Origin of the sequence: Acidovorax sp. Root568 (assembly GCF_001427445.1) — a bacterium.
Lineage (GTDB): Bacteria > Pseudomonadota > Gammaproteobacteria > Burkholderiales > Burkholderiaceae_C > Acidovorax > Acidovorax delafieldii.
Window position 1 is genome coordinate 57,672 of sequence record NZ_LMGP01000016.1, and the last position, 55,933, is coordinate 113,604.

Consider the following 55,933-nt stretch of genomic DNA (forward strand, 5'->3'; position numbering starts at 1 on the left):
CCGTCCCGAACTGGACCAGCAGCAACAAGCCGGCCGTGCCCTGCTGTGGGACAAGCAGGTGGACCGCAAGATCTGGGGCGAGTACCGCGACGCCCAGGTGGCCCAGAAGCCCTACGTGTACCAGACCAACGCCGATTGAGCATCTTTTGAGCCGCAAGCGCAGGTATTTATTGCGCTGATAGCTCCTGATTCAATAGCAAACCATGACCACTGCGAACGCAGCCGAAGCGGCAGACTCGCCCGGCGCGCCCTCGCTGGACGCGGCGGGCATGCCCGTGGTGGTGGACCAGGTGGCCTTGGCCCGCCTGTACGGCGAACCGCTGTTTGCGCTGCCGCAGGACCTGTACATCCCGCCCGACGCGCTCGAAGTCTTCCTCGAAGCCTTTGAAGGCCCGCTGGATTTGCTGCTGTACCTGATCCGCAAGCAGAATTTCAACATCCTCGACATCCCCATGGTGGGGGTGACCAAGCAGTACTTGGCGTATGTGGACGAGATCCGCAGCCGCAACCTGGAACTGGCGGCCGAGTATTTGCTGATGGCTGCCATGCTGATCGAGATCAAGTCACGCATGCTGCTGCCGCCCAAGAAGCAGGCAGAAGGCGAAGAACCCGAAGACCCACGCGCCGAGCTGGTGCGCCGCCTGCTCGAATACGAACAGATGAAGATGGCTGCCGCCCGCCTGGGGCAGATGCCGCAATATGGCCGCGACTTCCTGAAAGCCCAGGTCTACATCGAGCAAAGCCTGCAGCCGCGTTTTCCCGACGTGCATGTGGTGGAGCTGCAGGAGGCCTGGCGCGACATCCTGAAGCGCGCCAAGCTGGTACAGCACCACCGGATCACGCGCGAGGAACTGAGCGTGCGCGAATACATGAGCATGGTGCTCAAGACCCTGCAGGGCCGGCGTTTTGTGGAGTTTGAAGAACTCTTCGAGCCCGAAAAAGGCAGCACCGTGCTGGTGGTGACCTTCATTGCGCTGCTGGAGCTGGCCAAAGAGACGCTGATCGAGATCACGCAGGCCGAAGCGTTTGCGCCCATCTACGTGCGCCTGGCCTACACGCCGGCCTAGGGCCGCCTTCCACTGTTCACCGCCCTGGCCGGTGGCCGTGGCATTACCCCCTTCACACGCAAGCCATGGCATCCCACGACTTCGACGTTCTCATCGTAGGCAGCGGCCTCGCCGGCCTCTCGGCCGCCCTGCACCTGGCGCCCACCCACCGCGTGGCCGTCATCACCAAGCGCACGCTGCAAGATGGATCGAGCGGCTGGGCCCAGGGCGGTATTGCCGCCGTGCTGGCCGACGACGACAGCTTTGCTGCCCACATCGAAGACACGCTGGTGGCCGGCGCAGGCCTGTGCGACCTGGCCACCACGCGCTTTGTGGTGGAAAACGCACCCGCATCGATCGCCTGGCTGCGCCAGCTGGGCGTGCCCTTCACGCTCGAAGGCGACCAGTTGCACCTCACGCGCGAAGGCGGCCACAGCGCGCGCCGCATTGCCCACGTAACCGACGCCACCGGCGCGGCCGTGCAGCGCACGCTGATCGACGTGGTGCGCGCCACGCCCGGCATCACGCTGTTCGAGCACCACACGCTGGTGGACCTGATCACCACGCGCAAGCTGGGCTTGCCGGGTAACCGCTGCCTGGGGCTGTATGCGCTGGACAGCGACACCGACGAGGTCGTCACCTTCCGCGCGCAACAAACCATCCTGGCCACGGGCGGCGCAGGCAAGGTGTACCTGTACACCACCAACCCCGACACCGCCACGGGCGACGGCATTGCAGCCGCCTGGCGCGCGGGCTGCCGCGTAGCGAACATGGAATTCATCCAGTTCCACCCCACGGGCCTGTACCACCCGCACGAAAAATCCTTCCTCATCAGCGAGGCGGTGCGCGGCGAGGGTGGCAAGCTGCTGCTGCCCCCCTCGGCGGGTGGCACGCGCTTCATGCTCGACCACGACCCGCGCGCCGAACTGGCCCCGCGCGACGTGGTGGCCCGCGCCATCGACTTCGAGATGAAAAAACACGGCCTCGATTGCGTGCACCTCGACATCTCGCACCAGAGCCCCGCGTTTTTGCAAGAGCACTTCCCCAACATCCTGGCCCACTGCGCGTCGCTGGGCATCGACATCACGAAGGAGCCCATCCCGGTGGTGCCCACCGCCCACTTCACCTGTGGCGGCGTGCTGACCGACCTGGCGGGCCGCACCGACCTGCCCGGCCTATACGCCGTGGGCGAGGTGGCCTGCACCGGCCTGCACGGCGCCAACCGCCTGGCCAGCAACTCGCTGCTCGAATGCATGGTGTTTGCACGCGCCGCCGCGCAGGCCATCGCCGCAGCGCCGACCACAGAACTGCCCACCGTGCCCGCCTGGGACGACAGCCGCGTGACCGATGCGGATGAATCCGTCGTCATCTCCCACAACTGGGACGAGCTGCGCCGCTTCATGTGGGACTACGTGGGCATCGTGCGCACCAACAAGCGCCTGGAGCGCGCCGCGCACCGCATTGCGATGCTGCAGGGCGAGATCCAGGAGTTCTACGCACACTTCCACGTCACGCGCGACCTGCTGGAGCTGCGCAACCTGGTGCAGGTGGCCGACCTCATCGTGAAAAGCGCCCAGCTGCGCCGCGAAAGCCGGGGCCTGCATTTCAGCCGCGACTACCCCGAGGTGGCAGCGCCTGCCGCCCCCACCATCCTTGTTCCACCGGTGAAATGAAACACCCCCTGAGTCGCTTCGCGCCTTCCCCCTCAAGGGGGACGACACCCTCACTGCGGGACGGCCCTTGCTCGGTGTCCCTCGCCCTGGCCGCGCCAGTTGTATGGGCTGATGCCTCAGCACACCACGCGCAAGGACACTCATGACATATAGCGTCAAAGAAATTTTCTACACCCTGCAAGGCGAAGGCGGCCAGGCGGGCACGCCCGCCGTGTTCTGCCGTTTTGCAGGCTGCAACCTCTGGACGGGCCGCGAGCAGGACCGCGCGCAGGCCATCTGCCAGTTCTGCGACACCGACTTTGTGGGCACCGACGGCACGCTGGGCGGCAAGTTCGAAACGGCCACGGCACTCGCTGAGCTGATCGCCGCCCAATGGCCTGCAGGCGCGGGCCACCGCCTGGTGGTGCTGACCGGTGGCGAGCCCCTGCTGCAGGTCGATGCGGCGCTGATCGACGCGCTGCACGCCCAGCAGTTCCGCATCGCCGTCGAAAGCAACGGTACGGTTGCCGCCCCCGAGGGCATCGACTGGTTGTGCATCAGCCCCAAGGCCGGTGCCCCGTGGGTGCAGCGCAGCGGGCAGGAGTTGAAACTGGTCTGGCCCCAGCCCGGCTTTGACCTGCAGGCGCTGGAGCAGGACACGCAGTTCACCCACCGCTTTCTGCAGCCCATGGACGGTCTGCTGCAGCGCCAGAACACTGCTGCCTGCATTGACGCCTGCCTGGCCCACCCTGCATGGCGATTGAGCCTGCAAACCCACAAGCTCACCGGCATCCGGTGACGCGGTTTTCTTTTCTGGTTCCCGTATGTTGTTCACCATCTCCCAGCGCTTTTTCTTCGACGCCGCCCACACCCTGCGCCGCGAGATCGAGGCCGAAGGCAGCCGTCGCGTACACGGCCACACCTACCACGCCGAAGTGTTCCTGACCGGCCCGCGCGACCCCGCCACAGGCATGGTGCTGGACCTGGGCCTGCTGCGCCAGGGCCTGGCCGTGGTGCGCGAGCAGCTGGACCACCACATGCTCGACGAGGTGCCCGGCCTGGGCACACCCACGCTGGAGAACCTGTGCCTGTTCATCGCCCAGGCACTGCCCGCCGACCTGCGCGCCAGCCTGAGCCGCGTGCGCGTGTGGCGCGAGGCGCTGGGCGACAGCTGCGCGCTGGACTTTCCACAGCCCTGACCGGCCATGGCCCTGCCACCGGCAGGCCACCCTCCACAAGTTCACAGACTTCACCCAAGGAAGCCCGATGTTCCGCACCCTGCTCAAATCCAAGATCCACCGCGTGGCCGTGACCCAGTGCGAGCTGCACTACGAAGGCTCCTGCGCCATCGACGAAGACCTGCTGGACGCCGCCAACATCGCAGAGAACGAGCAGATCCACATCTGGAACATCAACAACGGCGAGCGCTTTGTCACCTATGCCATCAAGGGCCAGCGCGGCAGCGGCATGATCTCGGTGAACGGCTCGGCCGCACGCCGTGCTGCAGTGGGCGATCTCATCATCATTGCGGCCTTCGCCCAGGTGCACGAAGACCAGGTGGTCACGCACCAGCCGCAACTGGTGTTTGTGGACGACCACAACCGCCAGACGGAACTGCGCCACGCAGTGCCCACGCAGGCCCTGTAACGATGGCGCCGACCCATGACGCTCTGGTGGCCCGCAGCCTGGCTGCCGTTTGGCACCCGTGCACCCAGATGAAGCGGCACGAGGCCCAGCCTCCCGTGGCGATTGCCCGCGCGCGGGGCCCGTGGCTCTACGGCACCGATGGGAAGCGCTACCTGGACGGCATCAGCTCCTGGTGGGTCAACCTGTTCGGCCACAGCCACCCACACATCCAGGCCGCGCTGGTGGACCAGTTGGGCCAGCTGGACCATGTGATGCTGGCGGGCTTCACCCATGCGCCCGTGGTGGAGCTGTCCGAGCGCCTGGCCGCCCTCACCGGCCTGGGCCATGCGTTCTACGGCAGCGACGGCGCAGCCGCCACCGAGATCGCCCTGAAGATGAGCGCGCACTACTGGCGCAACACCGGTCGCCCTGCCAAGAGCCGCTTTGTGGGTCTGGCCGGTGGCTACCACGGCGAAACCGTGGGCGCGCTGGCCGTGACCGACATTGCGATCTTTCGCGAAGCCTATGCGCCGCTGGTGCGCCTGGCCGACACCGTGCCCAGCCCTGATGCACGCGGTGCGGCACCGGGGGAGACCGCCCAGGACGTGGCCCGACGCGCCGCTGCCGCGCTGGAAGCATGGCTGCAGAAGCACCATGCCACCACAGCTGCACTCATCGTCGAGCCCCTGGTGCAATGCGCGGCCGGCATGGCGATGCACGACCCCGAATACCTGCGCCTGGCACGTGCGCTGTGCAGCCGCTACGAGGTGCACCTGGTGGTAGACGAAATCGCCGTGGGCTTTGGCCGCACGGGCACCATGTTCGCCCACCAGCAGGCCGGAATCCGGCCGGATTTCATTTGCCTGTCCAAAGGCCTCACGGGCGGCACACTGCCGCTGTCGGCCGTGCTCACCACCGATGCGGTGTACGCCGCGTTCTACGACGACGATGTGGCGCGGGGCTTTCTGCATTCGCACTCCTACACCGGCAACCCGCTGGCCTGCCGCGCGGCGCTGGCCACGCTGGAACTGTTTGAGCAACTGGATGCACTGAAAACCAACAAGGCACTGGCGCAGCGCATCGATGTGGCCTGTGCACCCCTCACGCAGCACCCGCGTGTGCGGTATACACGGCGGCTGGGAATGATCTGGGCCTGGGATGTAGACACTACCCTGCCCGACTTTGCGCGCCGTTACCACCAGCACGCCATGGCACGCGGATTGGTACTGCGACCCATTGGCAAAACGCTGTACGCCATGCCGCCCTATGCGCTCGACGACGAGGCCGTCCAGTGCCTTGCCAGCGGCGCGCTTGATGCGCTGAACGCCACCCTGCAGGAGGAAAGTTGATGATGGGATGTTTTGTGACCGGCACCGACACCGGTGTCGGCAAGACGCTGGTGTCCGCCGGGCTGCTACACGCTCTGGCGCGCCACCACCGCCGCGTGGTGGGCATGAAGCCCGTGGCGGCTGGCCTGGTGCCCTGGGGGGACGACTGGGCCAGTGAAGACGCGATTGCGCTGCGCTCGGCCTCTACCCTGGCCGTGCCGCCATCGCTGGACAACCCCGTGCTACTGCCCGACCCGCTCTCGCCCCACATCGCCGCGGCGCGGGCGGGTGTGCAGATCGACATCGCTGCCATCGTCGCCAGCTACCAAACGCTGGCCGCTCAGGCCGACGCCGTGGTGGTGGAAGGAGCAGGCGGCTTTCATGTGCCGCTCACCGATACGCTGACTGGCGCAGACCTTGCCCAGGCCCTGGCCTTGCCGGTGGTGCTGGTGGTGGGTTTGCGGCTGGGCTGCCTGAACCATGCGTTGCTGACCGCCGAGGCCATCCGTGCGCGGGGCCTCACGCTGGCGGGCTGGGTGGCCAACCGCGTGGACCCCGACATGGAGGCGGTGGAGGACAACATTGCCTACCTGCGCACCCGGCTGGGTGCACCGCTGCTGGCCGATGTGCCGCACCAGGAGCTACCCGAACCCGGCAGCCTGGTGTTTGATTTGCCCAAGGACTGGCGATGACAAGCGCCACGGCACCACAAACGTCGTGGCTCGACGAGATCCCCGCGCGCCTGGCCGACATCGAACGCGCCCACCTGCTGCGCCGCCGCCGTGTGGTGCAGCCCGCCGGCGGTGCCCGCCTGCTGGTGGACGGCCGGCCCATGCTGGCCTTTTGCAGCAACGACTACCTGGGCCTGGCCGGCCACCCTGCGCTGGCCGAAGCCGCGCGCGAGGCCACACACCACTATGGCGTGGGCTCGGGCGGCTCGCCGCTGGTCAGCGGCCACAGCGCTGCCAACGATGCGCTGGAGCACGATCTGGCGGCCTATGTACAACTGCCCCGGGCCCTGTACTTCTACGCGGGCTATGCCACCAACACCGGCATCATCCCCGCGCTGGTGGGTGACGGCGATGCGCTGTTCTCCGATGCACTCAACCACGCCTGCCTGATCGACGGTGCCCGACTGTCGCGCGCCACCATCCACCGCTATCCCCACGCCGACCTGGCAGCGCTGGAAGCGCAGCTTGCCGCCAGCCCCGCTCGGCGCAAGCTGGTGATCAGCGATGCGGTGTTCAGCATGGACGGCGATCTCATCGACATCCCAGCCCTGCTCGCGCTGTGTGAGCGCTACGACGCGCTGTTGTTGCTGGACGATGCCCACGGCTTTGGCGTGCTGGGCCCCCAGGGGCGCGGCAGCCTGGCACAGGCGGGGCTGACGAGCCCCCACGCCTCGCACCGCGTGCTGTACATGGCCACGCTGGGCAAGGCAGCGGGCGTGGCGGGCGCTTTTGTGGCCGGCGATGCAGCCCTCATCGAATGGCTGCTGCAAAAAACGCGCACCTACATCTTTGCCACCGCCGCGCCACCGCTGCTGGCGAGCGCACTGCGCCAAAGCCTGCGGATCATGGAGGCGGCCGACGACCGGCGTGCACATCTGGACGGACTCATCGCGCAACTGCGCCAAGGCCTGTCCACATTGCCTGCATCGCTGGGCTGGCACCTGCTGCCGTCGCACACCCCCGTGCAGGCCCTGATCATCGGCAGCAACGAAGCGGCGCTGGCGGTGATGGAAGGCCTGCGCGCCAAAGGACTGTGGGTGCCTGCCATCCGCCCGCCCACCGTGCCAGCGGGCACGGCGCGGCTGCGCATTGCGCTGTCCGCCGCGCACACCACCGACGATGTGGCGCAACTGCTGGCCGCGCTGCATGCGCTGGCGACACCGTTGATGAGTCGCTGACAAGCCGCAGTACCATGCACAGCCCAGGCGCCCTGCCAATGCAGGCCCTCCCCTATCCTTCCAGCGAGACGATTCCATGCCCCACCTGACCATCGAATACTCGGCCAACCTGCCCCACTACCCCGAAGCCGAAACCTTGACGGCCCTGAACTCCGCCCTGTGCGCACATCCCCAGGTGCAGGACGAGGCCGACCTGAAGACGCGCTTCATCGTGGCCGACAGCTTCGAGATCGGCATCGCGCCCGCCAACCGCGCCTTTGTGCACGCACAACTGCGCCTGCTGTCAGGCCGCACGCCCGAGGCCAAGAAGGAGCTGTCCGACCTCATTGCCGCGGTACTGCGCGAGCGCACCCCCAAGCCCCAGGGCGTGATGGTGCAATTGAGCGTGGAGATCGTCGATATGGACCGGGGCTCGTACGCCAAAGAGCGGCTCTGACGCTGCGCTCCTGCCCCCCGCCTCAGGCCCCGTCGCCTGCGTTGCCGGTGATCGGCTGCAGGATGCCCGTGATGTAGCTGGAGCAACACGGGGCCGCCAGGAACACGCCGGCGGGCGAAATCTCCTCGGGTTGCATCGGGCAGTCCAGACGTGTTGTGACGCCAACCTTTTCCACCTCTTTGGCCGGGCGCTCCGCCGGGATCCGCGGTGCCCACACCGGCCCAGGCGCCACCGCTTTCACGCGGATTCCCCGGTCGGCAAGTTATGCGCCAGCCCCTGGGTAAAGGCATGGATCGCACCCTTGGTGGCCGGGAGCGAAGGGGTCGGAGGCGGTCACAGCGGAATGTCTTTCTGCCGAGAGGCGCTTCAGGTAAACCGGAGCCAAAAAAGGGGCGCCTGGGCTTCCAGGCCAGTGCGCCCACGGCGGTACGGACGGCGAGTTCAACGACCGGGCCGGGACAGTACACACTGCCCCGGCCCGGCCGCGTCAGTCGCAGCAACGGTCAGCTGGCATCCTTGGACTTGCCGGTGTTGCCCTGGTTGCCGCCAGACGCAGTGCTGGATGCGCTCTGGGAGCCCGCACCTTTCTGGTTCTGCTGGCCGGGCTGCTGCTGACCCGAACTGCCGCTGGTGCGGCTGGAGCGCCACTGGCTGAAGTCATCCGAGAACTTCTGGTAGCGCTCCTTGCGCCAGCTGTCGTAGTCGTCATCCAGCGTGCGCAGTTGCTCGTCGCGCCACTGCTGGTAGTCGGGATCGCGGTGGCCCCGGCTCTGCTGGGCGGGCGGTGCATTGCGGGTGAAGCCATAGGCGTTGCCATAGCCACCCTGGCCGCGTTCATCATCGCGATAGGGCGAGGCAAAGCGCCCTTCGTCATCGCGAAAACCCTGGCTCTCGTACGGGGCTCCCCAGGCCTGGTGCTGACGGCCGGGGCCGTTGTCGTAGCCCGAGCGGCCCTGAGGCCCATGCGCGCCGAAACCTTCGCGCCCCGAGCGCGGATAGCCCTGCGATTCGCCACGGCTGCGGTTCAGGCCGTACTGGCCATAACGTTCGTGGCCATAGCGTTCTTGCTCATAGCGGTCGCTGCGGTCATTGCGGTTCTCGAACTCCTGGCGGTAACCGCCAGGGCTGCTGCCGCGATGGTCTTCGCTGCCGTAGCCCTGGTGGTCACCGCGCTCGGTAAAGCGCATGTCGTCGGCATCGCGGCCCATGCCATGGCGGGAAAAGTTGCTGTCGTCGCTGTCTCTGTAGCCCATGGTGTTCTCCTTGCGGTCAATGGGAATATCAAAAGTTGAAAGTGAATAGGAATGGAAGGGTGCGGCTGGCCACATGCTGTTGTGGCCAGCCCGGTCTCAGGGCTGGCTCTTGTGCGAATCGCGGCTGCCTTGCTGCTTCTGGTCGCGGCCCTGCGCGTGTGTGTCAGCGTCGTTGCGAGCACCTTGCTGGCGGTGGGTGTTGCCGCCCGTGCTCTGCTCGGCCTGCTGCTGCCCGGCGGGCGACTGGCGCTGAGACGAAGGGATGTTGGGCTGGTTCTGCGGGTTGTTTTGAGACATGGTGGCTCCTGTCGAAGTGGTTGAACAAAGGTGGCACACAAAGCCTGCAAAGGCGTCTTGTGTGGGTTCATGTTCGAGGGGCACCGCAGCGCTTTTTGTAGGCCGTGTCCTATAGGCCTGTGGGCCAGGTGCGATGCGGTGTAAGCAAGCGCACAGCAGGTAGCGGGATGCAAAAGGGGGCATTTGCCAGACCGCAGCAACCGGCCTTGCCAGGCCGGTGCGGTCAGGCTGTGCGGGCGCCATGGCAAGCACCCACAGTCCGGGCAAGCAGCGTCACATCCTGATGCACAGGATGCGCGTTGGCACGCTCGGCCCCCTGACTGAACGACCACCGAAGGCAACACACCCGCGGCCTGATCCACTGCGCTGAACGGCCCCTGCGGCGACCGCCAAACACCTGGGGGCGGGACGCCAACAGGGAGGTTGCGAGAAAAAGGACTGGCTACGCGTCCAGCGTGGCGTCCAGCCAGCCGCGCAGGCTGTTGATGAACGCCCAGCCTTGCACGCGGGGAATGTCGGCCACGCGCAGCACGGCCTCCACCACGTGGCCGTCCTGCAGTGCCACGGCGCGGCCCACGCCGGGCAGCAGGCCGCAGGACAGGGGCGGCGTCACCCAGCGCCCATCGACGAGCGCGGCGATGTTGCCGAAGGTGCCTTCGGTGATCTCGCCCGCCTCGTTCCACAGCACCGTGTCGAACACGCCGAGGGTGGTGGGTGCAAACGCCGCGTAGTGCGCGCGCCGCGTGGTCTTGTAGCGCACAAACTCGCTGTGTGCGGCCGCAAAGGGGCGCGGCGCCAGTTGCAGGCGCACAGGCACTGCCGTGGTCTGCAGCGCAAAGGCCTCGGCGCGTGCGCTGCCGTCCGCCGCCAGCAGCAGGCGCACCCGCCAGTCGCCATCGCGGTGTTGCAGGGCGGCAATCTGCAGCTCCTGGCGCACCGCATGTGCGTTGAAGACAAAGCCGAAATGCGCGGCCGCCTCGCCCATGCGGCGCACATGCTGGTCGGCGTGCACGAATTTGCCGTGGTGCAGGCCCAGGGTTTCGAGCACCTCGAACGGAGCGCTGGCCCGCTCGACAAAGGCGCGCTTGTGGTGCCACTCGGCCCATTCGGCACCCGCCCCGGCACCCGAGGTGATGCCGCTGCCAATGCCGCAGGTGGCTTTGGCAACGCCGGGGGAGGCCTCCGCACCGGCACCCGTACCCACGCCACGCAGCACCACGGTGCGGATGGGCACATTGAACGTGGCCGCCACCGGGTGCAAGCCGTCCGGCCCCGCCGCCCCGCCAGGCCGCACCACACCTACCGCGCCGCAATACACACCGCGCGGCGCGGGCTCCAGCGCGCGGATCATCTGCATGGCGCGCACCTTGGGCGCCCCCGTGACGGAGCCACAAGGGAACAGCGCCGCAAACACATCCGTCAGCGTGGTGCCGGGCCGCGTGCGCGCCGTCACGTCCGAGGTCATCTGCCACACCGTGGGCAAGGCCTGCGTGGCAAACAGCGCAGGCACCTGCACGCTGTGCGGCAGCGCAATGCGCGACATGTCGTTGCGCAGCAGGTCCACGATCATCACGTTCTCGGCACGCTCCTTGGGCGCCGTGCGCAGGTGCTCGGCCTGCTGCGCGTCCTGCTCGGGGGTGGCGCCGCGCGGGGCCGTACCCTTCATCGGGCGGGCCAGCAGGGTGCCGCCTTCCGGCGCGTCCAGCCAGTCAAAAAACAGCTCGGGCGACACCGACAGCACCTGCTCGTCACCCGCCTGCAGGTAGGCGGCATAGCCCCCGGGCTGCGCGCGCAACAGTGCAGCAAACAGGGCCTGCGGCGAGCCCTGCAGCGTGCCGCGAAAGGGCGCGGTGTAGTTGACCTGGTACAGCTCGCCCGCCGCGATGGCCTGCTGGATCTGCGCCAGTGCGGCGTCAAACGCCTCGCGCTCGGGGCTGTCGTCCCACACCACCTGCGCTGGGGTTGCCGCTGCCGCCGCATCCGCCGCGTCGTCGGTCCCGGGCTGGGGCGCGTCGTACACGGCGAACCAGGCCAGCGGGCCGTCGGCCGCATGGGTCTGCAATGCGGCATCGAAGGCCGGGGCGGCCTCGTAGCGCACATGGCCCACGCACCAGCGTCCTTGCTGTGCGGCGGCAAACACGGCGTCGAGCACACCGCGCACCTCGTGCAGTGCCTGGGCCACCAGCACCTCGCGCGGGGCCTCGAAACGGTGGCGCAGGCGCGCGGCGCCTGCGCTCAGCGGCTGGGTGAAGTCAATGTGGCAACTAGAAGTCAAAGCAGGCGGAGGCGCTAGTGGATCATGCGCCTGTAGCTATCAAAACATGAGCAAACATCAACGCGTCGTGCGCACTCAGGCAGCGCCCAGGTGGGGCAACAGTGCGCCGGTGGGCTGACCGTTCCTGAGCGCCGCCGTGAAGGCCAGCATGCGGTCAATCGGCTGGCGCGCACGCGGGATGAGTGCAGGGTCCACGTGCACAGCGTTCGCACCGGTCTCCAGCACCCGGGCCACATCGGCCAGGCCGTTCATCGCCATCCAGGGGCAGTGCGCGCAGCTCTTGCAGGTGGCGCTGTTGCCCGCCGTGGGCGCTTCGTAAAAGGTCTTGCCGGCGTTGAGCGTGCGCAGCTTGTGCATCATGCCGTTGTCGGTGGCCACGATGAACTCGGTGGCGTCCATCTCGCGCGCGGCTTTGAGGATGGCGCTGGTGGAGCCCACGGCGTCGGCCAGGGCCACCACGTCGGCGGGGCTCTCGGGGTGGACCAGCACCTTGGCATGCGGGTGCTGCTGCTTGAGCAGCTCCAGCTCCAGCGCCTTGAACTCGTCGTGCACGATGCAGGCACCGTTCCAGAACACCATGTCGGCGCCCGTCTCACGCTGGATGTAGGCGCCCAGGTGGCGGTCGGGCGCCCACAGGATCTTCTGGCCTGCGGCCTTGAGGGCGCTCACGATGTCGAGCGCGCAGCTCGACGTGACGAGCCAGTCCGCGCGCGCCTTCACGGCCGCGCTGGTGTTGGCGTAGACCACCACAGTGCGGTCGGGGTGCTGGTCGCAGAACGCGCTGAATTCGTCGATGGGGCAGCCCAGGTCCAGCGAGCAGGTAGCGTCCAGGTCGGGCATGAGCACGGTCTTTTCCGGGCTCAGGATCTTGGCCGTTTCGCCCATGAACCGCACGCCGCTCACCACCAGGGTCTGCGCCGCGTGGTCGCGGCCAAAGCGGGCCATCTCCAGCGAGTCGCTCACCAGGCCGCCGGTTTCCTCGGCCAGGTCCTGCAGGTCCGGGTGCACGTAGTAGTGCGACACCATGACCGCGTTCTTTTCCTTGAGCAGGCGACGGATCTTGTCCTTGAGCGCGGCACGCTCAGCCTGCGAAGGTTCGGGCGGCACACGCGCCCAGGCGTGTTTGGTGGAGCAGACGGCGCCTTCCTCGGTATCGAGCGGCTGCTCGTACTCCACATCGATGCGGTTCAGTACAGCGGTGGTCATGACAGCTCCTGCAGGCGCATGGAAAAGTCCGTGGCCTTCACGTCCTTGGTCAGCGTGCCGATGGAGATGCGGTCCACGCCGGTCTCGGCCAGTTCGCGCAGGCCGTCGAGCGTGACGCCGCCCGAGATCTCCAGAATCGCCCGACCTGCGTTGATGCGCACGGCCTCGCGCAGCATGGTCAGGGGCATGTTGTCCAGCAGCACCATCTTGGCGCCCACATTCAGCGCCTCGGCCAGTTGCTCCAGGGTTTCCACTTCGATCTCGATGAACTTTGCCTGAGACGCCACCTTGTCGGCAGCGCGCAGCACGGCGGTCACACCTCCCGCAGCGGCAATGTGGTTCTCTTTGATCAGCACCGCATCGTGCAGGCCAATGCGGTGGTTGGTGCCGCCGCCCACGCGCACGGCGTACTTTTGCGCCAGGCGCAGGCCGGGCAGGGTCTTACGCGTGTCCACGATGTGCGCGCGGGTCCCAGCCACCACATCCACATAGGTGCGGGTTTTGGTGGCCACGGCCGACAGCAGTTGCAGGAAGTTGAGTGCCGTGCGCTCGGCGCTCAGCAGCGCGCGGGCATTGCCTTCAAGCTCCAGCACCACCTGGTCGGGGGCGCAGCGCTGGCCCTCGGCCACATGCCAGGTGATCTGCACCGTGGGGTCGAGGGCGCGCAGCGCGGCTTCGGCCCAGGGGGCGCCGCAGATCACGGCAGCTTCGCGCGCCAGGATTCGCGCACGGGCGCGGCGGGCGGGGTCGATCAGGCCGGCGGTGAGGTCGCCGGTGCCCACGTCTTCGGCCAGGGCGCGGGCCACATCGGCCTGGGCCAGGGCCTTCACTTCGGTATCGCTCATGGGGGTCTTTGCGGGGGAATGTGCGGAATATGTCGCAGCTGTCATGGGCCGCGAGCATACCGGGAACGCAAAGGCCACTGTGCCAGCGCAGGCCCCTGGGGCCCGCGCTGAAAACCAATAAGTACACCCAGTATTGGTCGCATAGACTCGCGGCAATTTTTTGGCTCCACCGCTCTACATGACCGCCACCAGCCCTGTTTCCGCCACGCCCTACGGCACGCTGCCGCCTGCATCGCCCCTGCCCCAGCGCCGCCCCGTGAGCCTGCCGCGCCTGGCGCAGATGCGCGCGGCGGGCGAGAAGATCACCATGCTCACCGCCTACGACGCCACCTTTGCGGCCGTGGCCGATGCGGCGGGGGTGGAATGCATTCTGGTGGGCGACTCGCTGGGCATGGTGTGCCAGGGCCTGCCCAGCACGGTGGGAGTGACGCTGGACACCATGGCCTACCACACGGCCAGCGTGGCGCGCGGCCTGCACCGCGTGCAGGGCACGGCCTGGCTGGTGGCCGACCTGCCCTATGGCACCTATGCCGAAAGCCGCGAACAAGCGCTGCGCAGCGCCTGCGTGCTGATGCAGGCGGGTGCACACATGGTCAAGCTCGAAGGTGGTGGCTGGACGGCGGCCACGGTCGAATTCCTGGTGCAGCGCGGCGTGCCGGTGTGCGCCCACCTGGGCCTGACGCCACAAACGGTGCACGCGCTGGGTGGCTACCGCGTGCAGGGCAAAACCGACGACGCGGCCCGCACGCTGCGCAAAGAGGCCCATGAGCTGCAGGACGCAGGCGCCGCCATGCTGGTGCTGGAGATGGTGCCCGCAGCGCTGGCCGCCGACATCACGGCCGAGCTGCCGCACTGCCACACCATCGGCATCGGCGCGGGCAACGGCACGGCCGGCCAGGTGCTGGTGTTGCACGACATGCTGGGCATGAACCTCGGGAAGATGCCGAAGTTCGTCCACAACTTCATGCAGGACGCGGGCAGCGTGCGCGGCGCCATGGAGGCGTATGTGCAGTCCGTGAAGCAAGGGCGTTTCCCGGACAACGCTGTGCACGCCTGGTGAGCCCTTTTCCTCTCTCCTTCTGACCCCTCCGACCCCATGCTGATTGCCCGCTCCGTTGCCGACCTGCGCCAGGCCCTGGCCCCCTACCGCCGCCCTGCGTTTGTGCCCACCATGGGCAACCTGCATGAGGGGCACATTGCCCTGGTGCGCCAGGCCAAGCCCCTGGGCGATGTGACCGTGGCCAGCATCTTTGTGAACCGCCTGCAGTTTCTGCCGCACGAGGACTTTGACAGCTACCCGCGCACCTGGGAGGCCGACTGCGCGCAGCTGCAGGCCGCCGGTTGCGATGTGCTGTTTGCCCCGCGCGAGACGGACCTGTACCCCGAGCCCCAGACCTTCAAGGTGCACCCCGACCCGCAGCTCGCCGACATGCTGGAGGGCCATTTCCGCCCCGGCTTTTTTGTGGGCGTGAGCACGGTGGTGATGAAGCTGTTTGCCTGCGTGCTGGGCCAGACCGGCGGCACGGCCGTGTTTGGCAAGAAGGACTACCAGCAGCTCATGGTGATCCGCCACATGGTGCAGCAGTTTGCGCTGCCCATTGACGTCGTAGCGGGCGAGACCTGCCGCGCGGCCGACGGGCTGGCGCTGAGCTCGCGCAATGGCTACCTGAGCCTCGAAGAACGGCAGGAGGCCGTGGCCCTGTCGCAGGCCCTGAAGCGACTGGCGCAGCAGTGGCTGGACGCCAGCGACCGCAGCACGCTGGAGACCCAGGCGCAAGACGCGCTGCGCGCCCGGGGCTGGGCGCCCGACTACCTCACGGTGCGCCGCCGGGCCGACCTGTTGCCCGCCACGGCCGACGATGCCGCAGGCACGCTGGTGGCGCTGGGTGCAGCGCGGCTGGGCAGCACGCGGCTGATCGACAACCTGGAGTTCTGATTAGCTATCATTTCCATAGCTACCCAGGCATGTACTACTGGCGCTTCCTGTCAAAAAGACTTCTAACCAATTCAAATCCACCCGTTGCAGGCCAGCCACTGCACCAGCAAGCCAGTCACCACCTCGGGCTGCTCCATGGTCAGCATGTGGCCGCTGCAGGGCAGCAGGTGGTGTTCGGCGCCGGGCACCAGCGCCGCAATCTCTGCCGAGCATTCGGGCGGCGTGAGCTGGTCGGCCGCGCCACACACCACCAGCACGGGGCAAGCCAGCTGGGGCAGGTGCAACCGCGCATCGGGGCGGTGGATCACGGCGCGGTTCTGGCGCACCAGGTGGTCGGCGCCCGCGTCCAGCACAAAGTCCAGGTAGGCCTGCACCAGGTCCGCGTTGGCGGCGTTCACGGGGTGGAAGGCCAGGGCCACGTTGGGCTCGATGACCTCGCGCATGCGGCCCTGTTCAAACAGTTCGATGGCGCCTTCGCGCAGGGCGCGCATGTCGGGCGTCTCGGGCCGCGCGGTGGTACCCAGCAGCGCCAGCCCTGCCACACGCTGCGGCGCCTGGCGCGCGGCCTCCATGGCGACCATGCCGCCCATCGACGCACCGGCCAGCACCAGCGGCCCCGCGTGTTGTGCCAGCAGGCGTGCGGCAAAGTCTTCGATGCGGTGCAGGTTCACATCCTGGTGGGCGGTGGCGACCTCGGGGCGCAGCGCGGCGGGCAGTAGCGGCAGCACGCCGCGCCACATGCGTTCATCGGCGGCCAGGCCCGGCAGGAGCAGTAGTTGGGGGGAATGGGACATGGGTGAATCAGGGCATCACCAAGTTGGTGCGCAATCAGCAAAAGGGAGACAGCCCCGGCAGCGGGGCGCGGACCGCACATTGTGAACAGCCGATGACCGCTTGTCACCGCCCCCGGAATAGTTGCCCGCGATGGCTCGGGACTTGCTAGCATGGCCTGCATATGCCCATCCACGCCGCGCTCCACCACGTCACGCATTACCAATACGACCGGCTGGTAGGCCTCGGGCCACAGACCATCCGATTGCGGCCTGCGCCCCACTGCCGCAGCAACGTCATTTCGTATTCGCTCAAGGTCGAGCCTGCACAGCACTTCATCAACTGGCAGCAGGACCCGTTTGCCAACTACCAGGCGCGGCTGGTCTTCCCCGAGAAGACGCGCGAGTTCAAGGTCACGGTGGACCTGGTGGTGGAGATGGCGGTGTACAACCCCTTCGACTTCTTCCTGGAGCCCGAGGCCGAGAACATCCCGTTCAAGTACAGCAGCGATGTGCAGCAGGAGCTGGCACCGTACCTGGCCACCGACCCGATGACACCGCTGGTGCAGGCCTATCTGGACAAGGTGGACCGCAGCAAGCAGCGCACCATCGATTTCCTGGTCAAGCTCAACCAGCAGGTATCGCAAGACATCCGCTACCTCATCCGCCTGGAGCCCGGCGTGCAGACACCCGAGGAAACGCTGCAAAAGGCCAGCGGCTCGTGCCGCGACTCGGGCTGGCTGCTGGTGCAGCTGCTGCGCCACCTGGGGCTGGCGGCGCGGTTTGTGTCGGGCTACCTGATCCAGCTCACCCCCGATGTGAAGGCGCTCGATGGCCCCAGCGGCACCGACCACGACTTCACCGACCTGCACGCCTGGTGCGAGGTCTACCTGCCCGGCGCAGGCTGGATCGGCCTGGATGCCACCAGCGGCCTGATGGCGGGCGAGGGCCATATCCCGCTGGCCTGCACACCCCAGCCCTCGGGCGCCGCGCCGATTGAAGGCGGCGTGGACAAGGCCGAGGTGGAGTTCAGCCATGAGATGCGCGTCACGCGCATCTACGAATCGCCCCGCGTGACCAAGCCCTACACCGAAGACCAGTGGCAGGCCGTGCTGGCCCTGGGCGAGCAGGTGGACGCCGACCTGGTGGCGGGCGACGTGCGGCTGACGATGGGCGGCGAGCCCACCTTTGTGGCCGTGGGCGACCGCGACGCGCCCGAGTGGAACACCGACGCGCTGGGCCCCACCAAACGCGGCTTTGCCACCGAACTCACGCACAAGCTGCGTGCCGAATATGGACAGGGCGGCTTTCTGCACTTTGGCCAGGGCAAGTGGTACCCGGGCGAACAGCTGCCGCGCTGGGCGCTGTCGATCTGCTGGCGCGCCGACGGCCAGCCCGCATGGCAGAACCCCGCGCTGTTTGCCGACGAACGCAACCCCTCGCACTACACCAGCGCCGACGCCGAGCGTTTTGTGCGCCACCTCACGCGCAAGCTGGGCGTGACGGACCGCTACATCCAGCCCGGTTATGAAGACACCTTCTACTACCTGTGGCGCGAGCGGCGCCTGCCGGTCAACGTGGACCCGTTTGACGCACGTCTGGACGACGAGCTGGAGCGCGCACGCCTGCGCCGCGTGTTCGAGCAAAAACTCGACAGCGTGGTGGGCTATGTGCTGCCGCTGCAGGCAGGCGAAGGCGCGGGCACGCTGGCGGGCAGCGTGTGGAGTACCGGGCCGTGGTTCTTCCGCGATGACCGCATGCTGCTCATCCCCGGCGATTCGCCCATGGGCTACCGCCTGCCGCTGGACGCCCTGCCCTGGGTGAAGGCATCAGACACCGAGCACCTGATCCCGCAAGATCCGACCGCGCCCCAGAGCCCGCTGGCCGCTGCCACCACGCTGCGGGCGCGATATTCCGTGCCATCCGGCCCGGTCACTGGCGACCGCGACCTGCCCTACCTGGCAGGCGCCACCGCGCCGGGCGAGGCACGGCGCGTAACGCAGAGCACTGCGGGTGGTGATAACGCGCGCCTGTCCGGTCAGCCCGACCCGCATGCGGGCGTGCAGCCCCCGGGCAAGTTCCAGTCGGCCGCAGGCCTGTCGCGCACGGCGCTGTGCGTGGAGGTGCGCGACCCGCGCCGCGCCAGCGGCCCCAAGGCCGAGAAGGTGGGCGAGAAATACGGCGTGCTCTATGTCTTCATGCCGCCGCTGTCGCGCCTCCATGATTACCTGGACCTGCTGGCCGCCATCGAAGCCACGGCCGAAGAGCTGGGCATGAAGATCGTGCTGGAAGGCTACCCGCCGCCGCGCGATGCGCGCCTCAAAGTGCTGGCAGTCACGCCCGACCCGGGCGTGATCGAAGTGAACATCCACCCCGCCAGCCATTGGAAGGAGCTGGTGCAGCACACCGAGTTTCTGTACCAGGCCGCGTGGGAGACGCGCCTGTCGGCCGAGAAGTTCATGACCGATGGCCGCCACACCGGCACCGGTGGCGGCAACCACTTTGTGATGGGCGGCGCCACACCGGCCGACTCGCCGTTCTTGCGCAAGCCTGAGCTGCTGGCCAGCCTGCTGCTCTACTGGCACAACCACCCCAGCCTGAGCTATCTGTTCAGCGGCCTGTTCATCGGCCCCACCAGCCAGTCGCCGCGCGTGGACGAGGCGCGCAACGACCAGCTGTATGAGCTGGAGATCGCACTGCGCGAGATCGAAACCAACCGCGCAACCTATGGCCAGGACATGCCGCCCTGGCTGGTGGACCGCACACTGCGCAACATCCTGGTGGACGTGACGGGCAACACCCACCGCAGCGAGTTTTCCATCGACAAGATGTTCTCGCCCGACAGCAGCACCGGCCGCCTGGGCCTGCTGGAGCTGCGCGCCTTTGAGATGCCGCCCCACGCCCACATGAGCGTGGTGCAGCAGCTGCTGCTGCGCGCCCTGATCGCCCGCTTCTGGAAGACGCCCTACCGCGCGCCCGCCGCCCGCTGGGGCACCGAGCTGCACGACCGCTGGATGCTGCCCACCTTCATCCAGCAGGACATGCACGACGTCGTGGCCGAGATGAACGCCGCAGGCTACGCGTTTGACGCAGCCTGGTTTGCACCGCAGTTCGAGTTCCGCTTCCCCATGGTCGGCACCGTCCAATCGATGGGTGTGGAGCTGACCCTGCGCAACGCGCTGGAGCCCTGGCATGTGATGGGCGAGGAAGGCTCAGCCGGGGGCACCGTGCGCTATGTGGACTCGTCGCTGGAGCGCATCGAGGTGCGCGTGACGGGCATGAACGAAAGCCGCCATGTGGTCACCGTCAACGGCCAGCCGCTGCCGCTGCAAAGCACGGGCACCACCGGTGAATTTGTGGCGGGTGTGCGCTACAAGGCCTGGAACCCGCCCTCGGCCCTGCACCCGACCATTGGCGCCCATGCGCCGCTCACGTTCGACATCGTGGACACCTGGATGAACCGCTCGCTCGGCGGCTGCCAGTACCACGTGGCCCACCCGGGTGGGCGCAACTACGACACCTTCCCGGTCAACGCGTATGAGGCCGAAAGCCGCCGCCTGGCGCGCTTCTCGCGCATGGGCCACACGCCGGGCAGGCTGGCGGTGCCGCCTGCGACGATTGAGCTGCCGGGCAGCCGGGAGTTTCCGTTCACGCTGGATCTGCGGCGCAAGATGCGGAGGTAGAGAAGCCCCCTGAGTCGCTGCGCGCCTTCCCCCCAGGGGGACGACGCCCTTGCTGCGGGGCGGCCCTTGCTTGGCGTCTCTGGCATCGGCCCCACCAGTTTCGACGGTGCGGGTTACCCGCAGAGTGTTGTCGACCAAATGCCCGAAAATCGAGCGCAGTGAACCACCTCAACGACAGCCTCCCCACCCCCGACCCTTCTGACAGCGCAGCCCAGTTGGCGGCTGCACTGGCGCCTGCTGCGGCGGCCGGGCATTTTGACGAGTTGCGGGGTGCCAGCGTGGCGGACGCCCCCGGCGCTGCCACTGCATCATCCACTCCCAAATCAATAGCAAACAAGCCAGATATCACTAGCGCCTGGGCCCAATTCTTTGATCAATTGGGTCCTGAAGGCTTCCAGGACCTGGACCGGCGCATGCAGAGCCTGCAGCGCCAGGTGCGCGACAACGGCATCACCTACAACGTCTATGCCGACGCCGACGGCCCGCAGCGGCCCTGGTCGGTGGACCTGTTCCCGCTGATCCTTTCGCAGGGCGACTGGGCACACATCGAGCGCGGCGTGCTGCAACGCGCGCGCCTGCTCAACCGCGTGATGGCCGACGTGTATGGCCCGCAGGAGCTGCTGCGCAAAGGCCTGCTGCCCAGCGCGCTGGTGCAGGGGCACCCGGGCTACCTGCGCGCCATGCATGGCGTGCAGCCCGTGGGCGGCACCCATTTGCACATCGCGGCGTTCGACATGGCGCGCGATGCGCAGGGCGACTGGTGGGTGGTGACGCAGCGCACGCAGGCGCCCTCAGGCCTGGGATATTTGCTGGAGAATCGGCTGCTCATCTCGCGCCTGTTCCCCGAGGCGTTCCGCCAGATGCATGTGCAGCGCCTGGCAGCCACCTACCGCGCACTGCTCGACGGGCTGCGGCAGATGAGCCCGGCGGGGGCGGATGCGCGCATCGTGCTGCTCACGCCCGGCCCGTACAACGAGACCTATTTTGAGCACGCGTACCTGGCGCGCTACCTGGGTCTGACGCTGGTGGAGGGCAACGACCTCACGGTGCGCGACGCGCGCCTGTACCTCAAGACGCTGCATGGCCTGCAGCCGGTGCACGGCATCTTGAAGCGCCTGGACGACGAGTTTCTGGACCCGCTGGAGCTGCGCAGCGACTCGCGCCTGGGCGTGCCCGGCCTGCTGCAGGCCATCCGCGCGGGCAACGTGCTGGTGGCCAATGCGCCGGGCTCGGCGTTTCTCGAATCGTCGGCGCTGCTGGGCTTCATGCCCGCGCTGTCGCGCCACCTGCTGGGCGAAGAGCTGGCCCTGCCGTCACTGCCCACCTGGTGGTGTGGCGAGCGCTCGGCCATGCAGGCGGTGCTGCCGCAGCTCGCGCACAGCGTGATCCGCCCCACCTGGCCCATGGCGCAGCGCGTGCCCGTGCTGGGCGGTGCGCTGTCGGCACAAGACCTGGCGCAGTGGTCCGCTCGTATCGAGGCCCAGGGCGACGAATACACCGTGCAGGCCCACCTGCCGCTGTCGCAAATGCCCACCTGGCGCAGTGACGCCGCTGAGGGTGCGGGCCAGGACAGTGGCCCCATCGCCCCCCGCTCGGTGATGCTGCGCGTGTTTGCGGTGTGCGACGGCCCCGGCTCGTGGCGCGTGCTGCCGGGCGGGCTGGCCCGCCTGGCCCAGGGCGACAGCGGCATCACGTCGATGCAGCGCGGCGGCAGCAGCGCCGATGTATGGGTGCAGACCGATGGCCCCGTGGACACCACCACGCTGCTGGCCCACAACCAGGCCGCGCCCGCCGTGGTGCACCGCAGCCGCCAGGTGACCAGCCGCGCGGCAGAAAACCTGTTCTGGCTGGGCCGCTACACCGAACGCACTGAGAACGTCACGCGCCTGGCGCGCATCACGCTGCAATGCCTCAATGGCGAGGACCAGACCTCGCAGCCGCTGCTGACCTGGCTGAGCGCCATGGGCGTGAGCCAGGGGCTGGTGCTGCCGACCGTGCCTGCGGCCGGGCAGGCACGGCGCGTGTTCGAGCGCTCGCTGATCGCCGGGCTGACGCAGCCCGCGCAGGTGACCAGCGTGGGCTACAACCTGCGCGGCATTCTGGGTGCAGCCTCGGCCGTGCGCGACCGTTTGTCGCAGGAACACTGGAACCTCATCGTGCGCGCCGAGGCGGAGTTTTTTGCGCCCCGCACAGGAGCCGAAGACGACGGCGACTATTCGCCGCTGGACGCGCTGCGCCAGCTGGAAGGGCTGAGCGGCCACACCGCCGCCATGACGGGCCAGCAGACCGACCGCATGACCCGCGACGACGGCTGGCGCCTGCTGTCCATCGGGCGCCATCTGGAGCGCCTGGGCTTTCTGGCATCGGCGCTGGAAAGCGGCCTGCAGACCGGCGCCGTGCACGATGAAGGCGGCTTTGAGGCCATGGTGGCGCTGTTTGACAGCACGATCACCTTCCACGCGCAGTACCAGCAGCGGCGCGACATGCCCGCCCTGCTGGACCTGCTGGTGATCGACCGCGACAACCCCCGCTCGCTGGCCTGGGTGGCGCAGACGCTGCGCGGGCGCATTGCCAAGATCGAAGCGGCCGCGGGCACGCCCGGCGAATCCGCCGCCACGGGCATCCCTGAGGCGTCCGACCTGTCGCTGGTGGCCCTGTGCGCACAGGATGCCGAGGGGCGCCATGCAGCGCTGGAGGATTATCTGGGCCGGTGTGTGCGGGGCGTGATGGGCTTGTCGGATGTGCTGGCCACGCGCTACTTCACGCATTCGGCGGATGCACTTCGGCACAGCGTAGGAGCTTGACCATGAAGCTGCGCGTCATCCACGAAACGGTGTACCACTACAGCCCGGCGGTGCAAAACGCCCAGCACATGGCCCATCTGCGCCCGCGCACCGGTGTGGTGCAGCGCGTGCTGACCCACAGCCTGCAGGTGGACCCCGCCCCAACACAGTGCAACATGGTGCAGGACGTATTTGGCAACACACGCGCGTTCTTCAGCCTGCCGTTCACCCACGAGCAACTGCGGGTGCGCGCCGAAAGCCTGCTGGAGACCCTGCCCGTGACCGCCGCACCGCCCGGCGAGCCCTGGGAGGCCGTGCGCGAGCGACTGGGTTATCGGCGCGGCCAGCCCTACCACGCGGCCACCGAGTTCAGCTTTGCCTCGCCCTACATTCCCCGGCATGCCGACTTCGTGGCCTATGCCGCCGAGAGCTTTGCACCCGGCCGCCCGCTGATGCAGGCCGCCCGCCACCTGATGTCGCGCATCCATGCCGACTTTGTCTACACATCCAACGCCACCGACGCGGGCACGCCCGCGCTCGAATCGCTGCGGCTGCGCCGGGGCGTGTGCCAGGACTTTGCCCACGTGATGATCGGCTGCCTGCGCAGCCTGGGCCTGGCGGCGCGGTATGTGAGCGGCTACCTGCTGACCGAGCCCCCGCCCGGGCAACCCCGGCTGGTGGGGGCCGATGCCTCGCACGCCTGGTTGTCGGTGTGGTCACCGGCAGCCGACGAAAGTGAGGGCGCATCAGACAACAACACCTGGTTTGACCTGGACCCCACCAACGACCGCGCGGCGGGCGAGGACTATGTGACCCTGGCCATTGGCCGCGATTTTTCGGATGTGTCGCCGCTGCGCGGCGTGATCCACGGCGGCGACCACCATGTGCTGCAGGTGGGGGTGACGGTGGAGCCGGTGCCCGCCGCTACGGCCGCTACGGCCGCTACGGCCGCTATGGCCGCTATGGCCGCTGCGCCAGACGCGCCAGATACACCCCTCACACCGCCGCAGGCACCAGGAAGTCCCGGCTGATCCGCGCACCCAGGTCGTTCACCCGCTCCAGGAACTGGGTGAGGTAGGCATGCAATCCATGGGTCAGGATTTCATCGATGCGTGCGAACTTGAGGTGTGCCAGCAGCCGCCCCGCGTGCCGCTGGGTCTCGGCCGACTGGCCGCTGCCCAGCATGTCGAGGTTGCCCAGCACCTCTTTCATGCAAGCGTGCAGTGAGCGGGGCATGTCAGCCCGCAGGATCAGCAGCTCGGCCACACGTTCGGGTGTGATCACGTCGCGGTACACCTTGCGGTAGGTCTCGAAGCCCGACACGCTGAGCAAGATGGCGCTCCAGTGGTAGAAGTCGTAGTCTTGGTCCTGCGCCGTGGCCGCGCCCATGAAGTCGCTCTGCACCGCGTGAAACTTCACATCCAGCAGCCGCGCCGTGTTGTCGGCCCGCTCCAGAAAGGTGCCCAGGCGCATGAAATGCAGCGCCTCGTCCTGCAGCATAGTGCCCACCGTCACACCCCGCGAGAGGTGCGAGCGGAACTTCACCCATTCGAAGAATCGCGCCGGGTCCTGCTCCAGTGCACCGCTGGCGATCAGGCGGTTCACTTCGAGCCAGGTCTGGTTCTGGATCTCCCAGGCCTCGGTGTTGAGCGCACCGCGCACGGCCCGCGCGTTCTCGCGCGCAGCCTGCAGGCAGGCCACGATGGACGACGGGTTGGACGGGTCCTTGACCATGAAGTCGAGCACCTTGGCGGGCGTCACCTCGCCATGCTGGGCGATATAGGCAGGCAGCAGCTCACTGATGGACAGCAAGCCCTGCCAGCCCAGGGTGGCCGCCTCGGTCGATTGGGGTAGCAACGCACTCTGGTAGTTGACGTCGAGCATGCGTGCGGTGTTCTCTGCCCTTTCGGTGTACCGGGCCATCCAGAACAAATGATCGGCGGTGCGGCTCAGCATGTGATCTCCTTCTTGGACGAGGGCAGAGAACCCCGAGCATGTTGCACACGCTCGCGGTATTTTTTCGAAAGCCCCGCTGCGCAGGGCTTTTCTGCCCGTTCGGTGTAACGGGCCATCCAGAACAAATGATCGGCGGTACGGCTCAGCATGGTCATTCCCTCCCTTGGCGTTGTGTTTGCATTGGTGATGACGGTATGTGTGCTGCAGCGGGCTGATCGCCCAGCACCCAGGTGTCCTTGGTGCCCCCGCCCTGCGACGAATTGACCACCAGCGATCCCTCCTTGAGCGCCACGCGCGTGAGGCCGCCCGCCACCATCTGCACCTTCTGGCCGCTGAGCACAAAGGGCCGCAGGTCGATGTGGCGGGGCGCAATGCCGCTGTCCACATAAGTGGGGCAGCTGGAGAGGCTCAGCGTGGGCTGGGCGATGTAGCCGTCGGGCTTGGCGATGACTGCGGCGCGGAAGGCCTCGATCTCGGCCCGGGTGGCCGCAGGGCCAATCAGCATGCCGTAGCCACCCGCGCCATGCACCTCCTTCACCACCAGTTCATGCAGGTGGTCCAGCACGTACCGCAGGTCGTCCGGCTTGCGGCACATCCAGGTGGGCACGTTCTGCAGGATGGGCTCCTCACCGAGGTAGAAGCGGATCATGTCCGGCACATAGGGGTAGATCGACTTGTCGTCCGCCACGCCTGTGCCCACGGCGTTGCAGATGGCGACATTGCCGGCCCGGTAGGCGGACATGAGCCCCGCACAACCCAGGGTGGAGGTGGGGCGGAAGACATCGGGATCGAGGAAGTCGTCATCCACCCGGCGGTAAATCACGTCCACCCGCTGCAGCCCGCGCGTGGTGCGCATGTACACAAACTGGTCCTTGACCACGAGGTCCTGCCCCTCGACCAGCTCCACGCCCATCTGCTGCGCGAGGAAGGCGTGCTCGAAATAGGCGCTGTTGTACATGCCGGGGGTCAGCACCACCACGGTCGGGTCGGCCGCGCCGGCCGGGGCGCTGGCGCGCAGGGTGTCCAGCAGCAAGTCCGGGTAATGCGCCACCGGTGCCACCTGGTGCTGAGCGAACAGTTCGGGGAACAGCCGCATCATCATCTTGCGGTCTTCGAGCATGTAGCTCACGCCGCTTGGCACGCGCAAGTTGTCTTCCAGCACGTAGTACACGCCCTCGCCTGCCACATCCGGTGCCCGCACGATGTCGATGCCGCTGATGTGGGAGTAGATATCGAGCGGCACATGAACGCCGACCATCTCCGGCCGGAACTGGGCGTTACGCAGGATCTGCTCGGCAGGCACGATGCCTGCGCGCAGGATGTCCTGGCCGTGGTACACGTCGTGGATGAAGCGATTGAGCGCCGTGACCCGCTGCACCAGGCCCCGCTGCATGTGCGCCCATTCCTGCTGCGGAATGATGCGGGGGATCAGGTCGAAGGGGATGAGCCGCTCGGTGCCCGCGCCGTCCTCGTCCTTGGCGCCGTAGACGGCGAAGGTGATGCCCACGCGCCGGAAGATGACCTCGGCCTCGGCGCGCCGCGCCTGCATGGATTCGGCACTCTGGCGCGCCAGCCACTGGGCAAACCGCGCATAGTGGGGCCGTACATCACTGCCCGCCCAGCCTGCCGCACCGCCCAGGCCGGCCAGGGGCAGCCGGGTAACCATCTCGTCGAACTTCTGCATGAGAGCCAATCTCCTGCAAGCCCTCAAGCAAGTTCCAGGCCGTTTTCATGCCCGGCCGACAGCCACCGGCAATATTTCGGCCGAATCGCTCTCTAGCGCCGGTCTTTATTGGCTATTTTGCTATTCTTTTTGATACCTTAATTCGCAGCCGGCGAGGGTGGCGGCATGGGTGCCATGGTGGCCACCGGGGCAGGACGCGCGGCCGCTGCACGCACCATGTCGTGCACAAAGCGCAGCTTGGCCAGCACCTCACCCGCCAGCGCGAACGGGTAGGCATCAGGTTGACCCAGGCTGCGCGTAAGGCTGTTGAGCAGCAGCGTCAGCGGCACCAGGTGTTGCACCATGGACTGAAAGTCGGGCGCCGGGCTGGCAAAGGGATCGATGGCGCTGCTGCGCTGCGCGCCATAGATACCGGGAATGGTGACCTCGGTGGCATAGCTGGCCGAGGTTTCCAGCAGGTCGATCATGTGCAGGTAATGGGCCCAGGTTTCAGCCCAGTCTTCCCAGGGGTGGGCGGCGGCATAGGCACTCACATGGTGGTTGGCCCAGTCACTGCCTTCGTTGCCCTTGGCGTAGTGCGCCTCCAGCGCCGCTGCGTAGTCCTGGCGCTCGTCACCAAACATCTGTCTGAAGTCGTCCAGCCGCCCGCCGTCGCGCACCAGCTGGTCCCAATAGAAGTGGCCGGACTCATGGCGCAGGTGACCGATCAGAGTGCGGTAGGGCTCACCCAGCGCGATGCGGCGGCGCGCGCGTTCGTCGTCGTCCGCCTCGGCCACGTTGAGCGTGATGGTCCCACTGTGGTGGCCCGTCAGCACAGGCGGTCCGCCCGGCACCTCGGCCAAAAACTCGAACACCGGACCGGTACGCCCGGGCGCCGGCTCCAGGCCCAGGCGGGCCAGGCTGTAGAACAGCCGCCGCTTGGCCGCTTCGATCTGCATCCAGCGCCCCATGTTGGCGGGCTCGGACAGGTCGGGCATCACCCGGGTCTGGCGGCACGACACACACAGCTCCGCAAAGTCGTTGGCGGGTATCGCGAAGTTGCAGGCTTGGTGGTCCGTGTGGTTGCGGCACATGCGGTACAAGCGCCCGCTGTAGTGGGCACTGCCCTGCCCCCCTTGGCGGCGCCACAGGTCTGCACCGTCCTGCGGTGCAGGGGCCAAGGCAGCCATGGTCAGCACATCGGGCAAGAAGGCCAGCGCACTGCCGCAATGCAGGCACTGCACGCTATCGAAAAACACCAGATGACCGCAATGGTCGCAATTGAATACCCGCATGGTGTGGAGCTTATACCCCGTGGACCGGAGCAGTGAGGAGGAACAACGCACGGACCCCCTTTTGCAGCGCCAGGATGGGTCCATGAAAAAAGCAGGCCCCGGGACATGCCCGGAGCCTGCTTCAGGATCAAAGCCACTGCGCCAGGGGCGTGGGGCCCCGGGTGCAGGGCGTCAGCCCTACCGGTCAGGGCCGCACAACGATGCTGTTGCGCACTTCGCGCACATGCTTGGTGTTGCGCGCAATGTTTTCGGCCTGGTTCTTTTCAGCCTGCGACTTGGCAAAGCCCGACAGCTGCACCGTGCCATTGAGCGTTTCCACGCTGATGGAGGTGGCAGACACGTTCTTGTCTTCGGCCATCTTGGCCTTCACGGCGGTGGTGATGCCAGCGTCATCCACATAGGAGCCAACTGTTTGCTGTTCGCGGGCCACCGAGCAACCGGTGGCTGTGACGATGGTGATACCGGCAACTGCGGCAAAAGCGAGGGCACGTGCGTATTTCATGGTGTTTTCCTTGTTCAAGAATGGTTGGGAACGCGGGTGCTGGGACATGTTCAGTCCACCGGTCTGTTGCACCCTCCGCGACCGGCGGACTGTGGGAAAAAGGACAGCGCTGGCGCATAGCCAGGCGCTGCGGGCAAGGCACCGGCGTGCAAACACCGGTGTGCTAGCCCTCAGTATGCATTGCGCCGGCGGGACATCCACATCGCCACGGTGGCCAGCAAAGCCCCCGATGCGGCGGCGATGACCAGCGACTTGCCGGGCTGCTCGGCCACATACTTGCCGGTGACTTCGGCTGCCTGCTGGATCTGACGGCGTGCACGCGCGCTGGTCTCGGCGCAGTAGTCGATGCTGCGAGCGGCCAGGTCCTGTGCACGGGCTGCCAGGTCATCAATCGCCGGGTCGGTCTGGCGGCGCAGGGCGCGCACGCTTTCTTCGGCCTTGTCCAGCGACTGGTCGGCGGCAGCCCGGGTGGTCTGCACTGCGTCCTGCGCGCTTTGCAGCACGTCATCGGCCAGGTTGCGAACACCGTGGGTCACTTTGTCGGTAGCGGTCTGAAGGCTCATGGGGAAACTCCTTGGGGTATGGGGTACAGGGGATGCGGGAGGAGGTGAAGGGCAGCAGTCCAGGCGTTGCGGCCTGACTCACCCCTTTTTCAGGAGCCCCAGCACGAAGGTGACCACAGCCATGATCACGAACACAAAGAACAGAATCTTCGCAATGCCCACGGCACCGGCAGCAATGCCGCCAAAACCGAAGAGGGCTGCAATCAGCGCGATCACCAGAAAAACAACTGCGTAGTGCAACATTTCCATCTCCTTATGGGTGGCCGGCTTGCCGGCAGATCGGGTGGCGCCAAAACCTCAACGCCTGGGACCAACTGTAGGTATCTCCCTGTGCCCTGGATGCCGGTGCGCGGCGCGCGCCCATGTCGGCGGCGCAGTGGGGGTCATGTAGGACGGCGCGCACCGGCCGGACCGGGCGCACGGTAGCGCGCACAAGCGGCTGCAGCGCAGGTACGCCACGGCAGGACGCTGGCTCCGGGCATGGCGTGCCAACAGCCCGCAGGTGTCGCACGGAGGCCTGCATGCGCTACGCCACGCAATGCAGGGAATGAGGGAGACGCAGGAAGAAGGCGGCGTATGCCTCAGGCGTCGTGCGCAGCGGCGTTGCGGCGCGGCTCCGACGAGGTGCGCGGCAGCGGCAGCACGGCCGACAACAAGGTGCCATTGCCAGGCCGCGAAGTGAGCGTGAGACGCCCGCCCGCTGCCTCGACCCGGTGGCGCATGCCAGCCAAGCCGTGCGAAGTGGGGCGCACGGTGCCCGGGTCGAAACCCACACCATCGTCGCGCACCTGCACCGACACATGCGTGGGATAGCCGTGCACCGACACCAGCACCTTGCTGGCCTTGGCGTACTTGCCGATGTTGGTCAGCGCCTCTTGCACCATGCGATACACCGTGAGCTGCGCTGCATCGGGCAGTTGAACGGCCTCCAGACTGGTCTCAACCTCAATGCCTGCGCGCTCGGCGTATTCACGTGTCAGGATCTCCAGTGCGGCGGTGAGCCCCAGGTTCGACAGCGACGACGGCCGCAGGTCTTCGATGATGCGACGCTTGAGCGCAATGCCGCTGTTGAGTGTTTCGGTGAGGTGCTTGAGGCGCTCGGCAATGTCGGGCGCAGTGGCATCGATCTTGGATTTGAGGCGCGCCACATCCAGCTTGGCAGCCGTCAGCAGCGCGCCCAGCTCGTCGTGCAGTTCCCGCGCCAGATGGCCCCGTTCTTCTTCGCGCACCTCCTGCAAGTGGTTGGCCAATTCGGACAGCGTGGCCGTGCGGTCGCGCACCAGCCCTTCCAGGCGGTCGCGCTCACGCTCCAGCACCTCTTGCTCGCGCAGGTTGACGGTCTGAACCGCCTGCGTCTGGCGCAGGTACATGTAGAACGCCAGCAGGCCAATGGCAGTGACCGTGGCAATGCCGATGCGCGACAGCATCAGCGACTGCTCGATCTGCTCGCGCCCCTGTTGCAGGCGCTGGTCGCTGCGGGCAATCAGCTCTTGCGCATGCTGGCGGATCGCCTCCATGTGCTCCTTGCCCACATCCGTGTTCAGAATGAACTTCCATGCGTCTTCGTTGCCCTGGCGGCGCAGGCGCAGGCTCAGCTCCATCTCAGCCAGCTTGCGCGAGATCTGCCGCGACAGCAACGCGAACTCCTGCATGTCCTCGGGCGACGCCATGAACTGGTTGCGCAGGCGATCCAGGTTGGTCTGCACGGTCGCTACGGCCTTGTCATACGGTTCCAGGTAGGTCTCGTTGCCCGTGAGCAGATAACCCCGCTGGCCGGTTTCCGCATCCAGCATGCTTTGCAGCAGCTTGTTCACATCGGCCCGCGTGGTCAGCCCCTGGGCCAGTTGTTCCACCGCGTCCTGCGAACGCATGTGCCCCGTTTCATTGATGCCCACCAGCACCATGGCCGCCAACAGCGCCATGGGCAGGCTCAGGGCCATCTGTCGGACTTTTGGTAACCAACGCCGGGTGTTTTCTTGGAGATTCATACGCTTATTCTGGATAATGACCCGTTACCTGCCAGGTGCGCCAGCCATGCAACGACGTGCCGAGCGCCTGGACTTCAATACACACCGGCAGCACCTTTGCTGCCGCCTCGAAAGAAGCATCAATGATCAAGATTGGCATTGTGGATGACCACGCGATTGTTCGTTCCGGCCTGCGGCAGTTCTTGTCGGAGCACGTCGACTTGCGGGTGGAAGGCGAGGCGGCCAACGGCCGCGAGGCCATCGACCTGGTGCGCAACAAGGAAATCGATGTGCTGCTGATGGACCTGTCGATGCCTGGCCAAAGCGGGCTGGACGCGCTGGCCATGCTGCGCGCCAAGGCGCCCGACATGGGCATCCTGATCCTGAGTGGCTACCCTGAAGAACACTACGCGATCAACCTGATCCGCCAGGGTGCCAGTGGTTACCTGAACAAGGAGTGCGAACCGTCGGAGATCGTGGAAGCCATTCGCACCATTGCTCTGGGCCGCCGCTACCTGACGCCTGCCGTGGCCGAACTGCTGGCACAGCAACTCAACCGCAAGGACGATGCGCCACCGCATGAGCAGCTGTCTGAGCGAGAGTTCCAGGTGTTCCTGAAGCTGGCCAAGGGAGAGACGGCGGGCGATATCGCCAAGTCGTTGTCGCTGAGCGTGAAAACGGTGAGCACGTACCGCACACGCCTGATGGAAAAGATGAGTCTCTCGTCCAACAGCGACCTGACCTACTACGCACTCAAAAATCGCCTGATCGACTGACATCCAGAACCTGGCCAGAGCCCGGCGCTGCCGGGCGTAGGCAAGTCTTGCTTTTGCGTTGAAAAAGAAGGGAAAAGAAGCACCCCGACTGCCGCATGCACCCACGCACGCGGCGGCGGGTTGTGTCACTGGGATGCGCCCGATGATGCGGCAGACACACCGCCGCCGCTACCGGCCTCCAGCCTGTGGGCCGGGCTGCTGTGCTGTACGCAGTAGTCCACCAACGCGTCGATCTCGTTGGATTTGTCAAACACTGCATCCACACCCAGCTGCGCACAGCGCATGCGCACATCCGGCGTGGCGTAATTGCTGAGCACCACCATTTTTTGGCCGGGCCGCCGCGTGCGGCAGGCAGCCAGCACACCCAATCCGCTGCCCTGGCGCAAGAACAGATCCACGATGGCCAAGTCCCACTCCTCAGGGTGCGAGGACAACCAGTTCGTACCGTCGTCTTCGGTTTCTGCCACGCCCACCGCTTCTACAGACGCCAACTCCTCCAGAGTTCCGATCAGGTTCTCGCGGATGGTCGCGTTGTCTTCAACAATGTAGGTGCGCAGTTTCACGGGCGGGTCCATGTGTACGGACAGTGCGGGTCACGCTGTCCTAGCCTTGAATTTAAGGCTTCCATGCGCCGGATTCTGCCAGCCACAACACGCTGGCCATGTAGGAAAAATCCTACCGCGCAACACACACCTTGCAATGGGCGTGGCGCTGAACGCGCATGGTGCTCCACTCCATGGCCCGGCCATCGAGCATCAGCAGCCGACCCGCCAGCGACTGACCTACGCCCGCTATGAGCTTGAGCGCCTCGGCTGCCTGCATCGCACCCACCACACCCACCAGCGGAGCAAATACACCCATCGTGGAGCAGCGGACTTCTTCAAACTCCGCATCCGGCGGGAAGATGCAGGCATAACAAGGCGACTGCGCATCGCGCGGGTCCACCACCGTGATCTGCCCATCGAACTGGATCACAGCCCCCGCCACCAAGGGCTTGTTGTGACGCACACACGCGGCATTGACCGCCTGGCGGGTCGCATAGTTGTCGCTGCAGTCGAGTACCACTGTGGCATCACGCACCAGACTATCGAGAGCCGCCGCATCCACCCGGGCCTGCAGTGCGGTGACCTGCACCTCGGGGTTGATGTCGGCCATGGCCTGCGCCGCCGACTTGACCTTGGGGCTGCCCACGCGCGCGGTGGTGTGCGCAATCTGGCGCTGCAGGTTGGTCAGGTCCACCACATCGTCGTCGACGAGTGTGATGTGGCCCACACCGGCGGACGCCAAGTACAGCGCAGCCGGCGACCCCAACCCGCCAGCGCCGATGATGAGAGCATGGGCTTCCAACACCCGCTCCTGCCCCTCGATGCCCACCTCGTCGAGCAGGATGTGGCGGGAATAGCGCAGGAGCTGGTCATCGGTCATGGGAAGGCGGGCCTGCAGCGGCCAAAAAATCAACGGTGAAACAGGCGGACATGAAAAAGGCTGGATTCCTCGCGAAATCCAGCCCGGGGTCAGAGCGCGAAAGGCTCAATTCTCTTTCTTTTCTTCCTTGCGCTCTGTCAGCGTCTTGCTGACCAACACAGGGCGACCCTTGAGCTGATTGAGGGCCTGCACCAGCTGGAAGTCTTTGTCCGAACCGAATTCGGGCACCTTGCGGTCAGCCACAGGCTTCTTGGCTTCTTCTTCCATGCGCTTGCGGGCTTCCTCACGGGCCTTTTCACGGGCTTCGTCCTTCTTCTCTTCACCCTGGCCGCTGTTCAAGTGCTTGTCCAGATCTGCCTCGCGCATGCGCAAGGCGGCAAAGATGTTGCCCTCTTCCGACTCGTCAATCATCACGTCGGGCACGATGCCCTTGGCCTGGATCGACTTGCCACTCGGCGTGTAATAGCGGGCGGTGGTCAGCTTGATGCCCGTGTCAGGCCCCAGCGGACGCACGGTCTGCACCGAGCCCTTGCCAAAGGTCTGGCTGCCCATGATGGTGGCGCGCTTGTGGTCCTGCAGCGCGCCAGCCACGATCTCGCTGGCGGAGGCAGAGCCTTCGTTGACCAGCACCACCAGCGGCACCGCCTTGAGGGACGCGGGAAGGCGTTTGAGCGGATCACCGCCGCCCCGGCGCTGGTAGTAGTCGGGGGCAGCCTTGTAGGTGGCCTTGCTGTCGGCCAGCTGGCCATTGGTGGTGACCACCGTCACGTTCTCGGGCAGGAAAGCCGCAGAAATTGCCACGGCTGCATCCAGCAGGCCACCGGGGTCGTTGCGCAGGTCCAGCACCAAGCCCTTGAGGTTGGGCTCCTGCTTGTAGACCTCTTCCACCTTGCGCACAAAGTCATCCACCGTGCGCTCCTGGAATTGCGACAGGCGGATCCAGGCGTAACCGGGCTCGATCACCTTGCCCTTGACGGACTGGGTCTTGATCTCTTCGCGCGTGATGGTGACAGGGAACGTGCGGTTCTCGTCCTTGCGGAAGATGGTGAGGGTGACCTTGGTACTGGGCTCGCCGCGCATGCGCTTGACGGCGTCATTCAGCGCCAGGCCCTTAACGGCGGTTTCGTCAATTTTGGTGATCAGGTCGTTGGTCTTGAGGCCGGCGCGGAAGGCCGGCGAGCCTTCGATGGGCGACACGATCTTGATCAGGCCGTCTTCCTGCGTGATCTCGATGCCCACGCCCACGAAGCGGCCGGAAGTGCCCTCGCGGAATTCCTTGAAGGACTTCTTGTCGAAGTACTGCGAGTGCGGATCCAGGCTGGACACCATGCCCGAGATGGCGTCGGTGATGAGCTTCTTGTCATCGACCGGCTCGACGTAATCGGTCTTGACCAGGCCGAACACGGCGGACAACTGCTGGATTTCTTCGAGCGGCAACGGCGTCATGGCGCCACGCGCCACCGTTTGCAGTGACACCGTGGTGAGCGCACCCGCCACCACGCCTACCGATACCCATCCTGCAATCTTGAGTTTGTGGCCCATACAACACCTTTTACCGCTTCGAAACCAATATACACCTTGGAAGGGCCAAACCCGCCGCAGTTCCGCATGGATGCTCACTTTGGCGGGGATAAGCGGGGTTTTCCCCGCTCTTTACCTGCGATTTACGCTTTGCCCTGCGATGCCACGGCGGCTGCGGCCTTGGCCGCCGCTTCGGCATCTCCCAGATAGTAGTGACGGATGGGCTTGAGGTCGGCGTCGAGCTCGTATACCAGTGGAATCCCGTTGGGAATGTTCAGACCCACGATGTCGGTCTCGGAGATGTTGTCCAGGTACTTCACCAGCGCGCGGATGGAGTTGCCATGCGCAGCCACCACCACCCGCTTGCCCGAGCGGATGGCGGGCGCCATGGCCTCGTTCCAGAACGGCAGCACGCGGGCCACGGTGTCTTTCAGGCACTCGGTCAGGGGCACATTCTCGGCAGCCACCCCAGCGTAGCGGCGGTCACCACGCTCGCTGCGGGGGTCGGTGGCTTCCAGCGCTGGCGGGGGCGTGTCATAGCTGCGGCGCCATACGAGCACCTGCTCGTCGCCATACTGCTTGGCCATGTCGGCCTTGTTCAGGCCCTGCAGGGCGCCGTAGTGGCGTTCGTTCAGGCGCCAGTCCTTGACCACCGGCAGCCAGGTGCAGTCCATTTCGTCCAGCGTGTACCAGAGGGTGTGGATGGCGCGCTTGAGCACGCTGGTGAACGCCAGATCGAACTCGTAGCCCTCGGCCTTGAGCAGCTTGCCGGCCGACATGGCCTGGGAGACACCGGTGGGCGTGAGGTCCACATCGGTCCAGCCGGTAAAGCGGTTTTCAAGGTTCCAGGTGGATTCGCCGTGGCGGATCAGAACGAGCTTGTACATGGTTTCCCCAGGAAAGGCAGGTCAAAAAAATGCGGGCCAAAACCCAGCATTCTAGAATTACGCTGTTCGCCAACCCAAGGAAGCTTCGTGAAATTCATTATTGATAACTGGTATCTGTTCCTCGTTGCACTGGCTTCGGGCAGCATGTTGCTGTGGCCGGTCCTCAAGAACGCCAGTGGCGGTTCGCTGACGCCAGCACGCGCCGTGCAGCTCATCAACCGCGAAAAAGCGGTGGTCATCGACGTGTGCGAAGCCGAGGAATTCGCCACCGGCCACGTGACTGGCGCCAAGAACGTACCCGTGTCCCAGCTCGAAGAGCGCCTGCCCGCCGTGGTCAAGAACAAGGCCCTGCCCGTGGTGCTGGTGTGCGCCAGCGGCGCACGCGCCAACCGCGCCGTCGCCATTGCCAAAAAACTGGGCTACGACAACGCCCAGGCACTCGCCGGTGGCATGAAGGCCTGGCGCGACGCCAGCCTGCCTGTGGAAAAAGCCTGATCCGCCCCCAGTTATTCGGTCAGCGCTAGTCTTGCGACTGGTTTTTCAGTCCCACAGGAAGAAAGAGGAAGGTTCGCCATGCAACCCGTGAAGATGTACACCACCGCCGTCTGCCCCTATTGCATCCGGGCCAAGCAGATCCTCAAGTCCAAGGGCGTGGAGCAGATCGAGGAGATCCGCATCGACACCGACCCCGCCGCGCGCAGCCACATGATGGAAATCACCGGTCGCCGCACGGTGCCGCAGATCTACATCGGCGACACCCATGTGGGTGGCCACGACGATCTGGTGGCGCTGGACAGCCGTGGCGAGCTGATGCCCTTGCTCGGCGCCTGACCCCCTCTCTGGGCGCTGCATAATGCAGCCCCATGTGCCCGCTGCGGGAGCTGCTCCCCGGCGGGTTTTGTTTTGCTAGCAATTTCGTAAGAGCAAAGAGACTTCACCATGGCCGACCAAGAAAACCCCGTGTTCCAGATCCAGCGCGTCTACCTCAAGGACCTGTCGCTGGAGCAGCCCAACTCCCCCGCCATCCTGCTCGAACAAGAGCAACCCAGCGTGGACATCCAGCTGGGCGTGGAAGCCACCCCCGTGGCCGAAGGCATCTTTGAAGTGGCTGTGACCGCCACCGTGCAGACCAAGATCAAGGACAAGACTGTGTTCCTGGTCGAAGCCAAGCAAGCCGGCATCTTCGAAATCCGCAACGTGCCCGAAGACCAGATGGGCCCCATCATGGGCATCGCCTGCCCCCAGATCGTGTACCCCTACCTGCGCGGCAATGTGGCCGACGTGATCAACCGCGCTGGCTTCCCGCCCGTGCACCTGGCCGAAATCAACTTCCAGGCCATGTACGAGCAACAGCAAGCCCAGGCCGCCGGCCAGGCATCGCCCATCATCACGCAGTAAGCATTTACAGGCATTTATGCCTGTAGTGCTGGATGAATAAGCGCATACAGCTATGAAAATCATAGTATTGGGCGCTGGAGCCTGGGGGACAGCGGTGGCCATGAGTGCCGCCCAGCACCCCGCAGGCCATGCCGTCACCTTGTGGGCGCGCGATGCCGCCCAGGCGGCCCAGATGCAGACGCAGCGGCAAAACGCGCGTTACCTGCCCGGCATCACCCTCCCCCCCTCCCTCACTCTGGCCCATGGCGACTTTGCTGCGCTGTGGACCGGGGCCGACCTCGTCATCGTGGCCACGCCCATGGCGGCTTTGCGCGGCATGCTGCAGGCCTTGCATGGCTGCGCTGCCCCTGTGGCCTGGCTGTGCAAGGGCTTTGAGGCTGCAACCGCTGGCAATTCCACATCTTTTGGGCTGCTGGCGCATGAAGTACAAGCCCTGGTAGCTCCTGAACTGATAGCAGGCGTGTTTAGCGGCCCCAGCTTTGCGCAAGAAGTGGCGCTGGGCCAGCCGACCGCGCTGGTGGCAGCCAGCCCCCATGCGCAGGTGCGCGATGCGCTGGTCAACGCCTTTCACAGCCCCAGCGTGCGCGTGTATGCCAACGAAGACATCGTGGGCGTGGAGGTGGGTGGCGCGGTGAAAAACGTGCTGGCCATTGCCACCGGCCTGTGCGATGGACTGGCGCTGGGATTGAACGCCCGCGCCGCACTCATCACGCGCGGCCTGGCCGAGATGACGCGGCTGGGCTTGGCGCTCGGCGCGCGGCCCGACACCTTCATGGGCCTGTCGGGCCTGGGCGACCTGGTGCTGACCGCCACGGGCGACCTGTCGCGCAACCGGCGCGTGGGCATGTTGCTGGCCGAGGGCAAAACCTTGCCGCAAGCCGTGGAGTCGCTGGGCCATGTGGCCGAGGGCGTTTACAGCGCCCGCACCGTGGCGCAGCGGGCGGCCCAGCTGGGGGTGGACATGCCCATCACCCGCGCGGTGGTGGCGCTGCTGGATGGCCAGCTCACGCCGGCCGATGCGGTCGTCACGCTGATGGGGCGCGGGCCCGCGTCCGAGCTGATGTGACCCCAATAGTGATGCCCAAAACAAAAGGCCCCTGCGGAATTCCACAGGGGCCTTTTGTTTGGTGACGCTGATGCCATGCGCTCCGCGGGTGGATTCAAAACACCCCAAACAGCATCAGCAGCAGCACAACCGACAGCGGGACGCCAAGTAGCCAGGCAATGAGAGGCATGGGGATCTCCTTGAAAGGTGAGAAGTTCAGGTGGTTTCACTGTATTTCTCACCCCGGCTGGTGCTTGTCCGGCTTTGCACCCCAAACCCGTAGGCCCTCACCTACCCGCACCTCTTGCCGGCTCGGCCCGCGGCGCCCCTGAGCAGCGCTGCGGCCTGGCTTACAGCCCCAACTCCAGCGCCAGCAGCTCGTCCACGGTCTGGCGGCGGCGGATCAGGCGGGCCTGGCCGCCGTCCACCAGTACTTCGGCAATCAACGGGCGCGTGTTGTAGTTGGAGGACATGCTGGCGCCGTACGCGCCCGTGTCGTGAATCACCAGCAAGTCACCCACCTGCGCGGCGGGCAGGTCGCGCGGCAGCACCACGCCGCCGTCGCCCTGGGTGAACACGTCGCCCGACTCGCACAGCGGGCCCGCCACCACCGTGGGCTGCTCGGCTGCGGTGGAGCCATCGCGGCGCAGCACGCTCATCGCGTGGTAGCTGCCGTACATGGACGGGCGCATGAGTTCGTTGAAGCCGGTATCGACCAGCACAAAATGATTGTTGCCCGCGTTCTTGGTGGCGCGCACCTGGCCCAGCAGCACGCCCGATTCGGCCACCAGGAAGCGGCCGGGTTCGATCTCCAGGCCGAGCTTGTGGCCCACGATGGCCTCGGCCTGCTGGCGCGCGGCGTCCCACAGGCCGTGGTAATGCTGCGTGTCCACCACCGGGTCGCCGCTGCGATAGGGGATGGACAGGCCACCACCGGCCGAGATGGCGTGCAGGTCATGCCCTGCCGCATGCGCCGTGCGCACCAGGTTGACCATGGCACCGCACACTTCCTGCAGGTGGCTGTAGTCCACGCCCGAGCCGATGTGCATGTGCAGGCCCACCAGCTTCAGGCCGTGCTGCTTGATCGCATCCAGTGCCGCAGGCAGGTCGGTGTGCCAGATGCCGTGTTTGCTGTGCTCGCCACCCGTGTTGGTCTTGTTGCTGTGGCCGTGGCCAAAGCCGGGGTTGATGCGCAGCCACACCGCATGGCCCGGCGAACGCGCGCCCAGCTGGTGCAGCATGTCGATCGAGCCAGCGTTGACCGGCACGCCGTGTTCCACCACGCAGTCGAGCGTGGCGGCGTCGAACAGGTCGGCGGTAAAGACGATCTCCGACGGCTCTCCGCCGGCCGTGTAGCCGGCCGCCAGCGCACGCAGGATCTCGCCGCGCGAAACGGCATCCACCTTCACGCCCTGCTCGCGCATGAGCTTCAGGATGTGGATGTTGGAGCAGGCCTTCTGCGCGAACCGGATGGTCTCGAAATTGGACACCTGCGCAATGCGCTGGCGGATGGTGGCCGCGTCATACACCCACAGCGGGGTGCCAAACTGGTCGGCCAGGGCCCAGAGCTGAGCGGAGGAGAAAGGGTTGGACATGAGGAAGCTCCAAAGGCACAAAGCGTGAACGATGCGCGGATGATGCCGCCATCCATGTATTCAGTCGAATGCTTTGATTTACGCCATCCATTCAATATGGATATGCTGTGCGCATGACTGGCATGACCGAGCCCCCCCTGGCCCATCGCATCACCCACCGCCACATCGAGGTCTTCCGCGCCGTGATGACCGCAGGCAGCGCCACCGGTGCGGCCGACCTGCTGCACAGCTCGCAACCCACCGTGAGCCGCGAGCTGGCGCGGCTCGAATCGCTGCTGGGCTATGCGCTGTTCGAGCGCGTGCAGGGCCGACTGCGCCCCAACGCCCGGGCGCTGGCGCTGTGGGACGAGGTACAGCGCTCGTGGCAGGGGCTGGAGCGTGTAGTGGACCGGGCCGTGGCCCTGGGCCGGTCGGGGGCCGTGCAACTGTCGGTGCTTTGCCTGCCCGCGCTGGCCCATGCACTGCTGCCGGGTGCGGCGGCACGGCTGATGCAGGCGCACACCGAGGCACGCTTGTCCGTCACACCGCAGGAATCGCCCCTGCTCGAAGAATGGATGAGCGCCCAGCGGTTTGATCTGGGCCTGTGCGAACAGACCACCGCCCCGCCGGGCACACGGGCCGAGGTGCTGCTGACCCTGGACGAGGTGGCTGTGCTGCCCGCCCACCACGCTTTGGCACGCCAGCCGGTGCTGCAACTCGGCGACTTTGCCGGTGAATTCTTTGTAAGCCTCTCGGCCGACGACCCCTACCGCCGCCTGATCGACGCCCGGCTTGCCGAGGCGGGCGTAGAGCGCACGCTGCGCGTGGAAACTCACAGTGCCGCCGCGGTGTGCGCCATGGTCGAGCAGGGCCTGGGCATCGCCATCGTCAACCCGGTCACCGCCCTGGCCGCCGCCAGCGAGCGGCTGGTGCTGCGGCGGCTGGCGTTTTCCATCCCGTTCAGCGTGACAGCGCTGCTCCCGCTATACCGCCCGCCCCTGCCCGAGGTGGTGCCCATGCTGGAGGCTCTGCGCGCGCAGGCCCAGGCCATTGCAACGCAGCTGCCGCCCGCCATGGACTGATGCTACAGAATCTATAAACTATGATTTTGATAGCAGCAAAGGCATATTGCACTAGCGCCATCGGCACAAAGGAGCCAAAACCGGGGCTCCTTGTGCGTTCCGGACAGTGTCCTCAGCCGCCCGGCGCCGCCAGGCTACGCACCTTGACCGCCAGCCGCTCTTCGACCGAGGGCGACACGAACTTGGTCACCTCGCCACCCAGCACCGCAATCTCGCGCACAAAGGTGCTGCTGATGAACTGGTACTTGTCGCTGGGGGTCAGGAACACGGTCTCCACCTGCGGCATCAGGCTGCGGTTCATGCCTGCCAGCTGGAATTCGTAGTCAAAGTCGGTCACGGCACGCAGGCCACGCACCATGGCCTTGCCGCCGCGCGACACCACAAAGTCGCGCAGCAGGCCCGAGAAGGGCTCGACCTGCACCTGGGGATACATCTTCACGGCCTCGCGCACCATCTCGATGCGCTCTTCCAGCGAGAACAGGGTCTTCTTGTGGTGGCCCGCCGCCACGGCCACGATCACACGTTCAAACAACTGGGTGGCCCTGCGCACCACGTCTTCATGGCCCAGCGTGATGGGGTCAAAGGTTCCGGGGTACACGGCGAGCACGTTCTGGGCCATGGCTGGTTGTCTCCTGTCTGGCGATTGACGTTGGCCCCGGCCCCCGGGGCGCTCCCCGCAGGGCCCGCCGGGCCGCGTGCGCGCATTATGCAGTGCAGTGCAACATGAACCGGCGTTGGCTCATTCTGTGGTGGCTGCCACAGGGCGCAGCAGGTGCGCATGCACGGCGCCAGCCTTCAGATGCCGGTACACGGCCAGGCCGCTGCCGGCCAGCTCCTCGTCCGTCCAGGCGCGGGGCGCTTCGAGGTAAATAAAGCCCTGGGTGGCCACGGCCTTGGCAGCAGCCTGCAAAGCAGGGGCAAACAGCTCGCCGTCAAAGGGCGGGTCCAGCAGCACCAGGTCCACACTGGCAGGTGCGGCCTGCTTGAGGGCGGCCACGCCGTCGCCGCGCTGCACACGCACGGCGCTGGCTTGCAGCTTCGCTTGCAGCACCTGCAGCTGGGCCACCAGCGCAGCGTCACTCTCCACCAGTTGTACCGACGCGGCGCCGCGCGAAGCGGCCTCGAGCCCCAGCGCACCGGTGCCCGCAAAAGCGTCCAGGCAGCGCCAGCCACTCAAGTCCTGGCCCAGCCAGTTGAAGAGCGTTTCGCGCACGCGGTCGGGCGTGGGACGCAGGCCGGGGCGCTGGGCCACGGGCAGGCGGGTGCGCTTCCATTGCCCACCGATGATGCGGATTTCGCCCGCGCCCTTGGGGGCGGCAGCCGCCGCAGCTTTGTCCTTGGCGTTTTTCTTGATGGTCTTGGGGTCCACAGGGGCCGCAGCGGCTGCGGCCTGGGCCTTGCGGATTTCGGCGGTGATGGCGCTGCCGCGCAGGGTCGATCGGCTCATGGCTGCTTGCCTCCCACCACCACGGTCACCATGCGGCCGGGTTGCAGCTTTTGGGCCATGGCAGTGCGCACATCGGCCACCGTCAGGGCCTCGACCTTTTTGGCCCACTGGTCCAGGTAGTCCAAGGGCAGGTCGTTCCAGGCGATGTTGGCCACGTTGCCCAGCAGCTTCTTGTTGCTGTCGATGCGCAGCGCAAAGCCGCCGATGAGGTTGTCCTTGGCGGCGCGCAGCTCGGCCTCGGTGGGGCCTTCGGCCACAAAGCGGGCGATCACGTCGCGCGAGACCTGCACTGCCTGGGCGGCCTGGTCGGGGCGCGTCTGCAAGCCCACGGTGAAGGCACCGGCATGCAGGCCGGGGGCGAAGTAGCTGTAGACGCTGTAGGAGAGGCCGCGCTTTTCGCGCACCTCGTGGGTCAGTCGCGAGACAAAGCCGCCGCCGCCCAGGATGTGGTTGCCCACCAGCAGCGCGAGGAAGTCCGGGTCGCGGCGCTGGAAGCCCGGCTGGCCGATCAGCACGTGGGCCTGGGCCGAGGCAAACGGAATGGCCTTCTCGGCAGGTGCCGTCAGCGCCGCCACTTCGCCCACGGGCGGCAGCGGTGCGCAGCCCGCACTGGCAGGCAGGCGCGACAGCAGCGTGGCCACCAGCGTCTGCGCCTGGGCGCGCGATACGGCGCCCACAATGCTGACCTTGGCGCGGCAGGCGGCCACGTACTGCTCGTGAAAGGCCTGCATGTCGGCCACGCCAATGCGCGCCAACGTCTCTTCGGTGGTGCGCACGCCATAGGGGTGGCTGCCATACACCGCAGCGGCGAACGCATGGTTGGCCACGGTGGCGGGGCGCGTGTTGGCTTCCTTCAGGCTGGCGCTCCAGCGGGCGCGGTCGCGTTGCCAAACGTCGTCAGTCGTCGTGGGCTCGGCAATCTGGCGGGCTGCCAGCCGTGCAGCGCGCTCCAGCAGCGGCGGGTCGGTCAGCGAGCGCAGCACATAGTGCAGCGTGTCGTTGTCGGCATTGGCTTCAAAGCTGGCGCCCAGATCGGCCCAGGCCTCACCCAGGCCGTTTTCGTCCAGCGCGGGCTCGGCGCTGGCGTCGCGCCCGGCCTTCACGCCCTTGCTGGCCATGGCGGCGACGGCGTTGGCCAGGCCGGACTGGCCTGCCGGGTCGCGGCGCGTGCCAGCGTCAAAGTCGATTTGCACGTCCACCATGGGGATGACCGGGCTTTCGACCAGATAGACCTTGGCGCCGCCCGGCTCCGTCCAGTGCTGGATAGGCAGCAGCGCCCAGGCCGAATTGGAAGAAAAAAGGGCGATAGTGCTAGTGCATAAAGCACGGACAGCTACGTTTTTGATAGTAATCATGGGCAGTTTCCGCAGGGCGGGTTCAGCGGATGGCAGCGCCCGGGGGCAGCTGGGGACGGGCGCGGGGGGCGTCCAGGGGCTGGGGCAGCAGCGTGGCCACGGTGAGCTGGTCGTCGCCAAAATACCTGGCAGCCACGGCCTGCACCTGCGCAGGGGTCACGGTGCGCAGCAGGGCCAGCAGGCGCTCGTTGGCGTCCAGGGGAAAGCCCTGCACCCAGTTGCCCCCCAGCTCCTGCGCCTGGCTCATCACCGAGTCGCGCTCGTACACCGTGGAGGCGATCCATTGCGTCTTCACGCGGTTCAGCTCGGCCTCACTCACCCCATCCTTGGCCACACGGGTCACCTCGGCGCGCAGCGCGTCTTCGACCTGCTGGGCGGTCTTGCCCGCAGCGGGCACGCCGCTGAGCATGAACAGGCTGGGGCCGCGCCCGGTGACCATGGCGGAGCTGCTGGCGCTGTCGGCCACGCGGTTGGGCCCCTGGGTCAGTGCGCGGTCCAGCCGGGCACCGTCATAGCCATTGAACACGGCCGACAGCACCATCAGCGCGAGGGCGTCGCGGTCTTCGTCGGTGAGGTTGTCCACGCGGTCCAGGCTGGGCGCGCGGAAGGCCAGGGCCACATAGGCCTGCTCTGCCGGGGCCTTGACGGCAATGCGGCGCAGGCCCTTTTGCTCGGGTTCGGTGCGCGGTTTGCGCGCGGGCAGAGCGTGCACGGGCAGGCTGCCGTAATACTTTTCGGCCAGCGCACGCACCTGGGCCACATCCACATCGCCCGCCACCACCACGGCGGCGTTGGTGGGGGTGTACCACTGGCGGTGGAAGGCGCGCACGTCATCGGGCGTCATCGCGTCCAGGTCGCTCATCCAGCCCACGATGGGGCGGCGGTAGGGCGACGCATTGAAGGTGGCGGCAAACAATTGTTCGGCCAGCACGGCCCGGGGCTGGTCTTCGGTGCGCAGGCGGCGCTCTTCCTTGACGACCTCGATCTCTTTCTTGAACTCCTCGTCGGGCCAGTGGTTGTTGGCAAACCGGTCCGATTCGAGCTTCATCACGTCCTCCAGCCGGTTGGACGGGATCTGCTGGTAGTAGCCGGTGTAGTCACGGCTGGTGAATGCGTTCTCCCGCCCGCCCAGCGCCGCCACGCGGCGCGAGAACTCGCCCGGCGGCAGGGTCTTGGTGCCCTTGAACATCATGTGCTCCAGCGCATGGGCCACGCCCGAGGTGCCGTCCACCTCATCCATCGAGCCCACACGCACCCAGACCATGTGCACCGCCGTCGGGGCGCGGCGGTCGGGCTGCACGATGAGCTGCATGCCGTTTTTGAGCGTGAACTGCTGCGCGCCAGAGGCCGTGGCGGACGGCGTGGTGGAGGGTTGAGACACCGGGGTGGTGGCCGCAAAGGCAGCCCCGGACGAGAGGCAGGCCAGCAGGCCCAGTAGGGTGAAAGCGCGTTTCATAGAATGGGGTGATTCTAAGAACCCGCCAATGTTCAGTTTTTTCAAGAAAAAGCCCGCTCCTTCGCCCGCCCCCACCGATGTGCCCGCCCCGGCCCAGCCGGTAGGCGCACCGGCGCCCACCGTGGTTGCGCCCGTGGCGCCCCCCCTGCCCTCCACGCCGCCCGTGGCTACCCTCAACCCGCCAGCGCCCGCTACACCGGCTCCCGTGGCGGCGCCCGCCCCGGCAGGCTTTGGCTGGCTGCGCAACCCGTTTGGCAACAAAGCCCCTGAGCCCGCTGCGCCGCCCCCCGTAGCACCAGCTCCCGTCACTGTGACCCCGCCAGCGCCCGTGGCGATGCCACCGGTGGCACCGGCCGTCGCACCGACGCCCCCTGCAGCACCGGCAGCCACAGCGCCCACCGCTGCTCCAGTGGTTGCAAGCCCCGCATTGCCCCCCGTGGCGCCCCCGATTTCCGTTGCTGCACCTGCGCCGGTTGCACCACCCACGCCCGCCACACCACCGCCTGCGCCAGTGGCAGCACCCGCAACCTCGGCTGCGCCCACTGCCCCGGCGCCTGAACGCAAAGGCTGGCTGGACCGCCTCAAGGCGGGCCTGCGCAAGACTGGCAGCAGCATTGCCACCGTCTTCACCGGCACGCAGATTGACGACGCGCTGTATGAGGAGCTGGAAGAGGCCCTGCTGATGGCCGACACCGGCGTGAAAGCCACCACGCACCTGCTGACGGACCTCAAGCGCCGCGTGAAGGACAGCAAGACCACCGACCCTGCGGCAGTCAAGGGCCTGCTGGCCGACGCGCTGGCCGACCTGCTGCGCCCGCTCGAAAAAGCCCTGGTGATTGGCGAGCACACCCCCACCGTGATCATGGTGGCCGGCGTGAACGGCGCGGGCAAGACCACCTCCATCGGCAAGCTCACCAAGCACCTGGCCGGTGAAGGCGCCGCCGTGCTGCTGGCCGCCGCCGACACCTTCCGCGCCGCTGCCCGCGAGCAGCTGGGCGTGTGGGCCGACCGCAACACGGTCGAGATCGTGAGCCAGGAAGGTGGCGACCCCGCCGCCGTGAGCTTTGATGCCGTGACCGCCGGCAAGGCGCGCGGCAAGGATGTGGTGCTGGTGGACACCGCCGGCCGCCTGCCCACGCAGCTGCACCTGATGGAGGAGCTGAAAAAGATCCGCCGCGTGGTCACCAAGGCCGACGCCACCGCCCCGCACGAGGTGCTGCTGGTGATCGACGGCAACACCGGCCAGAACGCGCTGGCCCAGGTGCGCGCGTTTGACGATGCGCTGCAGCTCACCGGCCTGATCGTCACCAAACTGGACGGCACGGCCAAGGGCGGCGTGCTGGCCGCCATCGCGCAGGAACGCCCCATCCCGGTGTATTTCATCGGTGTGGGCGAAAAGCTCGAAGACCTGGAAACCTTCAACGCCCGCGAATTTGCCCAGGCTTTGCTGAGCTGAGCCTCGCGATCTCCCCTCAACCTTGTGAGCAATGGCCCCATCCGGGGCCATTTACACGTTTACGGATCGCAACGTTTCCTCCATCATGGGCTTTCCCCTCGGAAAGCACGGAGGCCCATGTTCATTGAGCTGGTCAAAGGCGTTGCGCTGCTGCTGGCGCTGTGCTTTCTGCATGGGTTCAACATCCGCGTCTGGCGCCAGCACCCGTGGGTGGGCCAGGTCTTTTCGGGGCTGATCTTCGGCGGCATCTGCGTGGTGGGCATGCTCACCCCGGTGGTGCTGATGCCGGGCGTGATCTTTGACGCGCGCTCGGTGGTGCTAAGCATGGCCGGCCTGTTTGGCGGCCCGCTGGTGGCGGGCATTGCGGCGCTGATGGCGGCCACTGGGCGCCTGTGGCTGGGGGGCGCGGGTGCCGAGGTGGGGCTGATGGTGATCGTGCTGTGCACAGCCATGGGGCTGGTGTACCGCGAGGGCCGCGCCCGGGGGCGGCTGGGGGTGGAGCCCATCCCCCTCGCGCTGTTCGGGCTGCTGCTGCACACGGCGGTGATCGCGCTGTTTCAGCTGCTGCCCGCCGAGGCCGTGCAGCGCATCAACCAGACGCTGGCCCTGCCCTATCTGCTGACCTTCACCCCAGCCACTGTGGTGCTGGGCCTGCTGCTGCACGATGTGGAGCAACGCATGGCCACCGAGCGTGCACTCACTGGCACGGCAGCCCGCCTGCATGCCATCACTCAGGCCATCCCCGATGTGCTGCTGGTGCTGGATGCCCAGGGCCGGTATGTGGAGGTACTGTCCCCCAACGACGCCACCCTGGTCGCCAGCGCCCCCGAGCTGGTAGGTAAACGGCTGCACGATGTGCTGCCCGCCGAGCAGGCAGAACGGTTCATGGCGCTTATCCGGGACACGCTGCAGTCCGGCCAGACCCACAGCGTGGAATACGAGCTGCAGACCCTGGCAGGGCTGCGCCAGTTTGAAGGGCGCACCCAGCCCCTGGGCGTGCAGGTGGGTGGCCAGGCGGCTGTGGTGTTCCTCGCCCGCGACATCACGAAGCGCAAGCAGGCTGAAAGTGCGCTGCGCGAGTCCGAGCTGCGTTTTCGCTCGCTGCTGCGCAACATCCCGTCCATCTCGGTGCAAGGCTACCTGCAGGACGGCACCACCAGCTACTGGAACCAGGCGTCCGAGCAGCTGTACGGCTACACGGCCGAAGAAGCCCTGGGCGGCAACCTGCTCGACCTCATCATCCCGCCGCCCATGCGCGACGGCGTGCGGGCACACATGCAGCACATGTTCGCCACCGGCGAGGTGATCCCGGCGGGCGAGCTGCAACTGCAGCGCAAGGACGGCACGCCGGTGCATGTGTTCTCCAGCCATGCCTACATCCAGGTGCCGGGGCACCCGCCCGAGATGTTCTGCATCGACATCGACATCTCGGGCCGCAAGGCCGCCGAGGACGAGGCACGCTACCTGGCGTTCTACGACGCACTCACGCAACTGCCCAACCGCCGCCTGCTAGTGGACCGGCTGCAGCAGGTGCTGGTCAACGGTGCGCGCTCGGGCCTGACCACGGCCGTGCTGTTTGTGGACCTGGACAACTTCAAGACCCTGAACGACACCCGGGGCCATGAGGTGGGCGACCTGCTGCTGAAGGACGTGGCCCAGCGCCTGCGCAGCTGCGTGCGCGAGCAGGACACCGTGGCCCGCCTGGGGGGTGATGAGTTTGTGGTGGTACTGCAGAACCTGAGCAGCGACGCCCCCGAGGCCGCCGCGCAGGCGCGCACGCTGGGCGAGCTGATCCTGGCGCAATTGCGCCAGCCCTACGAACTGGCGGGGCACGAACACCACTTCACCGCCAGCATCGGCGTGACCCTGCTCAATCACCAGCGCGACTCGGTGGACGAGGTGCTCAAGCAGGCCGACATGGCCATGTACCGCGCCAAGGACGCCGGGCGCAACACACTGCGCTTTTTTGACCCCGACATGCAGCAGGCCGTGAACCGCCGCGCCCTGCTGGAAACCGAGCTGCACAACGGCCTGCGGCGCGCGCAATTCCTGCTGCTGTACCAGCCGCAGGTGGACAGCCACGGGCGCGTGACCGGCGCAGAGGCCCTCGTGCGCTGGCAGCATCCTGTCCAGGGCATGGTGCCGCCGTCGGAGTTCATCCCGCTGGCGGAAGAATCGGGCCTCATCCTGCCACTGGGCCACTGGGTCATGGAAACCGCACTGCGCCAGCAGGCCCGCTGGCAACAAGACCCGCAGTTTGCGCAGCTGAGCCTTGCCATCAACGTGAGCGCACGCCAGTTCCTGCAAGACGACTTTGTGGCCCAGGTGCTGGCGCTGGTGCAGCAGACCGGCGCCAACCCCGCACAGATCAAACTGGAGCTGACCGAAAGCCTGCTGCTGGACAACGTGGACAGCGTGATCGCTACCATGCGCGCCCTCAAGGCCCATGGCCTGGGGTCTTCGCTGGACGACTTTGGCACGGGCTACTCGTCGCTCAGCTACCTCAAGCGCCTGCCACTGGACCAGATCAAGATCGACCAGGGCTTTGTGCGCGACGTGCTGCTGGACGCCAGCGACGCGGCCATCGCCCGCTCCATCATCGCGCTGGCAGGCAGCCTGGGCCTGTCCGTGATCGCCGAGGGGGTGGAGACCACCGCCCACTACCAATTTCTTTTGGCCCATGGCTGCCAGGCTTTCCAGGGCTACCTGTTTGGCCGCCCGCTGACGCTCGAAGACTTTGAAAGCCGGGTGCGGCAAGAGGTGTAGCTGGGGGGCGGAGACTGCCACCACGCCAGCCATCGGGTACCCGGCGAAAGGAAACAAGAAAAAGGGCAAGGCAACATTCAAGTTCTCTTTCCGTGGCGTCGATATCTCTGTGTGGAAGCCCTGGAGGTGTCCCATGAAGATTGAATCGTCCGCCCTGCAGATGCAGGCCCAGCACGTTGCCAGCCGCGTGCACACCCAAAGCAGCCGCTTTGAAGCCTGGGTCGGCGAGCGCCGCCCCACCAGCGCCCCTGGCCTTACCCGAGCAAGCCCGGCCGTACAAATTTCCAGCGCTGCACGCGTGGCCAGCGCCGCCCAGGAGGCCATCGACCCCACCCATGCCGCAGATGCCGCGCCCGGCAGCAGCCCCAGCGACGGCCTGACACCCCAGCTGGCCATGATCCGCGACCTGATTGCCCGCATGACGGGCGTGCAGGTGCGGGTGTACACCGGCCAGACGGAACCCGCACCCTCCCCACCCGCCACACCCACCAGCCGCCTCGACACGACGCCGACCGCCGATGCAGGCCGTCCCCGTGCCGGGTGGCGCCTGCTGGTGGAGCAGCGCGAAGTGGTCGTAGAAACCGAAAGCACCCAGTTCGCCGCCCAGGGCACCGTGCGCACCGCCGACGGGCAGGAAATCCGCTTCAGCCTGCAGCTGGATATGCAGCGCAGCTACCGCCAGGAATCATCGTTCAGCCTGCGCCTGGGCGACGCTGTGGCGGTAGACCCGCTGGTCATCAACTTCGACGGCTCGGCCGCGCAGTTGCAGGACCTGCGCTTTGCGTTCGACCTGGACAGCGACGGCCAGACCGACAACGTGCCCCTGCTCTCAGGCAACCGGGGCTACCTGGCCCTGGACCTGAACCACAACAGCCGCATCGACAACGGCCGGGAGCTGTTCGGCCCCGGCACCGGCAACGGCTTTGCCGAACTGGCCGCCTATGATAGCGACGGCAACGGCTGGATTGACGAGGCGGACCCGGTCTTTCAGCAGCTGCAGGTGTGGACTCCATCGGCGGATGGAGCCGAGGGCGCCGGCAGCCTGCGCACCTTGGCCGACGTGGGCGTGGGCGCACTCTCCACCAACGCCGTCGCCACCCCTTTTGCCCTGCGCGCCGCCGACAACGCCAGCCTGGGCACCGTGCGCTCCACCAGCGCCTACCTGCGGGAAAACGGCAGCGTGGGCACAGTGCAGCAGGTGGATCTGACCGTCTGACGGTATTGCAGCGCCAGCCCGTCACTATGATTTTTATAGCTCCACAGGCATGAAACACTAGCGCTTGATGGCAATTTGACTCAAAAAATTCCAACAGTATCAATGAGCAACCCGACGGGAACTCCGGGCTTAGCACTCAATCAGAGAGAGTGCTAATATCATGGCTTAGAGGAAAGGATTCCCGGAATGAACATTCAATCTGGAACCGCGACGATGTCTCTGGCGCCCGCCAATCCCTGGGCGCTGGTGCCCCCCTTGGGCAATCTGGACGCCTACATTTCGGCCGTCAACCGCCTGCCCCTGCTCACGCACGAAGAAGAGCAGACTTACGCACGCCAGCTCAAGGACAACAACGATCTGGACGCCGCCGGCCGGCTGGTGATGTCGCACCTGCGCCTCGTGGTTTCGATTGCACGCCAGTACCTGGGCTACGGACTGCCCCATGGCGACCTGATCCAGGAAGGCAATGTGGGCCTGATGAAGGCCGTCAAGCGCTTCGACCCCGACCAGGGCGTGCGCCTGGTGAGCTACGCCCTGCACTGGATCAAGGCCGAGATCCACGAATACATCCTGAAGAACTGGCGCATGGTCAAGGTGGCGACCACCAAGGCGCAGCGCAAGCTGTTCTTCAACCTGCGCTCCATGAAGCAGGGCTTCAAGGCCGATGCATCGGCCGCCGATGCCGCCACGCACCGCGACACCCTGTCGGACCATGAGATCGACGCCGTGGCCGCGCAGCTCAATGTGAAGCGCGAAGAAGTCATCGAAATGGAAACCCGCATGGCGGGTGGCGACGTATTGCTGGACCCGGCCCCCGCCGACGATGGCGAGCAGGCGTTTGGCCCCATTGCCTACCTGGCCGATGCATCGCACGAGCCCACGGCCATGATCGAGTCGCGCCAACGTGACGCCCTGGCTACCGACGGCATTGCCAACGCACTGGCCAGCCTGGACGACCGCAGCCGCCGCATCGTGGAAGAGCGCTGGCTCAAGGTCAATGACGACGGCAGCGGCGGCATGACGCTGCACGACCTGGCGGCGGTGTACGGCGTGAGCGCCGAGCGCATTCGCCAGATCGAAGTGGCTGCCATGAAGAAGATGAAAAAGGCCCTGGCCGAATACGCCTGACCGGTCCGGGCAGCGGGGTTAATATCCCCGGCTGCAGAAGTTGCCTCGCGGGGCCCCAATTCTGGGGCCCCGCGTCGTTTGGGCCCCCGAATATTCTTCAAGGAGATTGCACCCCATGCCCTCACGTCCCGCCTTTACCGGCCGTGTTTCCCGCCGTGCTTCGCTGTTGATCGCGCTGGCTGCCGCATCCCCCTGGGCCCTGGCGCAAAGCGCCGGCAAGGCTGCTGCCACTGCGCCCGCGCCGCTGGCCTGGCCCACCAAGCCGCTGAAGATCATCGTGGGCTTTCCTGCGGGCTCGTCGCCGGACCTGACGGCACGCACGTTCTCGGAGCCCCTGTCCAAGGCCCTGGGCCAGCCCGTCATCGTGGACAACAAGGTGGGCGCAGGCGGCAACATTGGCGCCGACGCAGTGGCCAAGGCCCGTGACGATCACACCATCGGGCTGATGATCAACGGCAACATGACGATTGCCAAGCTGCTGAACCCGGCGGTTCCGTATGACCCGATCAAGGACCTGGCACCGCTGAGCCTGATCGGCACCTCACCGCTGATCCTGACTGCACCCGTCAACCAGCCCGGCGTGGCCGCCAACAGCAGTGCCCGCGACTTCTTCGTGGCAGCACGCAATGGTGGTGACAAGTGGAGCTACGGCACGCCCGGCGTGGGCACGGTGGGCCACATCGGCACCGAGCTGCTCAAGGCGCGCAGCAACATCAACCCCGTGCATGTGCCCTACCCTGGCTATCCGCAGGTGGCCAACGCGATGCTGGGCGGCCAGCTGCAGATGGCGCTGCTGCCCCCGGCGTTGGCACAAGCCCAGGTGCGTGCGGGCAAGCTGCGCGCGATCGGCGTGACCTCCTCCGGGCGCAGCCCGCTGGCACCCGAGGTGCCGAGCCTGGCCGAGGCAGGCATCAGCAACTTCAACCTGGAGATCTGGAACGCCTTCGCAGCGCCTTCCACCATGCCCAAGCCCATCCAGGCCAAGCTGGCCGCGCTGATCAGCGAGATCGCCCGCAGCGAAGACGTGCGCAGCAAGCTGTTCCAGCAAGGGTGGCAGACGGTGGGCTCGTCGCCCGAAGGCCTGGCCAACCGCATCAAGGCCGACACCAATCTGCTGGGCGGCGTGATTGCGATGCGGGGCATCAAGGCCGAATAAGGCCCAAGAGCATCAGCTCATGCGGGGCTGCACAGTGCCTCGCATAACGGCAACCTGGCACAGGCCCCGGGTCACTCAGGGGCTGGAGGGGCTCAGCCCCCGGCCTCGGCCAACAACACCTTCACATCGGCCGCCAGGGCCTGTGCGCCGCTGCCATAGCGGTTGTAGACCCGCAGGCGCCCTGAGGGGTCGTACACGTAGCTACCTGCAGAGTGGTCCATGGTGTAGCTGGTGGGCGTCTTGCCATCGACTTTCTTGTAATAGATCTTGAAGTCCTTGGCGACGGCGGCCAGCTGCTCGGGTGTGCCGTACAGCGCCAAGAAGCTCGGGTCGAAATTGGCCATGTAGGCCTTGAGCACTTCGGGCGTGTCGCGCTCCGGGTCCACCGTCACAAAAATGCCCTGCAGACGGCCTGCGTCCTTGCCCAGCATCTGCTTGACCTCGGCCAGCTCCTGCATCGACGTGGGACACACGTCGGGGCACTGTGTGTAGCCGAAGAACACCACCACCACTTTGCCGGCAAAGTCCTTGATGTGGCGTGGCTGGCCGTTGTGGTCAGTCAGGGGAATGTCGCGGGCGTACTCGGCGCCGGTGACGTCCACGCCCCGGAATTCGGCCTTTTTCTCGGAACATGCACCCAGGAGGCTTGGAGCGCATATGGATATTGCACCAGCCGCTATCAAATGAAGAGCGTTTCGTTTCTGCATGGAGATCATCACAGCACATAGTGGTCCACCAGCAGTGCAGCAAACAGCACGCTCAGGTGGATAAGGGAGAAGCGGAAGGTCTTGCGGGCCAGAGCGTCCGAATAATTGCGCCACAGCGCGAACGCGTACCCGCAGAAACCCAGACTGAGGAGCACGGCGGCAACCAGATAAATCCAGGAACTCATGCCGTAGATGAAGGGCATCATGCACCCGGCCAGCAGGATCAGCGTGTACAAGAACACCTGCAACCGCGTGAACTCGTTGCCGTGCGTGACCGGCAGCATGGGCAGGCCAGACTTGCGGTAGTCCTCCACCCGGTACAGGGCCAACGCCCAGAAATGCGGTGGCGTCCACAAAAAGATGATGAGGAAGAGGATAAGCGCCTCGGGCCCTACATCGTTGGTCATGGCCGCCCAACCCAGCACCGGCGGCATGGCCCCCGAGGCGCCGCCAATGACGATGTTCTGGGGCGTCAAGGGCTTGAGGATCACGGTGTAGACCACCGCGTAACCCACAAAGGTGGCAAAGGTGAGCCACATGGTCAGCGGGTTGATCCAGACATACAGCAGCACGGAGCCTGCGGCACAGAGTACGGCCGAGAACAGCAGGGTCTGCGCGTTGGACAGCTCGCCCTTGGCCGTGGGCCGCCAGGCGGTACGCTTCATCTTGGCGTCAATGCCTTGCTCGACGATGCAATTGAACGCGGCTGCAGCACCCGCCACCAGCCACACGCCCAGGCAGGCCAGCGCCATGTGGCCCAGTTGCGCAGCGTTGGGCAGGCCGGGCACGGCCAGCACCATGCCGATCAGCGCACAAAAGACGATGAGCTGTACCACGCGGGGCTTGGTCAGCGCATAAAACTGCTGGAACCGCGAGGGCGGCACAGCAACGGCGGAGGGGGCAACACTCATGCAGATACTCTCGATGCGCCCGTGGGCGCGGAAAACTCTCGGGGCGCGGGCGCTGCGCGGCTGGACACCAGGGCCCAGGTCAATACCACCACCAAAGCTGCGGCACCGCCGGTATGCAGCACCGCCGCCACCAGGGGCCAGTCCAGCACCACGTTGGACAAACCCGTCACCAGTTGCAGCAAGGTCAGCCCGCCGATCCACCGCGCCTGCGTGGGCAACACGCCACTGCGGTGAAAGCGCCAGGCCACCAAGCCCAGCGCCAGTAACACCACATAGGCCATCAGGCGGTGCACGTAGTGAATGGCGGTGAGCGCTGCAAAGCTGATGTGGCTGCCGTCTTGCAACAGGCCCAGCTTGCGCCAGATCTGGAAGCCCTGCGCAAAGTCCATGGCGGGCCACCAGCTGCCCTGGCAGGTGGGGAAGGTAGTGCATGCCAGCACCGCGTAGTTGGTGCTGACCCAGCCCCCCAGCACCACCTGAAGGGCGAGCAGCAGTGCCGTCAGTACCAGCCCCCCGCGCAGCGCGGGGGACAGGGTTACCGGTGAGCGCCCCTGGGCACTGTGGGTGTGTCGTACCGCCTGCACACACAACAGGGCCAGCAGCACCAGTCCACCGATCAGGTGCAGGGTGACGATGGCGGGAAAGAGCTTCATGGTCACCGTGAGCGCGCCAAACGCACCCTGCAGGCACACCCACAACAAGGTCACTGTAGGCCACCAGGGACTGAGCGGAGGCGCCTGCCCGCCATCACGCTGGGCGCGCCGCAGCTGCACCCACGAGGAGACAGTGATGACAATGATCAGCACCCCCACCCCCGTGGCGAGATACCGGTGGATCATCTCGATCCAGGCCTTGCCGTGGGTCACCGGGCCGGTGGGCATGGCCTGCTGGGCGGCTGAAATCTCGGCGCGGGCGCCCACCGGGCTGGCACTGCCATAGCAGCCGGGCCAGTCGGGACAACCGAGGCCCGAGTCGGTCAGGCGCGTGAAAGCGCCAAACAGCACCAGATCAAACGTGAGGAACAGCGTGAGCACCGTGAGCGCCTGCAGGCGCCGCACGGGAGAGCTGCGGCGGTTACGCGCCCACACCCAGACCAGCGGCCCCAGCGCGATCACCAGGCCGAGCAGCATCAGCTCGAGCACTGGGGCCAGGTCGTACAACGGTTGGGTATCGGTCATGGCTTGACCGGCCGCCCCGGCTCGTCCCACGAAGAAGAAGCGCGCAGCAGGCGCTCCAGGTCCCGCTTGGCCTTGGCGGCACCGCTGGTGTCCATGGCTGCCGGAAAACGCATCATCCAGTTGCCCATCGGGTCCACCACGTAGAGGTGGTCTGCCAACTGCTGGCCTTGGGCGGGCTCCAGCCAGGCCTTGACGGCACTGGGCTCGACCCGCAACACAGTGGCTTGCTGCAGGGCGGGCGTGAGAGCGGCGGGTGGCAGGGCGTTGTCGTTGATCAGCCAGACCCAGTCCACCCGGTCTTTTTCCTTACCCAAGCTCTCGCGCAGCTGGCGCTGCAGGTACAGGTGCTTCTGGCAGGCCGGATCGCAATCGCCTCCGGCCACGCTCACCAGCAACCATTGGCCTTTGAGGGACTCCAGCCGCTTGGCCCCGCCATTGAGCGTGGAGGCGGTGAGCGC

At 66.5% G+C, this 55,933-nt stretch carries 54 protein-coding genes and 1 pseudogene (2 of these 55 only partly in view); 26 read left to right on the plus strand and 29 right to left on the minus strand.

All coding sequences use genetic code 11. From position 1 onward, the window contains the following. From ASD75_RS14850 to ASD75_RS14895, 10 genes are all read left to right on the plus strand, one after another. Positions 1 to 139, plus strand: partial view of a DUF3460 family protein gene (locus ASD75_RS14850; protein ID WP_056058580.1) — the 3' portion only. Its footprint begins 68 nt before the window's first position; only the last 139 of its 207 coding nucleotides appear in the window; its start codon lies beyond the left edge, outside the window; its stop codon occupies positions 137 to 139. A gap of 64 nt (positions 140 to 203) precedes the next feature. Continuing rightward, a complete protein-coding gene (locus ASD75_RS14855; RefSeq protein ID WP_056058577.1) occupies positions 204 to 1,067 on the plus strand; it encodes a ScpA family protein in 864 nt (287 codons plus the stop codon). Positions 1,068 to 1,132: 65 nt separating this feature from the next. Further along, a complete protein-coding gene (nadB, locus tag ASD75_RS14860; protein ID WP_056746774.1) occupies positions 1,133 to 2,719 on the plus strand; it encodes an L-aspartate oxidase in 1,587 nt (528 codons plus the stop codon). 142 nt (positions 2,720 to 2,861) lie between these two features. Further along, positions 2,862 to 3,497 carry a 7-carboxy-7-deazaguanine synthase gene (gene queE / locus ASD75_RS14865; protein WP_056746775.1) on the plus strand — a complete coding sequence of 212 codons (636 nt, stop codon included), beginning with the start codon at positions 2,862 to 2,864 and terminating at the stop codon, positions 3,495 to 3,497. 25 nt (positions 3,498 to 3,522) lie between these two features. Beyond that, entirely contained in the window at positions 3,523 to 3,897 is a 375-nt protein-coding gene (locus ASD75_RS14870; protein ID WP_056058569.1) for a 6-carboxytetrahydropterin synthase, read from the plus strand. Positions 3,898 to 3,964: 67 nt separating this feature from the next. Further along, the gene (gene panD / locus ASD75_RS14875; protein WP_056746776.1) at positions 3,965 to 4,345 is read left to right on the plus strand and encodes an aspartate 1-decarboxylase; all 381 of its coding nucleotides are present in this window, start codon (positions 3,965 to 3,967) and stop codon (positions 4,343 to 4,345) included. Positions 4,346 to 4,347: 2 nt separating this feature from the next. Beyond that, on the plus strand, positions 4,348 to 5,673 hold the full coding sequence (bioA, locus tag ASD75_RS14880; protein ID WP_056746777.1) for an adenosylmethionine--8-amino-7-oxononanoate transaminase: 1,326 nt from the start codon (positions 4,348 to 4,350) through the stop codon (positions 5,671 to 5,673). Next, on the plus strand, positions 5,673 to 6,344 hold the full coding sequence (gene bioD, locus ASD75_RS14885; protein WP_056058559.1) for a dethiobiotin synthase: 672 nt from the start codon (positions 5,673 to 5,675) through the stop codon (positions 6,342 to 6,344). Before bioA ends, bioD begins: the two co-directional genes overlap by 1 nt. Further along, positions 6,341 to 7,561 carry an 8-amino-7-oxononanoate synthase gene (bioF, locus tag ASD75_RS14890; RefSeq protein WP_056058556.1) on the plus strand — a complete coding sequence of 407 codons (1,221 nt, stop codon included), beginning with the start codon at positions 6,341 to 6,343 and terminating at the stop codon, positions 7,559 to 7,561. Before bioD ends, bioF begins: the two co-directional genes overlap by 4 nt. Before the next feature lie 76 nt (positions 7,562 to 7,637). Next, positions 7,638 to 7,997, plus strand: a complete 360-nt coding sequence (locus ASD75_RS14895) for a 5-carboxymethyl-2-hydroxymuconate Delta-isomerase (RefSeq protein WP_056058553.1) — start codon at positions 7,638 to 7,640, stop codon at positions 7,995 to 7,997. Between the two features lie 22 nt (positions 7,998 to 8,019). On the opposite strand, the pseudogene ASD75_RS23400 reads toward ASD75_RS14895, so the two are convergent. The 6 genes and pseudogenes from ASD75_RS23400 to nadC form a co-directional block, all read right to left on the minus strand. Next, positions 8,020 to 8,306: pseudogene (locus ASD75_RS23400) on the minus strand (SDR family oxidoreductase); the annotation flags it as partial. A gap of 194 nt (positions 8,307 to 8,500) precedes the next feature. Beyond that, positions 8,501 to 9,250, minus strand: coding sequence for a hypothetical protein (locus tag ASD75_RS14900; RefSeq protein ID WP_056746778.1), 750 nt, complete (start codon positions 9,248 to 9,250; stop codon positions 8,501 to 8,503). Positions 9,251 to 9,346: 96 nt separating this feature from the next. Beyond that, the gene (locus ASD75_RS14905) at positions 9,347 to 9,547 is read right to left on the minus strand and encodes a hypothetical protein (protein WP_056746779.1); all 201 of its coding nucleotides are present in this window, start codon (positions 9,545 to 9,547) and stop codon (positions 9,347 to 9,349) included. Between the two features lie 442 nt (positions 9,548 to 9,989). Further along, positions 9,990 to 11,822 carry a chorismate-binding protein gene (locus tag ASD75_RS14910; protein WP_056746780.1) on the minus strand — a complete coding sequence of 611 codons (1,833 nt, stop codon included), beginning with the start codon at positions 11,820 to 11,822 and terminating at the stop codon, positions 9,990 to 9,992. A gap of 75 nt (positions 11,823 to 11,897) precedes the next feature. After that, on the minus strand, positions 11,898 to 13,028 hold the full coding sequence (gene nadA, locus ASD75_RS14915; RefSeq protein WP_056746781.1) for a quinolinate synthase NadA: 1,131 nt from the start codon (positions 13,026 to 13,028) through the stop codon (positions 11,898 to 11,900). Continuing rightward, the gene (nadC, locus tag ASD75_RS14920) at positions 13,025 to 13,873 is read right to left on the minus strand and encodes a carboxylating nicotinate-nucleotide diphosphorylase (RefSeq protein ID WP_056746782.1); all 849 of its coding nucleotides are present in this window, start codon (positions 13,871 to 13,873) and stop codon (positions 13,025 to 13,027) included. Before nadC ends, nadA begins: the two co-directional genes overlap by 4 nt. Positions 13,874 to 14,051: 178 nt before the next feature. Between nadC and panB the strand changes: the two genes are divergently transcribed. Together panB and panC are read left to right on the plus strand one after the other, a co-directional pair. Beyond that, a complete protein-coding gene (gene panB, locus ASD75_RS14925; RefSeq protein ID WP_056746783.1) occupies positions 14,052 to 14,933 on the plus strand; it encodes a 3-methyl-2-oxobutanoate hydroxymethyltransferase in 882 nt (293 codons plus the stop codon). Positions 14,934 to 14,969: 36 nt separating this feature from the next. Continuing rightward, positions 14,970 to 15,809, plus strand: coding sequence for a pantoate--beta-alanine ligase (gene panC, locus ASD75_RS14930; protein ID WP_056746784.1), 840 nt, complete (start codon positions 14,970 to 14,972; stop codon positions 15,807 to 15,809). A 71-nt stretch (positions 15,810 to 15,880) separates the two neighbouring features. On the opposite strand, the gene ASD75_RS14935 is transcribed toward panC, so the two are convergent. Next, the gene (locus ASD75_RS14935; RefSeq protein ID WP_056746785.1) at positions 15,881 to 16,603 is read right to left on the minus strand and encodes an alpha/beta fold hydrolase; all 723 of its coding nucleotides are present in this window, start codon (positions 16,601 to 16,603) and stop codon (positions 15,881 to 15,883) included. Positions 16,604 to 16,764: 161 nt separating this feature from the next. On the opposite strand from ASD75_RS14935, the gene ASD75_RS14940 reads away from it, so the two are divergent. The 3 genes from ASD75_RS14940 (at position 16,765) to ASD75_RS14950 (ending at position 24,076) form a co-directional block, all read left to right on the plus strand. Continuing rightward, positions 16,765 to 20,262 (plus strand): DUF2126 domain-containing protein, encoded by a 3,498-nt coding sequence (locus ASD75_RS14940; RefSeq protein WP_056746786.1) that lies wholly within the window; start codon positions 16,765 to 16,767, stop codon positions 20,260 to 20,262. A 158-nt stretch (positions 20,263 to 20,420) separates the two neighbouring features. Beyond that, a complete protein-coding gene (locus ASD75_RS14945) occupies positions 20,421 to 23,066 on the plus strand; it encodes a circularly permuted type 2 ATP-grasp protein (protein WP_056746787.1) in 2,646 nt (881 codons plus the stop codon). Positions 23,067 to 23,068: 2 nt separating this feature from the next. Then, positions 23,069 to 24,076, plus strand: a complete 1,008-nt coding sequence (locus ASD75_RS14950) for a transglutaminase family protein (protein WP_056746788.1) — start codon at positions 23,069 to 23,071, stop codon at positions 24,074 to 24,076. On the opposite strand, the gene ASD75_RS14955 is transcribed toward ASD75_RS14950, so the two are convergent. The 9 genes from ASD75_RS14955 to ASD75_RS24195 form a co-directional block, all read right to left on the minus strand. Then, a complete protein-coding gene (locus tag ASD75_RS14955; RefSeq protein ID WP_056746789.1) occupies positions 24,042 to 25,001 on the minus strand; it encodes an alpha-E domain-containing protein in 960 nt (319 codons plus the stop codon). The two genes, ASD75_RS14950 and ASD75_RS14955, sit on opposite strands and share 35 nt — an antisense overlap. Continuing rightward, the gene (locus tag ASD75_RS23405) at positions 24,995 to 25,150 is read right to left on the minus strand and encodes an alpha-E domain-containing protein (RefSeq protein WP_082565049.1); all 156 of its coding nucleotides are present in this window, start codon (positions 25,148 to 25,150) and stop codon (positions 24,995 to 24,997) included. Before ASD75_RS23405 ends, ASD75_RS14955 begins: the two co-directional genes overlap by 7 nt. 2 nt (positions 25,151 to 25,152) lie before the next feature. Beyond that, a complete protein-coding gene (locus ASD75_RS14960) occupies positions 25,153 to 26,685 on the minus strand; it encodes a circularly permuted type 2 ATP-grasp protein (RefSeq protein WP_056746790.1) in 1,533 nt (510 codons plus the stop codon). A 137-nt stretch (positions 26,686 to 26,822) separates the two neighbouring features. After that, the gene (locus ASD75_RS14965) at positions 26,823 to 27,959 is read right to left on the minus strand and encodes a putative zinc-binding metallopeptidase (RefSeq protein ID WP_056746791.1); all 1,137 of its coding nucleotides are present in this window, start codon (positions 27,957 to 27,959) and stop codon (positions 26,823 to 26,825) included. Positions 27,960 to 28,143: 184 nt separating this feature from the next. After that, positions 28,144 to 28,461: a BON domain-containing protein gene (locus tag ASD75_RS14970; RefSeq protein ID WP_056066545.1), complete on the minus strand. Its 318-nt coding sequence runs from the start codon at positions 28,459 to 28,461 to the stop codon at positions 28,144 to 28,146. 170 nt (positions 28,462 to 28,631) lie between these two features. Next, complete coding sequence (locus tag ASD75_RS14975) at positions 28,632 to 29,024, minus strand: hypothetical protein (protein WP_056065917.1); 393 nt, start codon at positions 29,022 to 29,024, stop codon at positions 28,632 to 28,634. Positions 29,025 to 29,102: 78 nt separating this feature from the next. Then, positions 29,103 to 29,267: a DUF1328 domain-containing protein gene (locus ASD75_RS23410; protein ID WP_010463174.1), complete on the minus strand. Its 165-nt coding sequence runs from the start codon at positions 29,265 to 29,267 to the stop codon at positions 29,103 to 29,105. Positions 29,268 to 29,605: 338 nt separating this feature from the next. Next, positions 29,606 to 31,012 (minus strand): CHASE3 domain-containing protein, encoded by a 1,407-nt coding sequence (locus ASD75_RS14980; protein WP_056746792.1) that lies wholly within the window; start codon positions 31,010 to 31,012, stop codon positions 29,606 to 29,608. A gap of 4 nt (positions 31,013 to 31,016) precedes the next feature. Continuing rightward, positions 31,017 to 31,142, minus strand: coding sequence for a hypothetical protein (locus tag ASD75_RS24195; protein ID WP_255356278.1), 126 nt, complete (start codon positions 31,140 to 31,142; stop codon positions 31,017 to 31,019). On the opposite strand from ASD75_RS24195, the gene ASD75_RS14985 reads away from it, so the two are divergent. Continuing rightward, the gene (locus ASD75_RS14985) at positions 31,135 to 31,767 is read left to right on the plus strand and encodes a response regulator transcription factor (RefSeq protein WP_056065924.1); all 633 of its coding nucleotides are present in this window, start codon (positions 31,135 to 31,137) and stop codon (positions 31,765 to 31,767) included. The genes ASD75_RS24195 and ASD75_RS14985 overlap by 8 nt on opposite strands. A 125-nt stretch (positions 31,768 to 31,892) precedes the next feature. Here the strand turns inward: ASD75_RS14985 and ASD75_RS14990 are convergent, their stop codons facing one another. From ASD75_RS14990 to gpmA, 4 genes are all read right to left on the minus strand, one after another. Continuing rightward, positions 31,893 to 32,330 (minus strand): response regulator, encoded by a 438-nt coding sequence (locus ASD75_RS14990; protein ID WP_056746976.1) that lies wholly within the window; start codon positions 32,328 to 32,330, stop codon positions 31,893 to 31,895. 112 nt (positions 32,331 to 32,442) lie between these two features. Then, positions 32,443 to 33,192, minus strand: a complete 750-nt coding sequence (locus tag ASD75_RS14995; protein WP_056746977.1) for a HesA/MoeB/ThiF family protein — start codon at positions 33,190 to 33,192, stop codon at positions 32,443 to 32,445. 105 nt (positions 33,193 to 33,297) lie between these two features. After that, positions 33,298 to 34,734: a S41 family peptidase gene (locus ASD75_RS15000; protein WP_056746793.1), complete on the minus strand. Its 1,437-nt coding sequence runs from the start codon at positions 34,732 to 34,734 to the stop codon at positions 33,298 to 33,300. Positions 34,735 to 34,856: 122 nt separating this feature from the next. Beyond that, positions 34,857 to 35,600: a 2,3-diphosphoglycerate-dependent phosphoglycerate mutase gene (gene gpmA / locus ASD75_RS15005; protein WP_015015479.1), complete on the minus strand. Its 744-nt coding sequence runs from the start codon at positions 35,598 to 35,600 to the stop codon at positions 34,857 to 34,859. A gap of 87 nt (positions 35,601 to 35,687) precedes the next feature. Between gpmA and ASD75_RS15010 the strand changes: the two genes are divergently transcribed. The 4 genes from ASD75_RS15010 to ASD75_RS15025 all read left to right on the plus strand — a co-directional run bounded on the left by ASD75_RS15010 (position 35,688) and on the right by ASD75_RS15025 (position 38,064). Next, positions 35,688 to 36,095, plus strand: a complete 408-nt coding sequence (locus tag ASD75_RS15010; RefSeq protein WP_056746794.1) for a rhodanese-like domain-containing protein — start codon at positions 35,688 to 35,690, stop codon at positions 36,093 to 36,095. A 78-nt stretch (positions 36,096 to 36,173) separates the two neighbouring features. Beyond that, positions 36,174 to 36,431, plus strand: a complete 258-nt coding sequence (gene grxC / locus ASD75_RS15015) for a glutaredoxin 3 (protein WP_015015481.1) — start codon at positions 36,174 to 36,176, stop codon at positions 36,429 to 36,431. A 108-nt stretch (positions 36,432 to 36,539) separates the two neighbouring features. Next, positions 36,540 to 36,998, plus strand: coding sequence for a protein-export chaperone SecB (secB, locus tag ASD75_RS15020; RefSeq protein WP_056746795.1), 459 nt, complete (start codon positions 36,540 to 36,542; stop codon positions 36,996 to 36,998). A 52-nt stretch (positions 36,999 to 37,050) separates the two neighbouring features. Then, entirely contained in the window at positions 37,051 to 38,064 is a 1,014-nt protein-coding gene (locus tag ASD75_RS15025; protein ID WP_056746796.1) for an NAD(P)H-dependent glycerol-3-phosphate dehydrogenase, read from the plus strand. A 329-nt stretch (positions 38,065 to 38,393) separates the two neighbouring features. On the opposite strand, the gene lysA is transcribed toward ASD75_RS15025, so the two are convergent. After that, complete coding sequence (lysA, locus tag ASD75_RS15030; RefSeq protein ID WP_056746797.1) at positions 38,394 to 39,638, minus strand: diaminopimelate decarboxylase; 1,245 nt, start codon at positions 39,636 to 39,638, stop codon at positions 38,394 to 38,396. A gap of 122 nt (positions 39,639 to 39,760) precedes the next feature. Here lysA and ASD75_RS15035 point away from each other — a divergent pair, with 122 nt between their 5' ends. After that, the gene (locus tag ASD75_RS15035; RefSeq protein WP_056746978.1) at positions 39,761 to 40,699 is read left to right on the plus strand and encodes a LysR family transcriptional regulator; all 939 of its coding nucleotides are present in this window, start codon (positions 39,761 to 39,763) and stop codon (positions 40,697 to 40,699) included. Between the two features lie 112 nt (positions 40,700 to 40,811). Here the strand turns inward: ASD75_RS15035 and coaD are convergent, their stop codons facing one another. The 4 genes from coaD to ASD75_RS15055 all read right to left on the minus strand — a co-directional run bounded on the left by coaD (position 40,812) and on the right by ASD75_RS15055 (position 44,957). After that, on the minus strand, positions 40,812 to 41,318 hold the full coding sequence (gene coaD / locus ASD75_RS15040; protein ID WP_056065946.1) for a pantetheine-phosphate adenylyltransferase: 507 nt from the start codon (positions 41,316 to 41,318) through the stop codon (positions 40,812 to 40,814). A 120-nt stretch (positions 41,319 to 41,438) separates the two neighbouring features. After that, on the minus strand, positions 41,439 to 42,146 hold the full coding sequence (gene rsmD / locus ASD75_RS15045; protein WP_056746798.1) for a 16S rRNA (guanine(966)-N(2))-methyltransferase RsmD: 708 nt from the start codon (positions 42,144 to 42,146) through the stop codon (positions 41,439 to 41,441). Then, positions 42,143 to 43,501, minus strand: coding sequence for a pitrilysin family protein (locus ASD75_RS15050; RefSeq protein WP_056746799.1), 1,359 nt, complete (start codon positions 43,499 to 43,501; stop codon positions 42,143 to 42,145). The genes rsmD and ASD75_RS15050 overlap by 4 nt, the downstream gene beginning before the upstream one ends. Before the next feature lie 22 nt (positions 43,502 to 43,523). Further along, a complete protein-coding gene (locus ASD75_RS15055) occupies positions 43,524 to 44,957 on the minus strand; it encodes a pitrilysin family protein (protein ID WP_056746800.1) in 1,434 nt (477 codons plus the stop codon). A gap of 28 nt (positions 44,958 to 44,985) precedes the next feature. On the opposite strand from ASD75_RS15055, the gene ftsY reads away from it, so the two are divergent. The 5 genes from ftsY to ASD75_RS15080 all read left to right on the plus strand — a co-directional run bounded on the left by ftsY (position 44,986) and on the right by ASD75_RS15080 (position 52,679). Further along, positions 44,986 to 46,413, plus strand: a complete 1,428-nt coding sequence (gene ftsY / locus ASD75_RS15060; protein WP_056746801.1) for a signal recognition particle-docking protein FtsY — start codon at positions 44,986 to 44,988, stop codon at positions 46,411 to 46,413. A 117-nt stretch (positions 46,414 to 46,530) separates the two neighbouring features. Beyond that, positions 46,531 to 49,179: an EAL domain-containing protein gene (locus ASD75_RS15065; RefSeq protein ID WP_056746802.1), complete on the plus strand. Its 2,649-nt coding sequence runs from the start codon at positions 46,531 to 46,533 to the stop codon at positions 49,177 to 49,179. A 133-nt stretch (positions 49,180 to 49,312) separates the two neighbouring features. Continuing rightward, positions 49,313 to 50,395, plus strand: coding sequence for a hypothetical protein (locus ASD75_RS15070; protein WP_056746803.1), 1,083 nt, complete (start codon positions 49,313 to 49,315; stop codon positions 50,393 to 50,395). A gap of 186 nt (positions 50,396 to 50,581) precedes the next feature. Continuing rightward, on the plus strand, positions 50,582 to 51,523 hold the full coding sequence (gene rpoH, locus ASD75_RS15075; RefSeq protein ID WP_056746804.1) for an RNA polymerase sigma factor RpoH: 942 nt from the start codon (positions 50,582 to 50,584) through the stop codon (positions 51,521 to 51,523). A 115-nt stretch (positions 51,524 to 51,638) separates the two neighbouring features. Next, positions 51,639 to 52,679 (plus strand): tripartite tricarboxylate transporter substrate binding protein, encoded by a 1,041-nt coding sequence (locus tag ASD75_RS15080; RefSeq protein ID WP_056746805.1) that lies wholly within the window; start codon positions 51,639 to 51,641, stop codon positions 52,677 to 52,679. 92 nt (positions 52,680 to 52,771) lie between these two features. On the opposite strand, the gene ASD75_RS15085 is transcribed toward ASD75_RS15080, so the two are convergent. The 4 genes in view from ASD75_RS15085 to ASD75_RS15100 are tightly spaced (each overlapping or abutting the next) and all read right to left on the minus strand, a layout consistent with a single transcriptional unit that may run on beyond the window. Then, complete coding sequence (locus tag ASD75_RS15085) at positions 52,772 to 53,395, minus strand: SCO family protein (protein WP_369817496.1); 624 nt, start codon at positions 53,393 to 53,395, stop codon at positions 52,772 to 52,774. Next, on the minus strand, positions 53,395 to 54,297 hold the full coding sequence (gene cyoE / locus ASD75_RS15090; protein WP_056746806.1) for a heme o synthase: 903 nt from the start codon (positions 54,295 to 54,297) through the stop codon (positions 53,395 to 53,397). Before cyoE ends, ASD75_RS15085 begins: the two co-directional genes overlap by 1 nt. Then, complete coding sequence (locus ASD75_RS15095) at positions 54,294 to 55,475, minus strand: heme A synthase (RefSeq protein WP_056746807.1); 1,182 nt, start codon at positions 55,473 to 55,475, stop codon at positions 54,294 to 54,296. Before ASD75_RS15095 ends, cyoE begins: the two co-directional genes overlap by 4 nt. Further along, positions 55,472 to 55,933, minus strand: the 3' portion of a protein-coding gene (locus tag ASD75_RS15100; RefSeq protein ID WP_056746808.1) for a hypothetical protein. It continues 282 nt past the right edge of the window; the window shows 462 of its 744 coding nt (coding positions 283-744); its start codon lies off the right edge, out of view — the gene reads right to left on this strand; the stop codon is at positions 55,472 to 55,474. Before ASD75_RS15100 ends, ASD75_RS15095 begins: the two co-directional genes overlap by 4 nt.

Bases quoted from the DNA above. Each gene is read 5' to 3' on its own strand.
- ASD75_RS14855 (WP_056058577.1), top strand. From the start codon at position 204: ATGACCACTGCGAACGCAGCCGAAGCGGCAGACTCGCCCGGCGCGCCC.
- nadB (WP_056746774.1), top strand. From the start codon at position 1,133: ATGGCATCCCACGACTTCGACGTTCTCATCGTAGGCAGCGGCCTCGCC.
- queE (WP_056746775.1), top strand. From the start codon at position 2,862: ATGACATATAGCGTCAAAGAAATTTTCTACACCCTGCAAGGCGAAGGC.
- ASD75_RS14870 (WP_056058569.1), top strand. From the start codon at position 3,523: ATGTTGTTCACCATCTCCCAGCGCTTTTTCTTCGACGCCGCCCACACC.
- panD (WP_056746776.1), top strand. From the start codon at position 3,965: ATGTTCCGCACCCTGCTCAAATCCAAGATCCACCGCGTGGCCGTGACC.
- bioA (WP_056746777.1), top strand. From the start codon at position 4,348: ATGGCGCCGACCCATGACGCTCTGGTGGCCCGCAGCCTGGCTGCCGTT.
- bioD (WP_056058559.1), top strand. From the start codon at position 5,673: ATGATGGGATGTTTTGTGACCGGCACCGACACCGGTGTCGGCAAGACG.
- bioF (WP_056058556.1), top strand. From the start codon at position 6,341: ATGACAAGCGCCACGGCACCACAAACGTCGTGGCTCGACGAGATCCCC.
- ASD75_RS14895 (WP_056058553.1), top strand. From the start codon at position 7,638: ATGCCCCACCTGACCATCGAATACTCGGCCAACCTGCCCCACTACCCC.
- ASD75_RS14900 (WP_056746778.1), bottom strand. From the start codon at position 9,250: ATGGGCTACAGAGACAGCGACGACAGCAACTTTTCCCGCCATGGCATG.
- ASD75_RS14905 (WP_056746779.1), bottom strand. From the start codon at position 9,547: ATGTCTCAAAACAACCCGCAGAACCAGCCCAACATCCCTTCGTCTCAG.
- nadA (WP_056746781.1), bottom strand. From the start codon at position 13,028: ATGACCACCGCTGTACTGAACCGCATCGATGTGGAGTACGAGCAGCCG.
- nadC (WP_056746782.1), bottom strand. From the start codon at position 13,873: ATGAGCGATACCGAAGTGAAGGCCCTGGCCCAGGCCGATGTGGCCCGC.
- panB (WP_056746783.1), top strand. From the start codon at position 14,052: ATGACCGCCACCAGCCCTGTTTCCGCCACGCCCTACGGCACGCTGCCG.
- panC (WP_056746784.1), top strand. From the start codon at position 14,970: ATGCTGATTGCCCGCTCCGTTGCCGACCTGCGCCAGGCCCTGGCCCCC.
- ASD75_RS14935 (WP_056746785.1), bottom strand. From the start codon at position 16,603: ATGTCCCATTCCCCCCAACTACTGCTCCTGCCGGGCCTGGCCGCCGAT.
- ASD75_RS14940 (WP_056746786.1), top strand. From the start codon at position 16,765: ATGCCCATCCACGCCGCGCTCCACCACGTCACGCATTACCAATACGAC.
- ASD75_RS14950 (WP_056746788.1), top strand. From the start codon at position 23,069: ATGAAGCTGCGCGTCATCCACGAAACGGTGTACCACTACAGCCCGGCG.
- ASD75_RS14955 (WP_056746789.1), bottom strand. From the start codon at position 25,001: ATGCTGAGCCGCACCGCCGATCATTTGTTCTGGATGGCCCGGTACACC.
- ASD75_RS23405 (WP_082565049.1), bottom strand. From the start codon at position 25,150: ATGCTGAGCCGTACCGCCGATCATTTGTTCTGGATGGCCCGTTACACC.
- ASD75_RS14960 (WP_056746790.1), bottom strand. From the start codon at position 26,685: ATGCAGAAGTTCGACGAGATGGTTACCCGGCTGCCCCTGGCCGGCCTG.
- ASD75_RS14965 (WP_056746791.1), bottom strand. From the start codon at position 27,959: ATGCGGGTATTCAATTGCGACCATTGCGGTCATCTGGTGTTTTTCGAT.
- ASD75_RS14970 (WP_056066545.1), bottom strand. From the start codon at position 28,461: ATGAAATACGCACGTGCCCTCGCTTTTGCCGCAGTTGCCGGTATCACC.
- ASD75_RS14975 (WP_056065917.1), bottom strand. From the start codon at position 29,024: ATGAGCCTTCAGACCGCTACCGACAAAGTGACCCACGGTGTTCGCAAC.
- ASD75_RS23410 (WP_010463174.1), bottom strand. From the start codon at position 29,267: ATGTTGCACTACGCAGTTGTTTTTCTGGTGATCGCGCTGATTGCAGCC.
- ASD75_RS14980 (WP_056746792.1), bottom strand. From the start codon at position 31,012: ATGAATCTCCAAGAAAACACCCGGCGTTGGTTACCAAAAGTCCGACAG.
- ASD75_RS14985 (WP_056065924.1), top strand. From the start codon at position 31,135: ATGATCAAGATTGGCATTGTGGATGACCACGCGATTGTTCGTTCCGGC.
- ASD75_RS14995 (WP_056746977.1), bottom strand. From the start codon at position 33,192: ATGACCGATGACCAGCTCCTGCGCTATTCCCGCCACATCCTGCTCGAC.
- ASD75_RS15000 (WP_056746793.1), bottom strand. From the start codon at position 34,734: ATGGGCCACAAACTCAAGATTGCAGGATGGGTATCGGTAGGCGTGGTG.
- gpmA (WP_015015479.1), bottom strand. From the start codon at position 35,600: ATGTACAAGCTCGTTCTGATCCGCCACGGCGAATCCACCTGGAACCTT.
- grxC (WP_015015481.1), top strand. From the start codon at position 36,174: ATGCAACCCGTGAAGATGTACACCACCGCCGTCTGCCCCTATTGCATC.
- secB (WP_056746795.1), top strand. From the start codon at position 36,540: ATGGCCGACCAAGAAAACCCCGTGTTCCAGATCCAGCGCGTCTACCTC.
- ASD75_RS15025 (WP_056746796.1), top strand. From the start codon at position 37,051: ATGAAAATCATAGTATTGGGCGCTGGAGCCTGGGGGACAGCGGTGGCC.
- lysA (WP_056746797.1), bottom strand. From the start codon at position 39,638: ATGTCCAACCCTTTCTCCTCCGCTCAGCTCTGGGCCCTGGCCGACCAG.
- ASD75_RS15035 (WP_056746978.1), top strand. From the start codon at position 39,761: ATGACCGAGCCCCCCCTGGCCCATCGCATCACCCACCGCCACATCGAG.
- coaD (WP_056065946.1), bottom strand. From the start codon at position 41,318: ATGGCCCAGAACGTGCTCGCCGTGTACCCCGGAACCTTTGACCCCATC.
- rsmD (WP_056746798.1), bottom strand. From the start codon at position 42,146: ATGAGCCGATCGACCCTGCGCGGCAGCGCCATCACCGCCGAAATCCGC.
- ASD75_RS15050 (WP_056746799.1), bottom strand. From the start codon at position 43,501: ATGATTACTATCAAAAACGTAGCTGTCCGTGCTTTATGCACTAGCACT.
- ASD75_RS15055 (WP_056746800.1), bottom strand. From the start codon at position 44,957: ATGAAACGCGCTTTCACCCTACTGGGCCTGCTGGCCTGCCTCTCGTCC.
- ftsY (WP_056746801.1), top strand. From the start codon at position 44,986: ATGTTCAGTTTTTTCAAGAAAAAGCCCGCTCCTTCGCCCGCCCCCACC.
- ASD75_RS15065 (WP_056746802.1), top strand. From the start codon at position 46,531: ATGTTCATTGAGCTGGTCAAAGGCGTTGCGCTGCTGCTGGCGCTGTGC.
- ASD75_RS15070 (WP_056746803.1), top strand. From the start codon at position 49,313: ATGAAGATTGAATCGTCCGCCCTGCAGATGCAGGCCCAGCACGTTGCC.
- rpoH (WP_056746804.1), top strand. From the start codon at position 50,582: ATGAACATTCAATCTGGAACCGCGACGATGTCTCTGGCGCCCGCCAAT.
- ASD75_RS15080 (WP_056746805.1), top strand. From the start codon at position 51,639: ATGCCCTCACGTCCCGCCTTTACCGGCCGTGTTTCCCGCCGTGCTTCG.
- ASD75_RS15085 (WP_369817496.1), bottom strand. From the start codon at position 53,395: ATGATCTCCATGCAGAAACGAAACGCTCTTCATTTGATAGCGGCTGGT.
- cyoE (WP_056746806.1), bottom strand. From the start codon at position 54,297: ATGAGTGTTGCCCCCTCCGCCGTTGCTGTGCCGCCCTCGCGGTTCCAG.
- ASD75_RS15095 (WP_056746807.1), bottom strand. From the start codon at position 55,475: ATGACCGATACCCAACCGTTGTACGACCTGGCCCCAGTGCTCGAGCTG.